This window comes from Parvimonas sp. D2 (assembly GCF_035282635.1).
Lineage (GTDB): Bacteria > Bacillota > Clostridia > Tissierellales > Peptoniphilaceae > Parvimonas.
The window spans coordinates 57672-115342 of the sequence record NZ_JAYKBO010000003.1 but is presented as its reverse complement, the minus strand read 5'-3'; the positions used below and the strand labels follow the sequence as shown (position 1 = coordinate 115342).

56 protein-coding genes and 1 pseudogene (2 of these 57 cut by a window edge) are annotated in these 57671 nt (G+C 28.5%); 35 read left to right on the top strand and 22 right to left on the bottom strand.

What is annotated here, in order from left to right:
• Both VJI77_RS04760 and VJI77_RS04755 read right to left on the bottom strand, forming a co-directional pair.
• On the bottom strand, positions 1–1468 hold the 5' portion of the coding sequence (locus VJI77_RS04760; protein ID WP_323988492.1) for an NADH-ubiquinone oxidoreductase-F iron-sulfur binding region domain-containing protein. 113 nt of this gene lie to the left of the window's left edge; only the first 1468 of its 1581 coding nucleotides appear in the window; the start codon lies at positions 1466–1468; its stop codon lies beyond the left edge, outside the window.
• A gap of 1 nt (position 1469) precedes the next feature.
• Positions 1470–1937, bottom strand: coding sequence for an NADH-quinone oxidoreductase subunit NuoE family protein (locus VJI77_RS04755; protein WP_009354357.1), 468 nt, complete (start codon positions 1935–1937; stop codon positions 1470–1472).
• Positions 1938–2221: 284 nt separating this feature from the next.
• On the opposite strand from VJI77_RS04755, the gene VJI77_RS04750 reads away from it, so the two are divergent.
• The 3 genes from VJI77_RS04750 to VJI77_RS04740 all read left to right on the top strand — a co-directional run bounded on the left by VJI77_RS04750 (position 2222) and on the right by VJI77_RS04740 (position 5636).
• On the top strand, positions 2222–3337 hold the full coding sequence (locus VJI77_RS04750) for an ABC transporter substrate-binding protein (RefSeq protein ID WP_323988491.1): 1116 nt from the start codon (positions 2222–2224) through the stop codon (positions 3335–3337).
• 112 nt (positions 3338–3449) lie between these two features.
• The gene (locus VJI77_RS04745; RefSeq protein WP_323988490.1) at positions 3450–5042 is read left to right on the top strand and encodes an ABC-F family ATP-binding cassette domain-containing protein; all 1593 of its coding nucleotides are present in this window, start codon (positions 3450–3452) and stop codon (positions 5040–5042) included.
• Positions 5043–5297: 255 nt separating this feature from the next.
• Positions 5298–5636 (top strand): hypothetical protein, encoded by a 339-nt coding sequence (locus tag VJI77_RS04740; protein ID WP_323988489.1) that lies wholly within the window; start codon positions 5298–5300, stop codon positions 5634–5636.
• A 71-nt stretch (positions 5637–5707) separates the two neighbouring features.
• On the opposite strand, the gene VJI77_RS04735 is transcribed toward VJI77_RS04740, so the two are convergent.
• The gene (locus VJI77_RS04735) at positions 5708–7081 is read right to left on the bottom strand and encodes an alanine/glycine:cation symporter family protein (RefSeq protein ID WP_009354878.1); all 1374 of its coding nucleotides are present in this window, start codon (positions 7079–7081) and stop codon (positions 5708–5710) included.
• A gap of 357 nt (positions 7082–7438) precedes the next feature.
• Between VJI77_RS04735 and VJI77_RS04730 the strand changes: the two genes are divergently transcribed.
• The 3 genes from VJI77_RS04730 to VJI77_RS04720 are packed head-to-tail and all read left to right on the top strand — an operon-like array spanning position 7439 to position 9288.
• Positions 7439–7873, top strand: coding sequence for a hypothetical protein (locus VJI77_RS04730; RefSeq protein WP_323988487.1), 435 nt, complete (start codon positions 7439–7441; stop codon positions 7871–7873).
• A gap of 14 nt (positions 7874–7887) precedes the next feature.
• Positions 7888–8586, top strand: a complete 699-nt coding sequence (locus tag VJI77_RS04725) for a hypothetical protein (protein ID WP_323988486.1) — start codon at positions 7888–7890, stop codon at positions 8584–8586.
• 15 nt (positions 8587–8601) lie between these two features.
• On the top strand, positions 8602–9288 hold the full coding sequence (locus tag VJI77_RS04720) for a hypothetical protein (RefSeq protein ID WP_323988485.1): 687 nt from the start codon (positions 8602–8604) through the stop codon (positions 9286–9288).
• Between the two features lie 67 nt (positions 9289–9355).
• Here the strand turns inward: VJI77_RS04720 and VJI77_RS04715 are convergent, their stop codons facing one another.
• The 4 genes from VJI77_RS04715 to gcvT form a co-directional block, all read right to left on the bottom strand.
• On the bottom strand, positions 9356–10375 hold the full coding sequence (locus VJI77_RS04715) for an oxidoreductase (RefSeq protein WP_323988484.1): 1020 nt from the start codon (positions 10373–10375) through the stop codon (positions 9356–9358).
• 144 nt (positions 10376–10519) lie between these two features.
• A complete protein-coding gene (gcvPB, locus tag VJI77_RS04710) occupies positions 10520–11968 on the bottom strand; it encodes an aminomethyl-transferring glycine dehydrogenase subunit GcvPB (protein WP_323988483.1) in 1449 nt (482 codons plus the stop codon).
• 1 nt (position 11969) lies between these two features.
• Positions 11970–13313, bottom strand: coding sequence for an aminomethyl-transferring glycine dehydrogenase subunit GcvPA (gcvPA, locus tag VJI77_RS04705; protein WP_323988482.1), 1344 nt, complete (start codon positions 13311–13313; stop codon positions 11970–11972).
• Between the two features lie 26 nt (positions 13314–13339).
• Entirely contained in the window at positions 13340–14443 is a 1104-nt protein-coding gene (gene gcvT / locus VJI77_RS04700; protein ID WP_323988481.1) for a glycine cleavage system aminomethyltransferase GcvT, read from the bottom strand.
• Positions 14444–15126: 683 nt separating this feature from the next.
• Here gcvT and VJI77_RS04695 point away from each other — a divergent pair.
• The 11 genes from VJI77_RS04695 (at position 15127) to VJI77_RS04645 (ending at position 22727) form a co-directional block, all read left to right on the top strand.
• Positions 15127–16242: an ATP-NAD kinase family protein gene (locus VJI77_RS04695; protein ID WP_323988480.1), complete on the top strand. Its 1116-nt coding sequence runs from the start codon at positions 15127–15129 to the stop codon at positions 16240–16242.
• A 354-nt stretch (positions 16243–16596) separates the two neighbouring features.
• Positions 16597–16965, top strand: a complete 369-nt coding sequence (locus VJI77_RS04690) for a YtxH domain-containing protein (protein ID WP_323988478.1) — start codon at positions 16597–16599, stop codon at positions 16963–16965.
• A gap of 10 nt (positions 16966–16975) precedes the next feature.
• Positions 16976–17446: a hypothetical protein gene (locus VJI77_RS04685; protein ID WP_293439481.1), complete on the top strand. Its 471-nt coding sequence runs from the start codon at positions 16976–16978 to the stop codon at positions 17444–17446.
• A gap of 58 nt (positions 17447–17504) precedes the next feature.
• Complete coding sequence (locus tag VJI77_RS04680) at positions 17505–18257, top strand: formate/nitrite transporter family protein (protein ID WP_323988476.1); 753 nt, start codon at positions 17505–17507, stop codon at positions 18255–18257.
• 11 nt (positions 18258–18268) lie between these two features.
• Positions 18269–18631, top strand: a complete 363-nt coding sequence (locus tag VJI77_RS04675; RefSeq protein ID WP_323988474.1) for a winged helix-turn-helix domain-containing protein — start codon at positions 18269–18271, stop codon at positions 18629–18631.
• Positions 18632–18757: 126 nt separating this feature from the next.
• Complete coding sequence (locus tag VJI77_RS04670) at positions 18758–19093, top strand: carboxymuconolactone decarboxylase family protein (RefSeq protein ID WP_009354766.1); 336 nt, start codon at positions 18758–18760, stop codon at positions 19091–19093.
• Positions 19094–19290: 197 nt separating this feature from the next.
• The gene (locus VJI77_RS04665; RefSeq protein WP_323988473.1) at positions 19291–19788 is read left to right on the top strand and encodes a QueT transporter family protein; all 498 of its coding nucleotides are present in this window, start codon (positions 19291–19293) and stop codon (positions 19786–19788) included.
• Positions 19789–19980: 192 nt separating this feature from the next.
• Positions 19981–20553, top strand: coding sequence for a nitroreductase family protein (locus VJI77_RS04660; RefSeq protein WP_323988471.1), 573 nt, complete (start codon positions 19981–19983; stop codon positions 20551–20553).
• Positions 20554–20653: 100 nt separating this feature from the next.
• Positions 20654–21475, top strand: a complete 822-nt coding sequence (locus VJI77_RS04655; RefSeq protein WP_293439471.1) for an undecaprenyl-diphosphate phosphatase — start codon at positions 20654–20656, stop codon at positions 21473–21475.
• Between the two features lie 103 nt (positions 21476–21578).
• Positions 21579–22175 carry a hypothetical protein gene (locus VJI77_RS04650; RefSeq protein ID WP_323988470.1) on the top strand — a complete coding sequence of 199 codons (597 nt, stop codon included), beginning with the start codon at positions 21579–21581 and terminating at the stop codon, positions 22173–22175.
• A gap of 114 nt (positions 22176–22289) precedes the next feature.
• On the top strand, positions 22290–22727 hold the full coding sequence (locus VJI77_RS04645) for a hypothetical protein (RefSeq protein WP_323988469.1): 438 nt from the start codon (positions 22290–22292) through the stop codon (positions 22725–22727).
• 199 nt (positions 22728–22926) lie between these two features.
• Here the strand turns inward: VJI77_RS04645 and hpf are convergent, their stop codons facing one another.
• The gene (gene hpf / locus VJI77_RS04640; RefSeq protein ID WP_323988468.1) at positions 22927–23451 is read right to left on the bottom strand and encodes a ribosome hibernation-promoting factor, HPF/YfiA family; all 525 of its coding nucleotides are present in this window, start codon (positions 23449–23451) and stop codon (positions 22927–22929) included.
• 164 nt (positions 23452–23615) lie between these two features.
• On the opposite strand from hpf, the gene ymfI reads away from it, so the two are divergent.
• Positions 23616–24353, top strand: a complete 738-nt coding sequence (gene ymfI / locus VJI77_RS04635) for an elongation factor P 5-aminopentanone reductase (protein ID WP_323988466.1) — start codon at positions 23616–23618, stop codon at positions 24351–24353.
• Positions 24354–24464: 111 nt separating this feature from the next.
• On the top strand, positions 24465–25064 hold the full coding sequence (gene rpsD / locus VJI77_RS04630; RefSeq protein ID WP_029950238.1) for a 30S ribosomal protein S4: 600 nt from the start codon (positions 24465–24467) through the stop codon (positions 25062–25064).
• 93 nt (positions 25065–25157) lie between these two features.
• On the opposite strand, the gene brnQ is transcribed toward rpsD, so the two are convergent.
• Complete coding sequence (brnQ, locus tag VJI77_RS04625; protein WP_323988464.1) at positions 25158–26438, bottom strand: branched-chain amino acid transport system II carrier protein; 1281 nt, start codon at positions 26436–26438, stop codon at positions 25158–25160.
• Between the two features lie 280 nt (positions 26439–26718).
• Between brnQ and VJI77_RS04620 the strand changes: the two genes are divergently transcribed.
• Positions 26719–27372 (top strand): hypothetical protein, encoded by a 654-nt coding sequence (locus VJI77_RS04620; protein WP_323988462.1) that lies wholly within the window; start codon positions 26719–26721, stop codon positions 27370–27372.
• Positions 27373–27529: 157 nt separating this feature from the next.
• Positions 27530–29323 carry an oligoendopeptidase F gene (gene pepF, locus VJI77_RS04615; RefSeq protein ID WP_323988460.1) on the top strand — a complete coding sequence of 598 codons (1794 nt, stop codon included), beginning with the start codon at positions 27530–27532 and terminating at the stop codon, positions 29321–29323.
• 71 nt (positions 29324–29394) lie between these two features.
• On the opposite strand, the gene VJI77_RS04610 is transcribed toward pepF, so the two are convergent.
• The 8 genes from VJI77_RS04610 to VJI77_RS04575 form a co-directional block, all read right to left on the bottom strand.
• Entirely contained in the window at positions 29395–29712 is a 318-nt protein-coding gene (locus tag VJI77_RS04610; protein WP_009355097.1) for an AzlD domain-containing protein, read from the bottom strand.
• Positions 29713–29732: 20 nt separating this feature from the next.
• Entirely contained in the window at positions 29733–30449 is a 717-nt protein-coding gene (locus tag VJI77_RS04605) for an AzlC family ABC transporter permease (protein ID WP_009354625.1), read from the bottom strand.
• Positions 30450–30474: 25 nt separating this feature from the next.
• Positions 30475–31083 (bottom strand): recombination mediator RecR, encoded by a 609-nt coding sequence (recR, locus tag VJI77_RS04600; protein ID WP_009355106.1) that lies wholly within the window; start codon positions 31081–31083, stop codon positions 30475–30477.
• 2 nt (positions 31084–31085) lie between these two features.
• Complete coding sequence (locus VJI77_RS04595) at positions 31086–31427, bottom strand: YbaB/EbfC family nucleoid-associated protein (protein ID WP_009355034.1); 342 nt, start codon at positions 31425–31427, stop codon at positions 31086–31088.
• 237 nt (positions 31428–31664) lie between these two features.
• A complete protein-coding gene (locus VJI77_RS04590) occupies positions 31665–32822 on the bottom strand; it encodes a serpin family protein (RefSeq protein WP_323988459.1) in 1158 nt (385 codons plus the stop codon).
• 62 nt (positions 32823–32884) lie between these two features.
• Positions 32885–34033: a serpin family protein gene (locus VJI77_RS04585; RefSeq protein WP_323988458.1), complete on the bottom strand. Its 1149-nt coding sequence runs from the start codon at positions 34031–34033 to the stop codon at positions 32885–32887.
• A gap of 46 nt (positions 34034–34079) precedes the next feature.
• On the bottom strand, positions 34080–35714 hold the full coding sequence (dnaX, locus tag VJI77_RS04580) for a DNA polymerase III subunit gamma/tau (RefSeq protein WP_442953977.1): 1635 nt from the start codon (positions 35712–35714) through the stop codon (positions 34080–34082).
• 187 nt (positions 35715–35901) lie between these two features.
• Positions 35902–36294 (bottom strand): hypothetical protein, encoded by a 393-nt coding sequence (locus VJI77_RS04575; protein ID WP_041954655.1) that lies wholly within the window; start codon positions 36292–36294, stop codon positions 35902–35904.
• A gap of 315 nt (positions 36295–36609) precedes the next feature.
• Between VJI77_RS04575 and VJI77_RS04570 the strand changes: the two genes are divergently transcribed.
• Complete coding sequence (locus VJI77_RS04570) at positions 36610–37290, top strand: YczE/YyaS/YitT family protein (protein WP_323988456.1); 681 nt, start codon at positions 36610–36612, stop codon at positions 37288–37290.
• Between the two features lie 84 nt (positions 37291–37374).
• A complete protein-coding gene (locus VJI77_RS04565; RefSeq protein WP_323988455.1) occupies positions 37375–38553 on the top strand; it encodes a M20 metallopeptidase family protein in 1179 nt (392 codons plus the stop codon).
• Positions 38554–38953: 400 nt separating this feature from the next.
• Here the strand turns inward: VJI77_RS04565 and VJI77_RS04560 are convergent, their stop codons facing one another.
• Positions 38954–40108, bottom strand: coding sequence for an NAD(P)-dependent malic enzyme (locus VJI77_RS04560; protein WP_323988454.1), 1155 nt, complete (start codon positions 40106–40108; stop codon positions 38954–38956).
• 170 nt (positions 40109–40278) lie between these two features.
• Here VJI77_RS04560 and radA point away from each other — a divergent pair, with 170 nt between their 5' ends.
• Positions 40279–41646 carry a DNA repair protein RadA gene (gene radA, locus VJI77_RS04555; protein WP_323988453.1) on the top strand — a complete coding sequence of 456 codons (1368 nt, stop codon included), beginning with the start codon at positions 40279–40281 and terminating at the stop codon, positions 41644–41646.
• 36 nt (positions 41647–41682) lie between these two features.
• Here radA and VJI77_RS04550 read toward each other — a convergent pair whose 3' ends face one another.
• Positions 41683–42228 (bottom strand): DUF6648 family protein, encoded by a 546-nt coding sequence (locus tag VJI77_RS04550; protein WP_323988452.1) that lies wholly within the window; start codon positions 42226–42228, stop codon positions 41683–41685.
• Positions 42229–42264: 36 nt separating this feature from the next.
• Positions 42265–42690: a hypothetical protein gene (locus VJI77_RS04545; RefSeq protein WP_323988451.1), complete on the bottom strand. Its 426-nt coding sequence runs from the start codon at positions 42688–42690 to the stop codon at positions 42265–42267.
• A gap of 309 nt (positions 42691–42999) precedes the next feature.
• Here VJI77_RS04545 and VJI77_RS04540 point away from each other — a divergent pair, with 309 nt between their 5' ends.
• The 3 genes from VJI77_RS04540 to VJI77_RS04530 are packed head-to-tail and all read left to right on the top strand — an operon-like array spanning position 43000 to position 47425.
• Entirely contained in the window at positions 43000–43704 is a 705-nt protein-coding gene (locus VJI77_RS04540) for an ABC transporter ATP-binding protein (protein ID WP_323988449.1), read from the top strand.
• A 1-nt stretch (position 43705) separates the two neighbouring features.
• The gene (locus tag VJI77_RS04535; RefSeq protein ID WP_323988447.1) at positions 43706–46927 is read left to right on the top strand and encodes an FtsX-like permease family protein; all 3222 of its coding nucleotides are present in this window, start codon (positions 43706–43708) and stop codon (positions 46925–46927) included.
• 21 nt (positions 46928–46948) lie between these two features.
• On the top strand, positions 46949–47425 hold the full coding sequence (locus VJI77_RS04530) for a GNAT family N-acetyltransferase (protein ID WP_323988446.1): 477 nt from the start codon (positions 46949–46951) through the stop codon (positions 47423–47425).
• Between the two features lie 237 nt (positions 47426–47662).
• Here VJI77_RS04530 and VJI77_RS04525 read toward each other — a convergent pair whose 3' ends face one another.
• Together VJI77_RS04525 and VJI77_RS04520 are read right to left on the bottom strand one after the other, a co-directional pair.
• Positions 47663–49132, bottom strand: a complete 1470-nt coding sequence (locus tag VJI77_RS04525) for a glutamate decarboxylase (RefSeq protein ID WP_323988445.1) — start codon at positions 49130–49132, stop codon at positions 47663–47665.
• Positions 49133–49195: 63 nt separating this feature from the next.
• Positions 49196–50680, bottom strand: a complete 1485-nt coding sequence (locus VJI77_RS04520; RefSeq protein ID WP_323988444.1) for an amino acid permease — start codon at positions 50678–50680, stop codon at positions 49196–49198.
• Between the two features lie 380 nt (positions 50681–51060).
• Between VJI77_RS04520 and VJI77_RS04515 the strand changes: the two genes are divergently transcribed.
• From VJI77_RS04515 to VJI77_RS04480, 8 genes and pseudogenes are all read left to right on the top strand, one after another.
• Positions 51061–51954, top strand: a complete 894-nt coding sequence (locus VJI77_RS04515) for a flavodoxin domain-containing protein (RefSeq protein WP_323988443.1) — start codon at positions 51061–51063, stop codon at positions 51952–51954.
• Positions 51955–52923: 969 nt separating this feature from the next.
• On the top strand, positions 52924–53781 hold the full coding sequence (locus VJI77_RS04510; protein WP_323988442.1) for a transglutaminase domain-containing protein: 858 nt from the start codon (positions 52924–52926) through the stop codon (positions 53779–53781).
• Positions 53782–53834: 53 nt separating this feature from the next.
• Positions 53835–54194: pseudogene (locus VJI77_RS04505) on the top strand (DUF6176 family protein).
• A gap of 27 nt (positions 54195–54221) precedes the next feature.
• Positions 54222–54983 (top strand): class I SAM-dependent methyltransferase, encoded by a 762-nt coding sequence (locus tag VJI77_RS04500; RefSeq protein ID WP_323988438.1) that lies wholly within the window; start codon positions 54222–54224, stop codon positions 54981–54983.
• 663 nt (positions 54984–55646) lie between these two features.
• On the top strand, positions 55647–56387 hold the full coding sequence (locus VJI77_RS04495) for an alpha/beta hydrolase (RefSeq protein ID WP_323988441.1): 741 nt from the start codon (positions 55647–55649) through the stop codon (positions 56385–56387).
• A 28-nt stretch (positions 56388–56415) separates the two neighbouring features.
• Positions 56416–56775 (top strand): DUF6176 family protein, encoded by a 360-nt coding sequence (locus tag VJI77_RS04490; protein WP_323988440.1) that lies wholly within the window; start codon positions 56416–56418, stop codon positions 56773–56775.
• A 27-nt stretch (positions 56776–56802) separates the two neighbouring features.
• Positions 56803–57564, top strand: a complete 762-nt coding sequence (locus VJI77_RS04485; RefSeq protein ID WP_323988438.1) for a class I SAM-dependent methyltransferase — start codon at positions 56803–56805, stop codon at positions 57562–57564.
• Between the two features lie 29 nt (positions 57565–57593).
• On the top strand, positions 57594–57671 hold the 5' portion of the coding sequence (locus tag VJI77_RS04480) for an alpha/beta hydrolase fold domain-containing protein (protein ID WP_323988436.1). The gene runs 837 nt beyond the window's last position; only the first 78 of its 915 coding nucleotides appear in the window; the start codon lies at positions 57594–57596; the stop codon falls past the right edge of the window.

The following is a 57671-nucleotide window of genomic DNA, read 5'->3' as shown; positions in this document are numbered from 1 at the left end:
CAGGACATTGTCTCTTACACAATCTACAACCGATACAATTTTCTGTAATGTAATATTGAAGAAGGTCTTTACAAACATGAGCATGACAACTTTTTTCTTTAATATGAGTTTCATATTCATCTCTAAAATAATGCATTGAGCTTAAAACAGGAGTAGTTGCTGTTTTTCCAAGACCACATAAACTTGTATCTGTAATTACTTCCGAAAGCTCTTGGAGTAAGTTCAAATCTTCCATTTCGCCATTTCCTGAGGTAATTCTTTCTAAAATTTCTAAAACTCTTCTATTTCCAATTCTGCAAGGTGTACATTTACCACAAGATTCATCAACTGTAAATTTCATAAAGAATTTTGCAATATCAACCATACAGTCATCTTCATCCATAACAACCATACCACCTGAACCCATAATTGAGCCTATTCTCGCAAGTGAAATAAAGTCCACTTTTGTATCAAATAATCTCTCAGGAATACAACCTCCTGACGGGCCTCCGGTTTGGACTGCTTTTATTTTTTTATTGTTAGGGCAACCACCACCAATATCAAGTACAATCTCATTTATAGTTTTTCCCATAGGAACTTCAACAAGTCCGGCATTAACAACTTTTCCAACCAATGCAAAAACTTTTGTTCCTGGAGAATCTTCCGTACCAATAGACTTAAACCAATTAGCACCATTATTTATTATCAAAGGAATATTTGCAAAAGTTTCAACATTATTTAAAACTGTAGGATATTCAAAAAGTCCTCTCTCAGTCGTTCTATAAACTTTTGATTTAGGCATACCTCTTTTTCCTTCTATTGATTTTATAAGAGCAGTACCTTCTCCACAAACGAAAGCACCAGCGCCTAATCTTATTTGTAAATCAAAAGAAAAATCAGAGCCCATAATGTTATCGCCTAATAAATTGTATTTTTTTGCTTCCTCAATTGCATGAGTAAGCATTTTAACAGCCTTAGGATATTCCGCTCTTACATATACATAACCTTTACTAGCGCCAATTGATCTCGCAGCTATAGCCATACCTTCAATTACAACATGTGGATCTCCTTCGAGGATAGATCTATCCATATATGCACCTGGATCGCCTTCATCAGCATTACAGATTACGTATTTAATTTCTGCATCTTGTCTAAAAGCTCCTTCCCATTTTCTTCCAGTAGGGAATCCGGCTCCGCCTCTACCTCTTAGATTTGAATCTTTTACTATGTCAATAATATCTTTTTTCTCTAAGTTGAAAATTGCATTTTCAAGGGCATAATAACCACCCATTGCTATGTATTCTTCAATATCTAAAGGATTTATAATATCATAATTTTTTAATGCTAGGCGGGTTTGTTTTTCAAAAAAATCTCCTCTTAATCTTATTCCTTTATCATCAACTATGTATTTTTCATCTTGTGATTTGATTTCCAACATTTCAGGATATTTTTTATTCTTTATTTTGTCTAAGTTTTTTATATATCCCATACTAAACCTCCTTTGCCTCTGCTAAGATATCTCTTATGTCATTCTTTGAAACATGAGTATAAACTTTATCGTTAACAGTAACTATAGGGGCATTTGCACAATCGCCGACACATCTTGTTTCAATCAATGAAAACAATAAATCATCTGTTGTTTCACCAACCTTGATACCTAAAAGATTGGAAAATTCATCTAATAAATTTTCTGCTCCTTTTACATAACAAGCTGTACCCATACATACTGAAATAGCATATTTTCCCTTTGGAACTAAACTAAATCTTGAATAAAATGTAACAACTCCATAAATTTCAGAAGCGGGAACATCTATTCCTTTTGAAATTATGTAAACAACTTCTTTTGGAATATATCCATAGAGATCTTGAGTTTTATGCAAAATTTCAATTAAATCTGAAGATTCTTTGCCTTTAATGTATTCTTTAATTTCACTAAAGCAATTACAATTATTACACATCTTTTACCTCCTAAATTACATAAATTTTTGCTCTGTAATGGAATAATATTTTTATAGAACATAACCAATTACAACTTTATTATAACATACTAATTGATAATATGTAAAGAGCAATTGTATTGTTGAAAATTTTAAAGTTGAAAAAACTTATTTATAATTATTCTCAAAATAAAATAACGTTAGATGATTTTGATAATAAATTTTATATTTTTTTGATTTTAATTTTCATATCTGTTATAATTACATTGTAAGAATATTTATTTTGTTTTTATAAGGAGGATATTTTGAAAAAATTTTTAAGTATTTTATGTTTATGTGCTATTTTATTGACAGCTTGTTCACCAAAAAATAAAAATACAGAACAAACAAGGATTGAAGAACAGCAAAAAGAAGATACAGGAACACATGATGTTGTAGATCATGCAGGTAATACAGTAAAAGTTCCGAATAATATAAAGAGAATTGTAATAGATCAAGTTCCAATAGTTTCAACATATGTATCATTCTTTAATGGGAAGGCACCGCATATTGTTGGATATGCAGGAGATTTTAAAAATACCATATCTAAAACTGTATTAAAAAATATGGCACCAGAACTTGAAAATGTTGCGGAAACCGTTCAAGGACAAAGTGATTTAAATGTTGAAGAAATTGTGAAATTAAAACCGGATGTTATATTTTATAATGCAAATAATAAAAAACATGCAGAAGAGCTTAAAAAGACAGGAATTCCAATCATAGGTTTTGCAACTGTTGGATATGATACTCCAAATGATTCACTAATAAGATACAAAGAATGGTTAAAACTTCTAGAAGATGTCTTCAATGAAAAGGGAAAGATGAATGATTTTATTTCCTATGGAGACAATCTAATTTCTGAAGTAAAAGAAAAAATCTCTAAAATAGATGAAAGCAAGAGACCAAATGCGATGATTATGTTTAAGTACCTAGACGGAATTCTTCAAGTTGCAGGTAAGGGAACATTTGGAGATGCTTGGCTTAATAACTTAGGGGTAAAAAATGTTGCAGCAGAAGAAAAGGGTTTTGCTAAGATTAACTTTGAACAATTATACAAATGGAATCCTGATATTCTATTCTTAAGTGGACCTGGACATATAAAACTTAAAACTAAGGATATAGTTGAAAACAAGGTAGATAAAGCAGACTTTTCGCCATTAAGTGCAGTTAAAAGTGGAAAAGTATATAATACAAATCTTGGAATGTGGAATTGGTTTACACCAAATCCTGATGCTCCACTAGCTTTTGCTTGGCTTGCAACTAAGGCATATCCGGAAGAATTTAAAGACTATCCATTAAAAGAAAAGATAAAAGAATACTATAAGAAATTTTATAATTATGAATTAACTGATGACGAAGTAGAACTTATGTTATCTTTATAGAAATGAGCGTTTAGATACGCTCTTTTTATTTTAAGTTGATTATTTAAACAAAATATAGTATAATCTAACTTATGTTTAATTGAATTAAGTAATATTATTATGAGGTGAGAAAATGATTAGTGTAATAGATTTAAGTTTGAGTTTTCAAGGGCAAAAACTTTTTGATGATGTAAATTTATCTTTTACTCCGGGAAATTGTTATGGAGTAATTGGAGCAAATGGAGCTGGGAAGTCAACTTTTCTTAAGATTTTAGAGGGAAGACTTGAACCAGATACCGGAAGTGTTTCTATAAAGCCGAATACTCGTATGAGTTTTTTGGAACAAGATCACTTTAAGTTTGAAGATGAAAAAGTAATTGATGTTGTAATAATGGGAAATGCTCGTTTAATGGAAATCATTAGAGAAAAAGAAGCTATTTATGCAAAAGAGGATTTTTCAGATGAGGACGGAATTTTAGCTTCAGAGCTTGAAGCTGAATTTGCAGATATGGACGGCTGGAGTGCAGAGGCAAATGCTTCTTCTCTTTTACAAGGTTTAGGTATTGGAACTGAATTACACGAGAAAAAGATGAGTGAGCTTTCAGGTAAGGAAAAAGTTAAAGTTTTACTTGCAAAGGCGCTTTTTGGAAATCCTGAAATTTTAATACTTGACGAACCTACAAACGACTTGGATATCAAGAGTATTTTATGGCTTGAAAATTTTCTTATGGACTATGAGGGAACTGTTATTGTAGTTAGCCACGACAGATATTTTTTAAATAATATTTGTACTCATATGGTGGATATTGATTTTAGAAAGATTAAAATTTTTGTCGGAAACTACGATTTCTGGTATGAATCAAGTCAACTTGCAGCACAGATGTTAAAAGACCAAAACAAGAAAAAAGAAGATAAAATTAAGGAATTACAAAACTTTATCGCAAGATTCTCTGCAAATAAGAGTAAATCAAAACAAGCTACAAGTCGTAAGAAATTACTTGATAAAATTCAAATTGAAGATATTCAACCTTCTACAAGACGTTATCCTTTTGTAGGTTTTGAAATGGAACGAGAAGTTGGAAATCAAATTTTGGAAGTTAATGAAATTTCAAAAACAATTGAGGGAAGACTTGTTTTGGACAAAGTTTCATTTATGGTAAATAAAAATGATAAAATTGGTTTTATAGGAGATGAACTTGCAATTACAACACTTTTTAAAATTCTAGCCGGAGAGATGGAAGCTGATAGCGGAAGCTTTAAATGGGGAGTTACAACTTCAAGATCTTATTTTCCAAAAGACAATACAGAATTTTTCAAAGATACTCCATATAATTTGATTGACTGGTTAAGACAATTTTCAACAGAGCAATCTGAAATTTATATTAGAGGATTTTTGGGAAGAATGTTGTTCTCGGGAGATGAAGCATTAAAACCTGCTCAAAAACTTTCTGGGGGAGAAAAAGTTAGAATGATGTTATCATATATGATGCTTAAAAGTTCTAATGTTTTAATCCTTGATCAACCAACAAATCATTTGGATCTTGAAAGTATAATCAGTTTGAATAACGGACTTAAGGCATTTAAGGGAAATATTTTATTTGCAAGTCATGATACTGAATTTATGAATACAATCGCAAATAGAATTATTCATATTGAAGAAAATGTATTTGAAGATAGACTTATGACTTATCAAGAATATATTGATAGATTCGTTGAAGGTCAATAATTAAAATAAATAAATTTAAAGAGAAATCCGAGTATGAGAACTCGGATTTTTTTGAGATTAAGACATAATTGTAACATTTTACAAAAATATGATGATAATTTATAGAAATATTTGTAATAATGTTTCTAAAGTGCTATACTAAAGGTCATTTAAATTATAGTTTTATTTTATATGAGTATTAGAAAACTACTCAAAATTTTGTTTCATTACTAATACTGTAATCCAATTAAAACTATTATTTAAGGAGGAGATAGAATGTCTACAGAAAATATTATAAATGAAAATAAAGTAGAGAATGAAGAAGATAAAACTAGTCAAAATAACGAAGTTGGAACTAAGTCTAATAATAAATCTACTTTTTTAAAAACTTTAGGTTATATTTTTTTATTTATAGTTTGGTCAATATTTTGTCTTTTTTTACGAGCATGGAGTGTTGTAGCCGGATTGCCTTATGATTCAATTGAATTTCGTGAAAAAGCACCTGTTTTATTAGCAGTTACAACTTTTGTATACTATGCAACTCCAATAATATGGATTTTTGTTCCGATTATAGTTATACTTTCTATAATTGTAAAAACACCTGATAAAAAGTAGAAAATTTTTATAGTATGAAAAAATCCGAGTATGAAAACTCGGATTTTCTTTTTAATAAATTTTATAGAAGGCTATCTTGCCTTATCTTTTAAGTAAAATTCTCCTTCAGTATGGAAAAATTCATCTTTAGCTTTTTTAATCTTTCCACTCATAAAGATTAGTCCTATCATATTAGGAATAACTACAAGGCCTAATGTTAAGTCTAGGAATACTCCAGCATGTTTAAATGAAAGTTTAGCAGCTACAATTATCATAATAGTTGCAACAAATCTCATAATTTTACCAACTTTTGTTCCAAATAAATATTCTGCAAGTTTTTCTACATAGAATACTATTACGATTATTGTAGAAAGAACAAATAAGAATAATGAAATTGAAACAACTATACTACCAATATTTCCAAAAATTGAATTAAATGCTCTTTCAACAGCGATTGATTGGTATTCAGGATTTTTCCATATTCCTGTTGTTAAAACTATAAGTGCAGACATTGTACAAACAATTATTGTATCAACAAATACTTCAAAAACTCCCCACATACCTTGTCTTGCAGGATGATCTGTAATTGCAGTTGAATGTGCATAAGGTGCAGAGCCCATTCCCGATTCATTAGAGTAAACACCACGTGCAACTCCATTGGTTATTGCTTTTTTTACAGCCCAACCTGCAGCACCACCAGCAATTGCTTTAGGATTAAAAGCACCAACAAAAATCATCTTAAAGGCTTCAGGAACTTTATCTATATTAATAGCAAGAACTATAAATCCGAAGATTAAGTAAATTAATGCCATAAATGGAACTAACATTTCAGTTACTTGACCAATTCTTTTAATTCCACCATAAACTACCAATATTACTAAAAGGAATACAAGTCCTATAGCAATATATCTATGAACTCCTAATTGTTCCAAAGGACCTGTTGCAGCAAGAGTTTGAACAGTAATTGAAGGTAAAATTTCAATCATAAAGAAAAATGCTACAAGTGAACCTAAAATTTTCCCTGCTTTTCCACCGATACCATGTTGTAAGTAGTAACAAGCTCCACCAACATACTCGCCTTCTTCATTTTTTTGTCTATAAAGAATACCGAGTACAATTTCACCAAATTTTGTTGCTTGACCTACTATGGCAGTAATCCACATCCAAAGTATAGAACCTGGACCTGCTATAAAAATAATTGAAGGTACAACCACTATATTTGCAGCACCGATAGATGATGCAAGGGCTGCAGTTGCTGCTTGGAAAGGTGAAACAGTTCCTTCTCCAGATTTGTTTTTACTAAACATTTTTCCGAAAGTTTGTTTCATTATATAAGGAAAATATCGAATTTGAAAAAATCCTAACCTTATAGTTAAAAAAATCCCGCCACCCACTAACAAAATCAAAAGTGGAGGCCCCCAAAGCCAATCTGCAAACTTGGACAATACTGAAATTAATGAATCCATAAAAAATTCCTCCTTATTCAATTTCTGAAAAGCACTATACTGTAATAATGTTTTCCTTAATTATATTATACAACTTTAATCATAAGGAACAGGGACATAAAGTGAGAATAGTTTTGTAAATCTTTGTAAATTAAAAAAGTAAATTTTAAGAAAAATCTTAATTTTCATTGATAAAAATAAATTTATTGTATTTATTAGTTGAATTGATTTTACACTAAAAATGTATAATAATATCCTTTATCAAAATATATACTAAATAATTTGTCTTTAAGACAAAGAGTAAAAAGTGGATATTGAATACAATTAGGACGTATAGTATAATAATGTATAGATTAAAGAATTAAGGGGACTTTTATTATGTCTAATTTTTTTAGATATTATTTGATAGGATTTAAAATCATATGGCAACATAGTATTACAAGAAATGCTATGATATTTCTTTTTATTGCTTTTTTGATTATAATATTTCGTAGAATTTCAATAGCACTTCGAAGTGGAGGAAGTGTTTTTAGACCTTATCATATTTCAAATGGAAATTTTTATATACACAATGCTTTCTATTTTTTAAATAGAGTTATACCTTTAAAAAAGATAAGATCAATTGAAGTTGACAGAATTAGGTCTGTAAGACTAAATGGAAGCAGATATATGCTAACTATTGAACTTAAAAATGGAAAGAGGACAGCCTTTTTTTTCGGTAGAGATAAAGCAAGTGATGAATTGGTAAGAAACTTAAAACAGGATACTAAAAGGTATAATATTAAAATTCATACTATTAATTTTGATAAGTAAAGATAGGAGATAATATGAAAAAGATAAAATTTCATAGTATTTATTATAGATTTATATTATTTATACTTACTTTTGCCATTCTCGTTATAAATATGATAATAGCTGATAAAAATGCAATAATACAATTCTATAATTTTAATATAAAATTATTGAAATTAAATTATATTTTCATTGGAATTTTTATTGCTATTACATTAATTTTTTCTTTTATTGGTTGGAAATTTTATGTCTGTAAAGAAGGAATATACTTAAGAAAAATAGATTTATTCATTCCTTGGGAAGATGTTGATGCTATAAGTCATGTTTGGATTAATGAATTGAGTATAAGACCTAACGGGAAACAATATTTGTATAATAGAAAATCTTTAGTAATCTACAGAAAAGATAATAAACCTATTTGCATTTATAATATTTCTTTATTAGCTTTATACACAATAAAAATATTTAAACCTAGCATTAAAACCAATGTTATTATTGCTACATTGGCTACTATTTTTAATGTTGCAGTTAATTTTGGAATACTTTATTATATTTTTTATAGAAAATTGGAATTTATAGATATAAAAGTATTTTTAATTTTTATTAGTATTTATGCTATTAAGAGCTTAATAGTACCATTAATAATGGTAATGTACGAAAATAAAATACATGGACAATACTTATTTCACGATAATGCATATAACAAAAATTCCTCAAAAGTAATTCAATTGTAAGTAATAAGGAGAGTTATGAAAAAGATAAAATTTCATAGTATTTATTATAGATTTATTTTGTTTATTTTTGCTATTTTTTTAACTAGTATAAATTCAATAGATAGAGTTAATAAAGTTACATTTGATTTTAAAGGGTTAAAAGTAGAATATTTAAATATTTGTTTTTTCGTTATTTCAATTGTTCTTATATGGTATTTTGAATTTTTTACTTGGAAATTATATATTTGTAAGGAAGGAATATATCTTAAAAAAATAGATTTATTTGTTCCATTTGAAGAGATAAATTCTGTGAGTCACGTTTGGTTTAGTTCATTAGGAAGTGTTAAAGACCGTTCAAGTTATAGTAGAAAATCATTGGTGATTTACAGAAAAAATGACAAGCCCATTGTCGTTTACAATATTTCTTTATTAGCATTATATTTTATAAAAAAATACAATTCAAAAGTTGAAATAAATATTATGTCTGCAACTTTAGCAACACTATTTAATGTTTTAGTTAATACATGGTTTCTTTATAGAACATTTACAGATTTTAATGGTATGCTTAATTATACAGAATTATTTATCTATATTATTATATTTATAATAAAGTTATTAATACCATTTATAATGATTAGAATTCAAAATAAAATACATGGTGATTACCTAGAACATGATGTACCATGGTATGGTTGGGGAAATGACAAGGTTATTAAATTGTAGTTAAATTGAATCGAATATATAATAAAAAGTAGCTTATAAATATAAGCTACTTTTGTTTTAAATTATCTTAAAATTTTATTGCAGAGTATGAATATAGAGGATATTCTATTTCTTTTCCTTCATTAAAATATGCTCCAGCACCATAAACCCAGTTTGGATTTTTAAGTAATGTTCTTCCTTGGTAAATCATATCACAGGCATCACTTTGAAGTAAATATTCACATAATCCATAGTCTTCCAAAAGACCAACAGCAGAAACTGTAAGATTTGCTTTTCTAATTTCTCTACTTAATTCTGCTTGGTATCCCGGATAAACTAGTGGACTTTTTGGTACAACTCCACCACTTGAAATACTATTGAAAACAACTCCGTCTTCTTTTGCAAGTTTTAGAATCTTTATAATGTCTTCTAAAGAATTACCTTTTTCATCATATTCATTAGCAGAAACTCTAATATGAACATCTATGTCAATATTTTTAATTGCTTTTAAAATATCTCCTAAAAATTTATATCTTTTTTCTAAACTACCACCGTATTCATCATTTCTTTGATTTGATAGGGGAGATAAAAATTGATTGATTAAATATCCATGTGCAGAGTGGATTTCTACAAAGTCAAAACCTGCTTGTTTTGCAAGTTTTACAGAATTTACAAAATCATCTTGTAAAGAAATAATTTCTTCTTTAGTCAATTCTCTTGGTGCTTTTTCATCTGCAAATGGAATTGCACTTGGTGCTACAATATCATCATAAGAAGCATCTGCTTTTCTTCCTGCATGACTTAATTGAATTCCAATTTTGCAATCATAATTATGAACTCTATCTACAAGCTCTTTAAAAGCTTTCATTTGAATTTCATTGTATAATCCTAAATCTACTTTTCTAATTCCACCAGTAGGATTAACCATAGTTGCTTCTATAATTATTCCTGCAACACCACCTAAAGCTCTTGCCACATAGTGATCAAAATGTTCTTTAGTCAAAACCCCATCTACAGTTTTTGAATGAAACATACACATTGGTGCCATAACAACTCTATTTTTAAATCTATTTCTACCTATTTCCATAGGGCTTAAAAGTTTACTCATAAAAAACCTCCTATATTTTTCTGACTAGTTTATACCCTAATTTTTTTAGATAATGATTATTTATTAAAATATTTTCTAAAAAACAGTTTAAAAATAGGTAAGAAAAAAGCTGTTACTTTCATAACAGCTTTTTAAAAAATTATACTATTTTGTATATTTTAAGATTAATTCTTTTGCAGCTAATGTTTCATCAGGACGTTTAATTTCTGTATCATGAGGTGCTGCATGAACTATTTCAGGATTTGTTTCAGCTTCTTTAGCAATCTTAATCATAGATTCTGCAAATCCGTCAAGAGTTTCTTTTGATTCACTTTCAGTAGGTTCAATCATCAACGCTTCATGAACAATTAATGGGAAATATACAGTTGGTGGGTGATATCCCATATCCATCAATCTCTTAGCTACGTCAAGAGTTACTAATCCGTTAGGGTTCTTTAATCCACCTAGTACAAATTCATGTTTGAATTTAACATTTTCAGGAAGATTGTAGTAATCTCTTAATTTATTTGCTAAGTAATTAGAATTTAATACTGCATAATCACTTGATTTCTTAAGTCCGTCAGCGCCTAAAGCTAAGATATAAGCATAAGCTCTAACTAATACACCAAAGTGTCCATAGAAATCTTTCATCTTACCTAATGTTTTTGGAACATCATAAGATAAGCTGTATTTTTCACCATTTTTAACTACAATAGGAACTGGTAAGAAGTCTTTTAAGAAATCTTTACATCCAACATAACCTGCACCAGGACCTCCACCACCGTGAGGAGTAGAGAATGTCTTATGAAGATTGTAGTGAATTGCATCAAATCCCATATCTCCAGGTCTAACATGTCCTAAAATTGCATTGGCATTTGCTCCATCATAATATACTAAACCGCCAGCATCGTGAACGATTTTTGTAATTTCTTGAATTTCTTTTTCGAATAATCCTAATGTATTAGGGTTAGTAAGCATTAGACCAGCAGTATCATCACCAACAGCTGCTTTTAATGCTTCAATATCAACTAATCCGCTTTCGCAAGATTTAATTTCGATAATTTTATAACCTGCCATTGTAGCTGTTGCAGGGTTAGTTCCGTGAGCTGAGTCAGGAATTATAATCTTATCTCTTTGGAAATCTTTGTTGTTTTCATGATATGCTTTAAATAACATAATACCTGTTATTTCACCATGAGCTCCGGCAGCAGGTTGTAATGTGCAAGCATCCATACCTGAAGTTTCATTTAGAGCTTCTCCAAGTTCATACATTAATTGTAAAGCACCTTGAGCTCCACATTCAGGAATATTTGGATGAAGTGTTGCAAAACCTGGAAGAGCACACATAGCTTCGTTGATTTTTGGATTGTATTTCATTGTACAAGATCCTAGTGGATAAAATCCTGTATCAACACCAAAGTTTTTATTTGAAAGATTTACAAAATGTCTAACAACTTCTGGTTCAGAAACTTCCGGTAAATCAATTTCGCCATCATTTAATAGTTCAGCAGGAATTAGCTCTTTAATACATACATCTTCAACATCCAATTCTGGTAATTTATGACCAATTTTACCAGGTTTTGATAGTTCAAATATTAATTTATCGTATTTCATATTATGCTTCCTCCAATACCTTACATAGTTTGTCTATTTCTTCCTTAGTACGTTTTTCAGTAACTGCAAACATAATAACATTTTCTAATTCAGGATAATACTTTCCAAGATCGAAACCACCGATTATACCATTTTCAAATAATTTTTTATTTAATTCACAAACCGGTTTTTTAGCTTTTAATGCAAATTCTTTATAGAAAGGTGCATCAAAAACTTTTTCGAATTTACCTGTTTCTAAAAGTTTCTTATAAAGATAATGGGATTTCTTTATACATTGTTTTGAAAGTTCTTTAAGACCTTCTTTACCTAAAAGATCCATATAAATTGCTGCAGTCAAAACATTGATACCTTGGTTAGAACAGATATTTGAAGTAGCTTTATCTCTCTTAATATGTTGTTCTCTGGCTGATAGAGTAAGAACCCAACATCTCTTTCCATCTCTGTCAACAGTTTGTCCAACTATTCTTCCTGGAATCTTTCTTAAAAATTCTTTATTAACAGCCATAAATCCTAAGTATGGTCCACCATATGAAATAGGAATACCTAGTGATTGAGCTTCACCAACAACTACATCAACATTACAATCAGATGGTTTCTTTAAAGTTCCTAAAGAAGAAGGGTCAACAGAAACTACTGAGTAACATTTTTTAAATCCATGTGCTAGTTCAGAAACCTTAGTTACATCTTCAATATTACCGAAGAAATTTGGATTTTGAACTAAAACAGCTCCAACTTCATCATTTAATTTTGCTTTTAAATCATCAATACAAGTTACACCGTTACAAGTTTTAACAACTTCCATTTCAATATGTTGAGCATGAAGATAAGTTTTTAAAACTTCTCTTGACCAAGGTGCAATGGCTTCGGAAACTAAAACTTTTTTCTTTTTAGCATGATGAGCAGTCATAATTGCAGCTTCTGCTAAACTTGTTCCTTGATCATAAAGTGATGCATTCGCATATTCCATACCAGTTAGATTAGAAATCATTGTTTGGAATTCAAATATATATTGTAAAGTACCTTGACTGATTTCTGGTTGATATGGAGTGTATGAAGTTAAAAATTCACTTCTGCTAATAATTGTTGGAATAACAGCAGGAATATAATGATCATAAGCACCAGCACCTAAAAATGTTGTATATTCACTTGAAGATGCATTTTTACTTGCTAACTTAGTTAGATAGTTATATACTTCCAACTCACTCTTTGCTTTTGGAATATTCAATTCTCTTTTTAATTTTAATTCTTCAGGAATATCTGAAAATAAATCTTCAACAGAATTAACACCAAGGCTATCTAACATATCTTTAACATCTTGTTCTGTTAGAGAAATATAAGGATACATATAGAATTTACCTCCTAATAATTTAATTATTTTTTAAGAAATTTCTTACTGATTAATACAGCAGGAACTTTTTTATTTCTAATTTCAACTTGAACTTCATTTCCTATTTCAGCTTGATCCGCATCAACAATTACATTTGCAATAGTTTTGCCCAATGTAGGTGACATATAACCTGTTGTAACAAATCCGATTTCTTTATCGCCTTTAAATACTTTCGCTCCATGTCTTGCAATGCCTTTGCCTGTCAATTCAAGACCGATTAACTTTCTAGGAACTCCTGCTTCTTTCATTTTTGCTAAAGGAGCTTTACCTATGAAGTCTGCTTCTTGTTTTAATTTTACGAAATAACCAAGACCTGCTTCAAGTGGAGTTATAACGTCATCCATTTCATTTCCGTAAAGTGGAAGAGCTGCTTCAAATCTCAAAGTATCTCTACAACCTAAACCGCAAGGCATAACTCCGTCTTCTTTGCCGATTTTTAGGATTTCATCCCATAATTTATTCATATCTTCACCGGAGCCGTAAATTTCAAATCCGTCTTCACCTGTATATCCTGTACGTGAAACTAAGAATTTTCCACAATCTCCAAGTTCAACATTTTCTTTAAATGTGAAGAATTTTATATCATTTGCTAAATCGACATTTTTAGCTAATTTTTGTAAAACTTTTTCAGCTTTAGGGCCTTGTAATGCAATTTGTGCAGTTTCTGATGAGATATTTTTTATTTCTACATCATAATTTCCTTTTTGTTTTAAGAACCAAGCAAAGTCTTTATCTGTATTTGCAGCATTAACTACAATATACATATCATCTTTACCTTTTCTGTAAACTAGTAAATCATCAACAACTCCACCGTTTTCATTACATAATAAAGAGTAAATAACTTGTCCATCACCAATAGTTGTCAAATCATTAGTGATTAAATGATTAACATAGTCAAAAGCATCTTTTCCTTTAACAGTAACTTCTCCCATATGTGAAACGTCGAATAATCCAGCATTATTTCTTACTGCATTATGTTCAGCAGCCAATCCTTCATATTTAACAGGTAATAACCAACCTGCGTAATCTACAACTTCTCCTCCATATGAAATGTGTTTTTCGTACAATGGTGTTTTTTGTGCAGCCATATCAAATTCCTCCTTAAATTTTAATAGAAATCAATTACCTCTCATAAGATAACCCTTTTTCCTTAATGTAATTATAGTATAAAAAAATAAAAAATACAATAGTCTTTTTACAAAAACATAAAAAGTTTTTTATCAAACTAAAATAATTATTTGTATAATTAACAAAATAGATTAATAGGAAAACAAAAACGTTTTTATTTTAACTTATAGATTAGTAATATATAAAAAATATACCCTTAATATTAAAAAAATTATAAAAAAATAGAGAAGTTTTTTATAATTTTATTTAAATACTTTATCTACAGAAATATAATTGGTAAGAAATCTTATAACTATTAGTAAAAAAATAAAAAACATTAATTTTTTAAAAAGTTTTTCAAAAAATTAAAATAAATTTTAATATTTTTATAAAATTTTTTTAATTTTACATAAAATATGTTACAAAAGTTAAAATAATCAAAAAATGATGACTATTTGTCAAAAAACTTTTTATTTTTTTATATTATTTTCTTAATGAAAAAATTTAAGATATATATTCTATACACTAAAATTATTTATTAAAAAAATAGAAACGTTATTCAAAAATATTGATTTATTATTTTATACTTGATATTATTAGGGTATAAAACTTTTATAAAATATTAATTCAAAAACAATTTAGTACTTAAATAGAGGAGGTCATTATGAAAAAAATTGGACTTTTAGTAAATCCCATTGCTGGAATGGGTGGTAGAGTTGGACTTAAAGGAACCGATGGTGAAGATATATTAGAAAAAGCAATTTCTCTTGGTGCTGTTCAAGAAGCTCCTGAAAAGGCAAAGAAAGCTTTAGCTAAAGTTGTTGAATTAAAAGATAAGTTTAAAATCTATACGGCAAGTGGTCTAATGGGTGAAGAAGAATGTAAAGAACTTGGACTAAATTATGAAGTTGTCTATAATTCTAAAGAAAAATCTTCAGTTATAGATTCAAAAGAACTTTTGAAATACTTTTTAAAAAATGATATTGAATTGATTTTCTTTGTTGGTGGAGATGGAACAGCTAGAGATGTTTATTCTGTTATTGAAGATAAAATAGCTGTAATCGGAGTTCCTGCAGGAGTAAAAATCCATTCACCTGTTTATGGAAATACTCCTGAACAAGCTGGAAGTTTGCTTTTTGAAGTTATAAATGGAGTTGAGCTTCCGGTAATTGAAAAAGATGTTGTGGATATTGACGAAGATGCCTTTAGAGATGATAGAGTGGAAGTTAGACTTTACGGTTATTTAAAAGTACCTTATGATCAAAGGTATTTACAAAACAAAAAATCACAAACTCCTCAATCAGATAGTGATGCTCAAGTTTCAATAGCATGTGATATAATTGATGATATGAAAGATGATATTTTTTATATAATTGGTTCAGGAACAACTCCAATGTACATTATGAAAGAACTGGACTTACCATACACAGTATTGGGTGTTGATATAATAAAAAATAAAAAACTTGTAAAAAAAGATTGTAGCGAAAAAGACATACTTGAAGTAATAGGAGATGAAAGAGCTATTTTGATTGTAACTCCAATGGGTGGTCAAGGTTATGTTTTTGGTCGTGGAAATCAACAATTAAGTGCAAATGTTTTAAGAAAAATCGACAAAAAAGACATTATAATAATTGCAACAAATGGTAAGTTGGAGAGTATAACATCAGGACATCTTGTAGCTTATACAATGGACGAAGAAGTGGATAAAAAATTAAAAGGCTATTATAGAGTTAAAATCGGATATGAAAGAGAAAAAATGATGTTGGTAGATAATAAATAAAAAATTAGGCGATAGAAATATCGTCTTTTTTTATCCAGTATTTGAATTATATTTTTTTATAAATTAAATATTTGTGAATATTCTATTATTAATTTTGTAAAAATTTTATACATTTTTATTTAGTACTACCTTTTTGAACTAAAGTGTGATATAATAATATTGTCTAAGGTTCCTGTCTGATTATGCCTACAGAATTAATAAGGGATTACGGAGTTCTTACTTTGATGGCAGCTCTATTATGGAGAAACCGTGAGATTTAAGACAGTTTGCCCACCTTCAAATGCGAAGGTTTATATAATGACAGGAGCCAAAAGACATTTTTAATAATATAATAAATAATTAGGAGGTTTTTTTATGAGCTTATCAAAGTATATTGAACAAAGACGTTTAGAAAGAGAAAGAGAAGTTAGAAGAAAAATAAGAAAAGAAAAGGCAGCTAGTGCTGCAAAAATTGCTGCTGGAGTTGCTGTTGGTGCAGGGGTAGGAATTTTATTTGCTCCTAAATCAGGTAAAGAAACTAGAGAAGATATCGTTAGAGTAACAAAAGACGGTGTTGAATATGTAAGCGAAAATGTAAATAGTGCAGTTAAAGCTGTTGCTGAAAAAGCTAAAGAAGTTAAAGAAGCTGTTGGAGAAAAATATGACGATTTTGCAAATAGAAATATGACAGAAATTTCTCCAGAAGTTGAAGAAATGGATATAAAAGAAGAAATAGAAGAATAGTGAGGAAAAAATGGTAACAATAGATTTAGATTTAACTTTAAGAGTTATTCTTTATTTAGTGGCTATAGTTTGTTTGCTAGCTTGTATTTGCTTCTTTACTAAGTTGATAAAAGTTTTTAGTAGAATCAACAAAATTTTAGAAAAAAGCGAAGAAAGTTTGGTTGCAAGTGCTGAAAAATTACCAAGTTTGGTTGAAAATGCTGATAAAGCTATTGCAAATTCAAACAAAATTCTTGAAAAGACAGATGAAATTCTAGCCGAAACAAAAGAAGATATAACTGATAGTGTAGAAAATGTGAGTTTGACACTTGAAAATGTAAGAGAAATTACAGATGATATTACAACATCTACAAGATTTGTTGCAGAACAAGTTGTTGATACTACAATGGATATTAGAGAAAATGTAGATAGTGTGGTTGATAAAGTAGATATGATTATGAATATCATAGAAACAATTAAATCTTATTTTAAGAAAAAATAATTTTATTATAACCAACTTTTGAAAAATTTCTATTTTTTAAAAAAGATAGGAGGACATTATGGGAGTTATAGGGAAATCAGAATTATTAGAATCGTTGTATAAAATCGGAGAGGGAAAGGCAAATTATAAATTAAATAAAATGCTAATTTTAGCATTTTTAGCGGGGTTATTTATTGCGTTGAGTGGACTATCTTATGTGGTAGTAAATACAGGAATGGCAAGTTTAAATCCAACTTATGGAAAATTTATTTCAGGAGTTTGTTTCTCCTTTGGACTTTTTGCTGTTGTTGTTGCTGGTGCTGATTTATTTACAGGGAATGTTTTGATGGTAGCTCCTGCATTGGGAAAGAGAATTACATTTCCAAAAATGTTTAGAAATTGGGTATTTGTTTACCTATTTAACTTTGTCGGTTCTGTTTTTGTATCATTAATTGTTTATTTTGCAAGTGTTATGACACCGGATATGCTTGCATTTTTACATAAAATTACCCTTGCAAAAACTACAGAAAGTTTTACAGTTCTTTTATTTAAGGGAATAGGTTGTAATATTTTCGTCTGTTTAGGAGTTTGGATGTCCTATGCGTGTAAAGATGGAGTTTCAAAATTCTGTGCATGTGCAATTTCTGTTATACTGTTTTTGATTTGTGGATTTGAGCATAGTGTTGCAAATATGTTTTATCTTTCATATTCTTTTATAATATCAGACATAGGTGCTGGTGCAGTTATATATGATTTAATTCCTGTAACATTAGGAAATATAATAGGGGGAAGTATAGTAGCTATTTGCTATTACTTTGCTTATAAAGATTAGGAGTTGTAGTTATGTTGGAGTTTCCAAAAAATTTTAATATCAAAATAACTTTATATAATGAAGATTATTCATTTGGAAATGGATTATATCGATTGCTTTTATTGATTGATGAATATAAATCAATTAACAGAGCATGTAAAGAAATGAGAATGGCTTACTCAAAAGCCTATAAAATGATAATTCGCTCCGAAAAAGATTTGAACTGCAAACTTCTTGTAGGTAAAATTGGGGGAAAAGGTGGAGGTGGATCAACACTAACACCAGAAGCTAAAGAATTAATAGCTTTTTATGAAAAAATAAATTTAAAAACAATGGAGTTTGTAGAAAAAGAAATTTTAAACTTTAAAAAAGAAATTACTAAAACGGAGAATTAAAGATTCTTCGTTTTTTTATAAAAATTTTTAATAGTATTCATAGAAAATTATTATAATTGATAAGTATTATACTTGAATAAATATGGGTATGTAATATTATACAATAATAAAAGGAGGTCTTTTAAGATGGATCATGTAAAAGGATTACAAAATGTTGTAGAAAATTCAAAAAATTTAGGAGCTGCTATTCCTAATGAAATGAAAGCTTTTAGCAATCTTTTCGGAGAAGTTATGAAAGAAGGAGCATTAACTGTAAAAGAAAAAGAATGTATTGCTCTAGGTATTGCAGTAGCTGTTCGTTGTGAAGGTTGTATTGAAGCGCATGTAAGAAATATCATTAATTTGGAAGTTTCAAGAGATGAAGTAGCAGAAATTGTTTCTGTTGCAGTTCTTATGGGCGGAGGACCTTCAACAGTTTATGGAGCAAAGGCATTAGAAGCTTTTGACCAATTATCTAAATAATTTTATAGATATAAAAGTGGTGTTTTCACCACTTTTTTGTTGAAAAAATATTTTATTTATGTTAAAATTATACGGTAATTTTTATAGAAATTAAATTTAGAAAAATAGTGTTTTGCTTGGCACCCACTTTAAAAATCAAGTGCTGGGGCACATTTGCCCTTTTTTTGTTGAACAAAGCACTCCAAAAAGGAGGAAATATGAACGTAAAAAAAATTACAAGACAGGGAATGGTTGCAGCTATTTATGTTGTATTGACAATTCTTTCAGAATCTTTTGGATTGGGATACGGAAGTTTACAATTTAGACTTTCAGAAACTTTAGCAATTTTACCATTTTTTAATCCAGAATACACAATTGGTGTAACATTAGGTTGTTTTTTAGCAAATATTGCAAGTACGGTAGGAATTGTCGATATGGTAGTTGGAACTTTGGCAACATTTGTGGTTGCATTGATTATGACTAAAATGAAAAACTTTTATTTGGCTTGTTTAGTTCCTGTAGTTGTCGGAATGATTCCAATAGCATTGGAAATATATCTTATGTTGCCTAATCCTGTAGGATTTTGGGGTATATTAGGGGAACTAATGCTTTCTGAAGCCTTAGTTATCTATGCGGTAGGAGTTCCTGTTTTTTATATTTTATGTAAAAATAGAGCATTTACAAAAGCTCTTGAGTTTAAAAAACAAATAAGATAATAAGAACCCCACCCTTCCACGATGCTTTGCATCGGGTGGGTTCCCGGGAACCTTGTTGTTTCACAATTAAAAAATTGGTGTTTTTTACACCAATTTTTTTAAATTAAAATATTTTTTTGGGGTATAAAACATCTATAAATTACAATAAAAAACTAATTTATATAATAAAAATATTTATACTAGGAGGAAAAAATGAGTATAGTAAATAGTTTAAAAGAACGTAGAAGTTATTATAACATCTCAAAAAAATTACCGGTTGATGAAAATAAAGTTATAGAGTTAGTTAAGGAAGCCACAGAATTTACACCAGATGCATTTAATATGAAAAGTGCTAGAGTGGTTGTCGCTTTAGGCGAACAACAAGACAAGCTATGGGATGGCATTTTTGATGCTTTTGGAGGAAAAGTTCCAATAGAAAAGATTGATAGTTTTAAAGCAGGAGCAGGAACAATTTTATATTTTTATGATGAATCTATTGTAAAAGGATTACAAGAAAAATTCCCTGCTTATGCCAATAACTTCCCTATTTGGGCAAATCAAGCAAATGGAATGTTGCAATCAAATATTTGGGTTGGCCTCAGGGAATTGGGAATAGGGGCATCTATCCAACATTATAATCCAGTTATAGACGAATTTGTAAAAAAACTTTTTGATGTTCCCGAAAGTTATATTTTAGTTGCTCAAATGCCTTTTGGCGGAATTGTTGAGCAACCTGCTGAAAAAGCAAAAGAAAATATTTCTGATAGAGTAGTAATTAAAAAGTAATAAATATTATTGTGATTTTTTAAAACTCTTTTCAAATTTATCAAAATGTGATAAACTTTGATTAGAGTTTTTTAAATTTTAAAATTAAAGGAGAAATATTATGTGGTTATTAGATATAATCAAAGTCATTATTTTAGGTATTGTTGAAGGAATTACTGAATGGTTACCTGTGAGCAGTACAGGTCATATGATTTTGGTTGATGAATTTTTACAATTAAATCAATCAGCTGAATTTAAGGAGATGTTTTTAGTTGTTATTCAGCTTGGAGCGATTCTTGCGGTTGTAATTATGTATTTTAATAAGTTGAATCCGTTTTCTAAAAAGAAAACTAAGGAGCAACAAAAAGATACAATTAATATGTGGTTAAAGGTTATTGTAGGGGTCATTCCTGCAGGAGTTTTGGGAGTGCTTTTTGATAAGACTTTGGAAAAATATTTTTATAATTTCCCAACAGTTGCATTTACTTTAGTCTTATACGGTATTTTATTTATAGTTGTTGAAAATAATCCGAAATTTAAGAAACAAAATATAAGAAGATTTGAAGATTTAAGCTATTCATTAGCTTTTTATGTAGGATGTTTTCAAGTTTTAAGTTTAATTCCTGGAACTTCAAGATCAGGAGCTACAATTATTGGAGCATTAATTCTTGGACTTTCAAGAAGCTTAGCTGCAGAATTTTCATTCTTTATGTCAATTCCAGTTATGTTTGGTGCAAGTTTATTAAAACTTAGAAAATTTGGCTTTGCTTTTAGCTTTTTTCAATTTTTTATCTTAATACTTGGGATGTTTGTAGCATTTGTAGTTTCTGTTATGGCAATTAAAATGTTGATGAGATACATTAAAAAGCATGATTTTAAAGTTTTCGGATATTACAGAATAGTTCTTGGTGTAATTTTAATTCTATATTATATTATCCGTTAATATAACTTAAATATTTATATAAAAAGTTAAATAGATTAGCTCTATTTGACTTTTTTTGTTATATTTGGTAAACTGAGTTAACATTATAAAGGAGGGAAAATCTATGAAAAAAAGATTTCTGATTACTGCTTTAATAATTTGTTTTTGCGGAGCTCTTGTTTCTTGTAAATCAAAGGAACAAACTGAAGAAAAACCAAAAGAAAATAATCAAGTAACTGTTAAAGAAAAACAAGTTAAAGAGAATATTAAAGAAGAAGACGAAAAGAATAAGGAAGAAAAGAAAGAAGAAAAGGAAAAAGAAGAAAAACCAACTGAAGAAAAGAAAGATGAAAAAGGATTGAACTTCGTTGTTAAAAACTTAGGAAATAATGATGTGAAAAAAGTTGCAGAAAAAAATGATAAAATGTCTTTTGATATATATACAGTTGGAATGAATTTTACTGTAAAAGTAGATGGAAAAGAATATTCAATAAAAGATGCCATTTCAAAGGGAATTTTAGATGAGGATAAATTTATTGAAAAAATTGAACAAGATAAGAAAGATAATAACTGTACAAGTGAATTATCAAAAGATGGAAGTACATTAATATACAAATATAAAGATTATTCTATAGTTAAATATAATGCAGAAGATGAAGATATGTATATTACTAAAGAACAAGATTTAGATTCTTTAGAAAAAATATTGAATAAAAACTAGGTGAAAAAGGTCAACAACTGAGAATTGTTGACTTTTTTAATATCAAAATTAAAAATAATCATAATTTAACTTTTATTAAACTATGATTTTTTATAAATGAAAGGATGTGTTTTTATGTGTAAAGAATGTTATGTAAATGAAAGTAGGATTACTCCGCTATTAAATCCTATAGATTGTTTGGAGAACCACACTCAGTACATTTGTGGTACTTGTGGAAGGTGTATTTGTATCGATCACGACCCCGTAAGAGATTTGCAACGTTGGAATTTTCCTTTTAAGTCTTTAGAGATTGCAAAATTATATTTGCGAACTGCAGATTACACGATGAAAAAACCTTGTGGAATTTATGAGATAAAAAGTGAAAATGGAAGACTTTCTTATAAGATTTTTGAAGGGGAAGAAAGTTTAAAGACATATTTAAAAAGAAATAAGGGAAAAACTTGTGAAACTATGAAACCTGCTTTTATAGTTGATGAATACCGTGAATATGAAAATACAGAGGTTAGAAAATTAACTTCTGAAGAGGTGAAGAAATATATGTCAGAGAGATAAAAGTTTAATGTCAAAATAACAAGCATAGTCATTCCCCTAATACGTCATCTCGACCGGAGTGAAACGGAGCGGAGAGATCTCCTAAAGTCCCTAGAATATCAAAAAGTTCTGTATTGAAAAATACTTTTTAAGAATTATAATTCCACAAAAAAATCGCAGACTTTTCGTCTGCGATTTTTGTTAAAACTTGTTTTATTACTTAATCAGCTATTATTAAACCATAATTTCCATCTTTTCTCTTATAAAGAACATTTGTTTTTGAATCTTTTGCATTTTTGAAAATGAAAAAGTCATGATTTAAAAGCTCTATTTGTAAAATGGCTTCTTCTTCAGACATTGTAGCTACATCAAAGTTTTTAACTCTTACAATCTTTGATTCTTCTTCCTCCAAAGGTTCAGCTATTTTTTCAAATCTTATAGTTTCTAATGCTTGATATTTCCTTTGTAACTTTGTTTTGTTTTTCCTTATTTGTCTTTCAAGATTATCTAAAACTATATCTATTGAAGTATACATATCATTTGTACTTTCTTCTGCTCTAAGTATTGTACTGTTTGGTAAATAAATTGTAGCTTCAAAAATTTTATCATTTTTAACTGCACTGTAAGTAACTTTACCTTCGATATCCTTAGAGAAAAATTTATCCAATTTCTCGAACTTCTTTGCAGTAATTTCTTTTAAAGCATCTGTAATTTCAATGTTTTTACCTATAAATTGTAATTTCATACCAATACCTCCCTAACATTTTTTATAATTACATAAAATGTAAATATAATGTTACTTATATTATACCATATTTTACCATTAAATAACTAAACTGAACCTTAAAATTTTCGTTTTATATTTTTTTGTGGTATACTTAATTAGTATTTATTTTAAAAGGAGATATTATGAAAAGAGATACTGTACTTATAACTGGCTCATCAAGGGGGATTGGCTCTGCAATTGCAAAGGCTTTGGCAAAAGAAAATTATAATATAGTTATAAATTATAAAGAAAATGAAACAGAGGCAAAAAAAGTTTTTGAAGAAATAAAAACATATAATCCAAATGTCTTGATGGTACAAGCAGATATAAGAAAAACTATCGAAGTTGAAAATATGTTTAATGAAATAGAAAAAGTATTCGGAAATGTCGATATTCTAATAAATAATGCTGGAATTGCAAGTGTAAGATTTTTTCAAGATATTACAGAAGAGGAATGGGAAGATATCTTTAATGTAAATGTACATGGTTCATATCGTTGCATAAAGAGAGCCATTCCTTCAATGGTAAATAATAAATATGGTAAAATAATCGGAATTAGTTCAATATGGGGAGTTACAGGAGGAGCACTTGAAGCGCATTACTCTGCGACTAAGGGGGCGATTATTTCTATGAATAAGGCTCTTGCAAAGGAACTTGGATATTCTGGAATAACTGTAAACACAGTTGCTCCAGGTGGAGTGGATACTGATATGTTAAAAGACTTGCCAAAGGAGAGCATTGACGGGTACTGTTCAGAATTTCCTCTACAAAGACTTGCTAAGCCAGAAGAAATTGCAAATGCCGTAAAATTTTTAATTTCAAAAGAAGCTTCTTATATAACAGGACATGTTTTAAATGTAAATGGGGGAGCTTTTATTTAAAAAATCTTGAAAAAAACATAAAAAAGCTATTTACAAAAGATAAAAAAAGTTGTATAATTTAAACGTGGCTATAAATTATCGCGGCAAATAATTTATGGGGAGTATGAAAATATGGCAAAAATGATGGGACCTAGATTTAAACAATCAAGAAGACTAGGCTTAAATGTATGCGGACACCCAAAAGCTAACAAAAGAATGGGTAAAGGTCTTGCAAGAAACGACAAAAAATTAACAGAATATGGTTTACAATTACTTGAAAAACAAAGATTAAGAGCTTACTATGGAGTTATGGAAAAACAATTCAGAACTTATGTAGAAAAGGCACTTAGACAAAAAGAACGTATAACAGGGGATGCTCTTGTTATGATGTTAGAAACAAGATTAGATAACCTTGTTTACAGAATGGGTTTTGCTTCTTCAATTAGACAAGCAAGACAAATGGTAGTTCATGGACATATGCTTGTTAATGGAAAGAAAGTTGATATACCTTCATACGCTGTACAAGTTGGAGATGAAATCACTTTAAGAGAAAAATCACAAAAAGTTGAAATGTTCAAAGAAAACTTTGAATCTACATTCTTAGGAGTTGTTCCTTACATCGAAAAGAAAGAAGGATTAAAAGCAACTTTAACAAGAATGCCAGAAAGAGACGAAGTTCCAATTGAAATTCAAGACTCATTAGTAGTAGAATTCTACTCAAGATTAATTTAACAAAACAAAGCACGAATTATCGTGCTTTTTTGTTTGTAAAAAAGGTGATGTTATATTTCGAACATCACCTTTTTCTTTAAGTTTTATTAAAAATTATTTCTTTTTAATAAATAATGCTATTATAAATGCAATAAAACTTGGAATTATCCAGTTAAAACCTACGCTACTCAATGGTAAAATAGTTATAAATTCAAAAAGTCCTGTTTGTTCATAAAATACTTGAATAAAACTAACTGTAACAGCTGTAAATGTAGGTAGTTTAAAGATTAAATCATTTTTAATTCTATCTTTAAAAAATGCAAGTATAATTAAAACAATTGTTGGTGGATAAACAACTGCAAGTATTGGAGCACCTATTTTTACAATTCCATTAACTCCAATTATAGCTGTTACTGCACCAAAAATACAAATACAAAGTACAAAAGTAGAATATTTTACTTTTCCTTTTGTAATATTTACTAAATATTCTCCTGATGCAGAAGTAAGCCCGATTGCTGTTGTCAGACAAGCAAGGAATGAAGCCAAACCTAATGCAACTTTTCCTGCATTTCCTAAAAGATTTTGTGTTACATTTACGATAATTTGTGATTGTTCAATATTAAGTCCATATTCTGCAGAAACAGTTGCTCCTAAATATGTAAGTCCACCATAAATTAATCCTAAAGTAGTACAAGCAATAATCCCTGATTTAAATAACATCTTAACCTGTTGTTTAGGTTCGTTATAACCTTTATTTTTTAATGTTAATAATAAAACTGATCCTACTGCTAAAGATACGAAACAGTCCATTGTTTGATAGCCGTCAATTAATCCTTTTCCTAATACACTATCTATTTTAGCAGTTTCTGCAGGAACACCAAGTGGGGAAATAATTCCTTTAACGATAATTACAACAAGTGCAAGAATTAAAAAAGGAGTTAAAAATTTTCCAATAATATCAACAACCTTTGATGGTCTTACTGTTAAAAAGTAAGTTAAAGCATAAAAAATAATTGCTACTATAGATATTGTAAAAATATTATGAAAACCTAATATTGGCTTAATTCCCATTTCATAAGCAGTTGCTCCAGTTCTTGGAATTACAAGAAGTGGTCCAACACACATAATAACCATAAAACTTAAAACTAATGCAGGTTTCTTTCCGATTGGGCTAAAAAATCTCATTATATCACATTCATAATATGTAACAGCCATTAAAGCTACAAGAGCCAAGCCAACAGCAGTAACTGTAAAACCTAAAAATGTGATAAACCAAGAGCTACCTGAAAGAACTCCCAAATATGGAGGAAAAATCAAATTTCCAGCTCCAAAAAACATTGCAAAAAGTGCAAAACCAAACGTTAACATATCAACTATGCTATTCTTTTTGTTCATTATATTCTCTCTCCTTAAAAATAAAAAAACTAAAATAACAAAAAAATACAAAACTTCGTATTTTGTCTAAACATATTTTACAAGAAATTAAGAAAAAACTCAATAGGAAAAACGGTTTTTTATAAAGATTTTTTGTGATTATTCTTAAATTTAAAGAAATTTATTATATTTTTTAACATATCAATTTAATTCAATATTACTTGAAAACAGAAAATGTTATATGGTATAATTTAATTAGGATGGAATGTTTTAGTATTTAATTGATTGTAGGAGGATTTTTATGAAAATAAAAAGAATTATAATATTTAGCTTTTTCTCTATATTGGTATTATGGTCTTTTAGTACAAATAAATCCATATCTAAAGATGTTCAAGATGAAATTCAGGATAAAGACAAGGCATTGTCAAAAGAAGTAGATTTTGCTTCTGATGCCATTGTAAAATTTTATAACAATAGAGATTTGGGAGAAAAAAATAATTTAGAGCTCTATTTTTCAAAGGATGTCCTAAAACTTATGAATTATAAAATTAAGTATAATAATTTAAAGAGTAAAGAATTGGACAATTATTATAGATACGAAGTTACAGTAAAACCTGTAGATGTTGAAAAGTGGAAACAAGATGGAAATATTTTTAACTTTAAATTGCAGGTTATTACTAAATTTACTTATTCTAAATCGGATGAAATTAGTGACAATTCTTTAGTTTTAGAATTTACTGTTACTAAAGATAAAGAAGGTAATTTAAAGATTACAAGATGCTATCAAAGCATTCATTCTGAAGTTGATGAAGCAAAATTCTATGATATGCTTTCTAAAAACGAAGATGTAGATAAATGGTTAAATGAAAATTTTGAAAAAGCAAAGAAAGATTTTGAAAAATCAAAGGATTATTTGGGATTAGACTTTTATAGAATTATTGCTGTTTGTGATTGATAAAGTGAAAATTTGCATTAAAATCGAGATTATTATTTATATTTTAATCTCGATTTTTTGTTAAATATTATTAAATATTTTATAATAAACTAATGAAAAAACTTTTTAAATATGGTAGAATAGATATTGTGGAAGAAAACATTTTTGGAGGTATGATATGAAAAGAAATGAAGTAGATAAAAGTTTAACTTGGGATTTGACTGATCTTTTTAAAACAGAAGAAGATTATAAAAAAGCCCTTAAAGAAATAGTAGATAAAACAGATGAGCTAGTGAAGATTTATGAGGGGAAACTTGACTGCTATTGTACTATTAATAGTTGTTTGGAAGATTTAAAACCTATTTATGTATTGATTGATTTAACTGCAAATTATGCAAGTTTGGACTATGAAACAGATTTAGGTGGAAAAGAACAATTTGAAAGAATGGTTGATTTTGAAAATACTATTGCTCCAGTTTATGCCAAACTTAGCTTTGTAGAAACTGAAATTTTAGCAAACGACAAGAGAATTATAGAAAAGGCTATGAAAGAAAATTCTGAAAATAGAAGATTTTTAGAAAAACTTTTAGACAGAAAAGATCATACTTTATCAAAAGAAGTTGAAAGTACATTATCAGCTCTATCAGGAAGTTTTGAAACTCCTTACAGAGTTTACCAACAATCTAAAATGCAGGATTTATCTTTTGAAGATGTTGAAGTAAATGGTGTAAAAACTCCAATGACTTACAATGTTTTTGAAGGAAGTTTTGAAGTTGATGCAAATACTGAATTTAGAAGAGATGCTTTTAAGAAATTCTACAAGACTTTAGAAAAATACGAAAATACTTTCGCAAGTGCATATTATAGCAATGTTCAACAAGATAAGGCTATGTCTAAAGTTAGAAAATACGACAGTGTCTTTGATTATCTTCTATCTTCACAAGAAGTTACAATGGATATGTACAATAGACAATGTGACGTTATTATGGAAAAACTTGCACCACATATTAGAAAATATGCAAGACTTCTAAAGAGAGTAAATAAATTAGATAAGATGACTTTTTCAGATATGAAAATGCCATTAGATTCTGAATTCCAAAAAGTTTATAGTGTTGATGAATGTAAAAATATGGTTATAGAAGGGTTGTCCGTTTTAGGAAATGATTATAAAGCATATTTGGAAAGAGCTTTTGATAATAGATATATTGACTATGTGGATAATGAAGGAAAAGCATCAGGGGCTTTCTGCGCAAGTCCATACAAAGTGCATCCTTATGTACTTTTAACTTGGTCAGGAAATATGTCTGATATTCTTACTATTGCTCATGAACTTGGACATGGTGGCCATTTCTCACTTTGCCACCAAAATCAAAATATTTTAAATGTTGATTGTTCAACTTATTTTGTAGAAGCACCTTCAACAACAAATGAATTGATTATGGCTCATTATCTTCTTGAAAAAGCAAAGACTGATAGGGAAAGAAGATGGATTCTTTCTGAAATAATTTCAAAAACATATTATCATAATTTCGTAACACATTTCTTAGAAGCATATTATCAAAGAGAAGTTTATAAAATTATAGATAAAGGTGGAGCTGTTGATGCTGAAACTTTAAATACTATTTTTAAAGAAACTATGGAAAAATTCTTTGGTGAAGATGTTGAACTTGTAGATGGAGTTGAAAGAACATGGATGAGACAACCTCATTACTACATGGGACTTTATTCATACACTTACAGCGCTGGTTTAACAATCGGAACACAAATGTGTCTAAATATTTTAAAAGATAATTCAAAGTCAAAACAATGGATTGAAGTACTTAAAGCTGGAGGAAGCAAAAATCCTGTAGATCTTGCAAAAATGGCAGATGTTGACATTACAACAGATGCACCACTTCTTAATACAATTGAGTACATTGGAAGTCTAATTGACGAAATGGAAAGATTAACTGATAAGATAGAACAAGAATAATTTATAAAAGATACTGATTAAATCAGTATCTTTTTTTGCATGAAAAAAGGAGCTTTGAGCTCCTTGTTTTTTTAAATAAATAAATTCATATAAAGAAATGTTGTAAGTATTGATGCAAATACAGTCAGTACCATATTTCTAGTTATATATGAAACTACTGAAGCAACCCCAATTGTAACTACATACATTAATTTATTAGCTGATTCTGCAACTAAGACTTCTCTTAAAATTAGTACAGACATTGAAGTATAAGGTACAATTTTAAAGAAAGTCATCAATTTTTTATTAAAAGTTTTTCCCTTAAGAAAGAATAATGGAAGAACTTTTGGAATTATAGTTACAGCAGCGGCAATTAATGTACCAACTATATAATAGTAATATTTATCCATAATTTCTTATTATTCTCTCCTTATTCTTTTATTTCTTCTTCATCTTCTAAAGTTTCATCGCCGATTAAGAATATACCTACTATTGAAGAAAGTATTATTGAAAAAACTATATCCCAGCCAAGAGGAAATAATTTTGTATAATAAATAATAGCATATATTATTGCTGTTACGATGACAACTCTTACTGTTACTAGATGTTTCTTTACATTTGGAACAAGAAGTGCTACGAAAAGTCCAAGGAGACCAACACTAAAAGCCACTTTTATATTCTGTGGTAAAAAGTCTCCCAAAAAGTAACCTACTATCGTGAAAATTCCCCAGATAAAATATGGAGGAATTTGTACTCCAAGTGTAAAAGGTGTATTTACTTTTTCTTTATTAAATGAAAGTATAGAAAAACTTTCATCTGTTAATAACCATCCTACGATAGGGAATGCTTTGTGATTTACCTTATCTACAGTCGCTCCAAGTGTAGCAGACATAAGGAAAAGTCTTGTATTCAATAAAAAAACGGAAACTGCAATTCCAAAAAGAGGAACACTTGATGTTAAAAAACCTACCAACATAAATTGAGCAGCTCCTGAATATAAAACAAAAGAACTTAAGAAAGCATGCAATAAACCTAGCGAATTAGTATTGCAAAGAATACCAAAAGTTATCGCTGACGGAATATAACCTATCCATATAGGAATTGAATGACGAACTCCTGATAAAAAGTTATTATTTGTCGATTTCATATTTTCCCCCATAAACATTAGAAACCTAATATTCTATCTCTCTTCTATCTTCTAATGCCTTTAAAAATGTTAATTCATCATAATTATCTACACTTCTACCTATAGGAATTCCATTTGCAATTTTTGAAATTTTAAGATTTTTGAATTTCTTTAGCAAATCGACAATATAAAGCTCAGTCAATTCGCCGTCAATTGTTTGACTGATAGCAAAAATAACTTCTTTTACATTATCTTTTTCAATTCTATCTAAAAGTGAATTTACATTTAAGTCATCCAAAGTTATGCCCTCTCTTGGAGTAACAAGACCATTTAAAATATGATAAGTTCCTTTATAAGCCTTAGTTTTTTCCAAACTAATAACGCCTTGCATATCTTCTACAACAGTAATAATTGACTTATCTCTTTTTTCATCAGCACAAATATTACAGATTTCATCTTCTGTTAAATTTCCACAAATTTTACAATGATGAGTATTCTTTTTCATATTTATAAGACTTTTTGCAAATTCAATTGTGTAATCATCATCCATTTCTAAAATCTTTAAAGCCATTTTAGTTGCGGATTTTCTTCCGATAGTTGGAAGTTTTGACAAATAATGAATAACTTCATCTATAGATTTAGTATAATTGTTCATTTTTATAATCCTGGAATATTAATTCCGCCTGTTATTTTATTGATTTCTGAATCGTGTTTTTCTTGAGCTTTTCTATTAGCTTCATTTATAGCTGTCATAATTAAATCTTGTAACATTTCAATGTCATCTGGATCAACAACTTCAGGATCAAGTTTAATGCTTAAAACTTCTTTTTTTCCATTGACAGTTACTTCAACTGCTCCACCACCTGAAGTAGCAGAAACTTCTTCTTCATCTAACATTTTTTGAGTGTTTTCAAGTTCTCTTTGCATTTTTTGCATTTGTTTCATCATATTACCCATATTCATACCGCCACCGTATTTAGGGAAACCACCTTTAGCCATAAACTACCTCCTAAAAATAACTTAATTATTCTAAATTAGTTTTACATTGTTATTGAAATTTTTTTTGTTAATCAAATAACATAAAACTTTAAAAATCATACTTTATAATAGCATTTTTTTTGTGAGAAATCAATAATTTACAATAACAAGATAAAGTAAATTCAACAAATTTAGATATAAAAAAAGCAATATCGAATAAGAAATCCGATACTGCCTTTAACCGACTTTGAATTATATTTATTTTTTACTTGGATCTGAGATATAAGCTGAAAAAGTTATCAATTCAGTCTTACTATTTTCATCATAATCTTCAATGAATATATAGAAAGGTCTATCCATTTTAATATCAATATTTTTGTTTTTTACAGGCATACTTGTCTCTTTAACATCTATTTTTGTTACTGCTTTTGCTTTGGCACCTTTTTCATCAATTTTTAATATAGCGTTTTGTTTAGCCTTACTAACCTTAACATTCATATCTGGCAATAATCTTTCTATTTTGAATTCATTTAATAATTTTCCAAGTCCAATCTTTGGAAATAGATTCATAAAATCAACCTGTGATTTAATATCTATTTTTGGCAAATAGAAATTTACATCATATCTTTCATTACTTTCTTTAAAAGTATTTATAAGATTCTGTAATTGTTCAGCAGAAAAATTTTGTTCTTCTTTAGGCTTTATAAAATAAATATTTGAATCATTTGACCTAATAGAAAATATTTCCATTACATCATTAGATATAGCTGTTACATTTTCAAAATGATTATACATTGTATCAACTTGTATTTTTGAACCATCAGATTTTGTAAAATCTCTTTTTTCAGTCTTTTTTTCGTCAAATGGTTGTTTCCATTTTACCTCGTAATTAATTGTGTCGATAAAACTGGCTACAACATCATCAGATATTTTTTCTTTATCCAAAATTTCATCTAAGTTGGATTTTTGGAATTTTTGATAGGCTTTTGTTCCTTCTGTTGCTGATTTAACTGTTTTAATATTGTCATAATTAAGATTTTTAGTTTCACCTTTGATGTTTTGTAAGTTTATTAAAATCAAATTTGCCAACTTAGTATTTTTAAATTTTAAATTTTGAAGATGTGCCTCATCATAAAATTTAAAAAGTTGTAAATTTTCTCTATCATCAGTACAAAGAGAGATTAAATCTAAACATCTTTGTATTGAAAGAGGGGATAGAATTAAATTATCGTCAGTTTTTTTGTTTTTTAATAAAGCTGTAAGAATATCCATATTTACTTTATTTATCTGCTTTGTCTGTGATGCATCAAATACCAGTTTTTCTCTGTTTTCAGGAAATAATTTCTCCGTCTTTGTGCAAGATACTAAAGAAATTGAAATGAACATCAAAAAAATTGTTTTTAATAGTTTTTTCATAGCATACCTCCGTTCTTAATACTACGATAACTTAAAAATCAACATTCTAACTGATAAAATTTTTAATTACTTGGATCTGTTATAAAGGCTGAAAAAGTTATTAGATTTGATTTGCTTTTTTCATCATGGTCTACTATGATAATATAAAAAGGACTATCCATCTTTATAGTTATCTCTTTTTTACCAGGAATAGCTGTGGCCTTATTGGTTATTTTTGTAACAGCCTTAGCTTTTGCACCATTCTCATCAATCTTTATAATTGAATTTTGCTTTGCATCTGTTACTTTAACTCCAACATTTTTTAATAATTTTTCTAATTTATAACCATTTAACATCTTCTCAAGCCCAAGCTCAGGAAATAATGATTTAAAATCAACTTCTGATTTTGTTTCTATCTTTGGCAAGAAGAAATTTACATCAGCTTTTTCGCTATTATCATTAAAAGCCTTTATACATTCCATTAATTTTTTAGAAGAAAAATAATTTTTAGTTTTAGGCTTAATGAAATAAACTTTTGACTCGTTTGCACTTAATACAAAAGCTTCTTTTTCATTATCTGATATAGCTAAACTATCCTTAAATTGATTATACATTGTATTGACATTAATTACAGAATCATCTAATTTTGTGAATTCCTTCATTTTTGTATTTTTTTCATCGAACTTTTTATCCCAATTTGCATCATAATTCACAGCATCAATAAAAGATATAATGAAGTCGTTCTTGAATTCTTCTTTATCTAGAATTTCTTTCAAATTCTTTTTTTGAAAATCTTGATATACTTTAGTAGCATCTTTTCCGTTTTTAACAGTTTTAATATTATCATAGTTTAAATTTTTTGTATCTCCAGTAAAAATTTTAGTATTTATTAAAATTAAATTTGCTAAATTAGAATTTTTTAATTTTAAGTTTTGAAGATGAGCATCATCATAATTCTTTAAGAACTCTAAATTTTCTCTATCCTCCGTGCAAAAAGAAATCAAATCCAAACATCTCTGAATTGAAAGGGAAGATAAAACAAAATTTTTCCCTTCATTAGATTCTAATAGCTTAGTAAAAATCTCTAAATTTAATTTGTTTATGGAATCTGTCTTGTCGACATTAAAAGCAAGTTGTTCTCTATTTTCTGGAAATGGCTTCTCAGTTCTTAAACAAGAAGTAAGTGAAATAGAAACAAAAAGCAATAAAATAACTTTAAATAGTCTTTTCATAAGATACCTCCGTTCTTAATACTACAATAACTTAAAAATCAACATTCTAACCAATAAAATTTGCATAAATTGTCAATGAGTTTTGAACAGGCATATTAACCCTTGTAAAGAAATCATTCAAAACAGCTGTTTCTTTTAAAATAAAACAATTATTTTCATCTAATTTATAACTTCCAAACTTAAATAAATATTCTTTACAATCAATATGCAAGAAATTATCTTTTGGAAAATAGAAAATTTCTTTTACACTTTCATCAAAGAGTTTAGAAACTGTTTTTTTGAAAATAGTTTCTTTTAAAACATCCTTAAAAGAAGTTAATTCAATTTTTTCGTGAATCTCATTCTCTTCCTCTGTGGATTGCTCAAAATCTTCTATATTTTCCTCTTGTTCTGTTTCTTCGATATTTTTTATATCATCTGTATTTTCTGCATTTTCAGTATTTTCTATATCTTCTATAATTTCCGTATTTTGAACAGATTCAATATTGTTTTCTGCTACTTCATTTGAAATATCTTCTTTTTCTACAATATCAACTTTTACATTTCCACTTTTAATAATTGTTTCAAGGGTTTCAAGTCTCTTTTCAATTTCAGATTTTTCTTTCTTAAATGAACAGATTTTTATAATTAAAAGTTCAGCTAGAGCATTTTGCATATCACTTTTTTTCATCTTATCTTCAACATCTAAAAGATTTTCTAAAATGAAAATAAGCTCATCCATTTCAAATTTATTTGAATGTTCTAAATATCTCTTATACTCAACATCATTTAAAGTTGTAAGCTCTTTTTTTATACTCTTTACTAAAATTATATTTCTAAAATGTTTGATTAAATCAATGATTATATTATGTGGAGTCTTTCCGTTTTTTACCAAATTTCTAAAAGTTTCAATAGTTTCGTTTTTAGATGAATTTAAAATTGACTTAGAAATCTCAAATAACATATTTAAGTTCACAAGTCCTAAACATTCATTAATATCATCAATAGTAATTTTTTCTTTTCCAGTTGCAACAACCTGATCCAAAAGACTTAAAGCATCTCTCATTGCCCCTGAAGAAAGCTCAGAAATTAAATTAATTCCATCTTCTTCTATCTCAACATTTAGATTATTTAAAACATAATTTATATTTTCAACTATGTCTGAATTATTAATCCTTTTAAATTCAAACCTTTGACATCTTGAAATAATTGTATCAGGAAGTTTGTCAATTTCTGTTGTCGCAAGAATGAAAATTAAATGCTTAGGTGGTTCTTCTAAAATCTTTAAAAGAGCATTAAAGCCTTCATTTGTAATCATATGGGCTTCGTCGATTATATAAACTTTGTATTTTACAATTTGTGGGGGATAGATTACTTTTTCCTTTAATTCCCTTATATCGTCAATACGTCTGTTACTTGCGGCATCCATCTCCACAACTTCAAGAGCCTTGTCTTCTAAAATCATTTTACAATTTTCACATTCATTACAAGGATTTCCGTCAATTGGATTTAAACAATTTACTGCACGAGCGAAAATTTTAGCACAACTTGTCTTTCCAGTTCCTCTTATTCCTGAAAAAAGATAAGCATGGCCTAAATTTCCCGTTCTTATTTGATTTTTTAAAATTTCAACAATATGAGCTTGACCAACTACTCTTGTAAAATCTTTAGGTCTAAACTCTCTATAAATAGCTTGTTTCAAAATCACACCTCTAATATTTTAATTAATGTACTATATATATTATATCATAATTCCATTTTTATAACTAAATTAAGGTAATTATGATGAAATATGAATATACTTATTATAATGCATAAGTATATTCATATTATATCATAAATTCGAAAAAAAAAGAGAGATTGAAGTAATCAACATCTCTTTGTACGATTTATTTTGTTAAGTCTACATAAGTGTATTCATAATCGTCATCCACATCTTTAATTTTATTTTCTGCTATTATTTCAAGTTTATATGGGAAATTATCGGCAGTCAAATATTTTTTTCCATCTTTACTTTCAATTTTTGGATTTTTGTAAGTTTGTAATTTAGATTTTTCATAAGCACCCTTTTTTACATTGTCTAAATTAGTATTAGGGCTAATAACAGGCTTTCCACTAAAAAATAACGAATTTTCTTTTTCTAAAATTATTAGTATACTGCCTCCACTTGCGCCGTTAAATTCTTTACCTGCAAATTTTTCTAATTCTTTATTTGACTTTGAACAAGAAATTAGTGCAAATAAAAGACAAAATGCAAATAATATTTTTAAAAATTTTTTCATAAAAACACCTCCTAATAAAAATAAATTAAACTAACATAAAATCCAAATATTTTATGTTAATTTAATTATATCACTTTCTGTTTTTTTGTAAAGCGATTTCTATATAATTTATTAAATAATTATAGCAATAAATAAAGATGGTATTTAAAATTAATCTTAGTGCTATAAAATAACTAAAATAATAAATTAATATTATATGAGGAGATAGGCTTAAAAGAATTTTTATAAAAATTAACAAAGTTCTTTAAAAATCCATTTTTAAATATTGACAATTATTTCTATTTTTTATAAAATATCTAGGTAGGAGAGAGAAAAATGAAAAAAGATAAATTATTTATTAGGATTGCTATGTCAATAATCGGAATGATTATTTTGGGGATAGGTGTATTTTTTACAATTAAAGTAAATTTGGGAGTTGACCCTGCAAGTACAGTTGACCTAGGAATGGCTAAACAATTAGGACTAAGTTATGGAAATTGTGCAGTAATTTTTAATATAGTATTTTTAAGTGCAATATTTCTTATTGATAGAAAATATATAAATATATCATCAATTTTAGCTATTTTTGTAATAGGTTATACAGTTGAAGCTATGAATGTTCTTTTTGGTTGGCTTAATTTACAAGATTTAGATATGATTTACAGAATTATAATTTGTTTCATTGGAACATTTATTATAGCTAATGGTGTTACAATTTATATTTTTACAGATTTAGGAGTTGGTGCAACTGACGGAATTTCTGAATTAATAAGTGATAAGACAAAATTTTCCTATAGAACTGTAAGGGTTATTTCTGATCTTGTGCTTGTTATTATAGGATATTTGATGGGTGGAGTTGTCGGAATTGGAACTTTGATAATAACATTCTTTGCAGGACCTTTTATTCAATTCACAAGAAAATTGCTTGCTCCTTCTCTTAAAAAAATATTGGGAGAAGAGTTAGTTGAGTCTGTTAATAAAGACGAAGAAAAATTTGAAAAAGAAGTTATTGCTTAAATTAAATAGGGGGAACCCTATTTTTTTATTGCAAAAAGTGGTATTATATTTCTATATTATTCTATTAAAAACAAGGAGGTTTTTATGGATATTTTAAAATTAGTAAAAGAAAAAGAAGAAAAAGTTATAAAGATTAGACGAGATTTACATCAAATTCCAGAGCTAGAATTGGAACTTCCAAAAACTATGGAATATATTTCAAAAGTTTTAGATGAAATAGGAGTAAATTATAAAAAATTAGTAAATGGGAATGCAATTGTGGTTCAAATCGACGGAGAACAAAAAGGTAAATGTATTGCAATAAGAGCTGATAGCGATGCACTTCCTGTCGTTGAAGAAACTGGACTTCCTTTTGCTTCTACAAATGGAAATATGCATGCTTGTGGACATGATGGACATACTGCAATGGCACTTGGAGCTTGTATGATATTAAATGAAAATAGAGATAAACTTAAGGGAACTGTAAAAATATTTTTCCAACCTGGAGAGGAAACACCGGGAGGAGCTTTACCTATGATTGAAGAAGGCTGTATGGAAAATCCAAAAGTCGATGCAGTAATTGGACTCCATGAAGGTTGTTTGATTCCTATTGAATATAGAAAGATAGGCGTAAAAGCAGGAGCTATAATGGCATCAGCAGATATTTTTGAAATAAATGTAAAAGGAAAATCCTCACATGCCGCAACACCTCATCTTTCTGCTGATCCAATTGTAGTTTCATCAGAAATTGTTCTTGGACTTCAAAAGATAATTTCAAGAGAAATAAATCCGATTTCAAATGCAGTTTTAACTATCGGAATAATAAGAGGGGGCACTGCTCATAATGTAATTCCTGAATCTGTTTACATCAAAGGAACTGTTAGGACTTTAGACGAAAAAGTAAGAGAATTTATTGCAAAGAGAATTGAAGAAATTGCAGATGGAATTGCAAAGACTTATAATTGTGAAGCTGAAACAATTTATCACTTTATGTATCCTGTAGTTATGAATGATGAAAAATTTACTGAATTTTTTATAGAAAATACAAAAGAAGTCTTAGGAGAAGATTCAGTTGAGATAATAAAAAATCCGAGTATGGGTGGAGAAGATGTAGCATACTTTTTACAAAGAGCAAAAGGAACTTACTTTATGCTTTCAAATCCAAAGCTTCACGAGGGAGATAAAATATATCCTCATCATCATAGCAAATTCGATGTTGAAGAAAGTTTATTTTACAAAGGAATGTGTGCAGTTTTGGGAACTGTTTTTAAATATTTAAGCTAGAAAAATGGATTGTCGAAAACGACAATCCATTTTGTATTCTCAAATTTATTTTTTTATGTATCAAAGATATATCAGTTAGAAGAATTTCATCCTAAAGAAGCTTTAGGAGATCTTTCGACTCCGTTACACTCCGCTCAAGATGACGTGTTGGGGGCATTTCTATACTAGTTGCTATGACGTAAAACTTTTTATTTTCTTGGAAATTTTTTATTTTTTAAGATTATTTACTGTTTACGTTAAGCTATTAAACGAAGTATTATTCCTTTTATGTCATCTCAAGCGTAGTCGAGAGATCTAACACTTTTGTTAAAAACAAAAGTGAATGTATCGAAGATACATCCAAAAAACATTATAAACAAAAAAATCCCCAACATTGTTGAGGATTTATTTTAAATATCTACTATTTAACTTTTTCTGCAACTGCTTTCGCAACTGTATCAGCTACATTTTCTTCAAAAGCTGAAACAATAATATAATCTTCTCTAATTTTGTCATCAGGAATCATACTTGCTAGTCCGTATGATGCAGCTAATTTCATTTCATCAGTAATTTTCTTAGCCTTTGCTTCTAAAGCACCTTTGAAAATTCCAGGAAAAGCAACTACATTGTTAATTTGGTTAGGCATATCGGATCTTCCTGTTGCAGCAACTCTTGCTCCAGCTTCTTTTGCATCTGCATAAAGAATTTCAGGTTGTGGGTTTGCCATTGCAAATACAATTGCATCTTTATTCATTGAAGCGACCATTTCTTTAGTAACTAAATCTTTTTGACTTACACCAATGAATACGTCAGCACCAACAAATGCTTCTTTCATAGTCATATCTTTTTGTTCTTTATTTGTAATTTCAGCTAATTCTTTCTTTACAAAATTATAATTTTCTGAATGTTTTTTATTAATTGCACCTTTTGAGTCGAATGCAATTACATTTTCAACACCCAACATCATAATTAATTTTATGATTGAATATCCAGCAGCGCCAGCTCCTGAAACAACAACTTTAATATCCTTAGCTTCTTTTTTAACTAATTTTAGTGAATTAATTAAGGCAGCTGTAACAACTATTGCAGTACCATGTTGGTCATCGTGGAATACTGGAATATCAAGTTCATCTATTAATGTTCTTTCAATTTCAACACATCTTGGAGAAGAAATATCTTCAAGATTAATTCCACCAAATGTAGGAGCAAGAGCTTTTACAATTGAAATAATTTCCTTTGGATCTTTTGTATCTAAAACTATAGGAACAGCATTAACTCCGCCGAATTTTTTAAATAAACAGCATTTTCCTTCCATAACAGGCATTGCAGCTTCAGGACCTATATCCCCAAGACCTAAAACAGCAGTTCCGTCTGAAATAACAGCAATAGTATTAGCTTTACTTGTATATTTATAAGCTAAAGAAGGGTCTTTGCTTATTTCCATACAAGGTCTTGCAACACCTGGAGTATATGCATAAGTTAAATCCTCAGCATTTTCCAATTTTGCTTTTAATTCTGTTGATAATTTTCCTTGCCATTGTTCGTGAAGTAACAATGCTTTTTCGTAAACATCCATTTTTTATCTCCTTTACATAAAAATATTCATTCGTTGTTAATATACTACAAAGATTTATAAAAGTCAATACAAGCAAATAATTCAATTAATAATTTAACTTGCAAAAATTATTCAAATTTTGCCTATTGCTTTTTAAAATTTTTTACATTAAAATATAGTTGGTGATTAAAATGAAAACAAAGAAAAAATATATATGTTCAAATTGCAAGAAAGAGTCATTGGGCTGGCAAGGAAAATGTAGTTTTTGTGGTAGTTGGGGAACTATAGAAGAGATTGAAGTTTCCGACGTGAAGAGTTCAACTGACAAAATTGTTGCAAAGGGAAAAGTTGAAAAGCTAAAAAATGTAAATGTAAATGAAAATGATAGATTTATAACTGGAATTGATGAGTTAAATCGTGTTTTAGGTGGTGGAATTGTAAGAGACAGTGTTAATATTTTAACTGCAAGACCTGGTTGTGGTAAAAGTACATTGCTTTTACAACTTGCACTTGACTTTGCAAGTAAAAATGTAAAAACTATCTATATTTCTGCAGAGGAAAGCTCATCTCAGATAAAGTCAAGAGCAAATAGAATTGTAAAAGAAATTCCAGAAAATATTTGGATACAATCTACACAAAGTATGGATGAGGCTTTGAATTCTATCGAAGAGGTTGATGCAGAAATTGTAATTTTAGATAGTATTCAAACTGTTATGCTTAGCTCAATTCCGTCAAGAGCTGGTTCTCCAACACAAACTGTTGAATGTATAAATGAATTGGTTAGAGTTGCAAAAAATCCTAAAAGGCCAAGAGCGATTTTTATAGTTTGTCATATGACAAAGCAAGATGAAATGGCAGGACTTAGAACTTTAGAACATATGGTGGATTCAGTTTTGCTCTTAGAGGGAGAGTCTGACGAAAGTTTAAGAACTCTTACAAGTACAAAAAACAGATTTGGAAGAACTGGAGAAATTGGACTTTTTAAAATGGAAGAGTATGGACTTTTAGAAATTAAAAATCCATCAGAATTTTTTGTAACTCAAAGAGAAAAAGATATTTGTGGAAGTGTACTATCTGTTGTAAAAGAGGGAAGCAGAATGTTAGTTGTTGAAGTTGAAAGTCTAGTTTCTCAATCTTTTACAAGTTATCCTGCGAGAATTGGAGATAGTCTTAAAAAAGATCAATTAAATACATTGCTTTCTATCTTAGAAGAAAGAGCCGGATTTAATTTATATAATAAAAATGTAATTTTAAAGACTACGGGAGGACTTAAAATTTCAGAGCAATCTGTAAATTTAGCTGTAATTATTTCCGTTGCATCTTCAATTTTAAATAAATCAGTTCCAAGAGATAATGTATTTATCGCAGAGGTTGGACTTACTGGAGAACTTAAAAGAGTTCCTAATTTAAGCGAAAGACTAATGGAACTTGACAGAATGGGCTACAAAAAGGTCTATATTTCAAATGAAGTTGTGGATATTAAAAATTTAAAAACATTAAAAGTCGAAAAATCTAAAACACTAAAAGAAGTTATTGATAAAGTTTTTAGAAATGTTTAATATAAAAAACAAGGTTGTGTAGCGCTACACAACCTTTTAAATATTTGTATTAACATAGTCATTAATCTTTGAAATTCTAATCTCATCAATAAATATATTCTTTTCTTTTAACTTCTGTAGAATTTCAACATTCATTGAATGAAAAATTGCAAATTCAACATCTTTAACGACAATTTCAAAAAGAGAATTGTTAAGTCTTTTTGAATTCATATCTATAAAATACGCTTCTGTAGTTTTTTCATCTAAGAAGTCAATCATCTTTAAAAGAAATTTATCTTTTTCCGCATAATAATTATTAGATTTCATAAGATTTTCATTATATTTTTTTTGCTTTTTTTTATTATTTGAATACAAAATTGATTTTTGTTTAAAAAATTTCGCGAGAATGTTGTAATATTGATAATTATACATTCCTTCTTCCAGCGAAGATATATTTAAAAGTGGTTTCATATTTAAATTTTGTATCAATTCATAATTTTTTTCCAAAAAAGATATTTTATCAATTTTTCTTATCGAAAGTTCTAAAATCAAATCATTTCTCTTTCTGAAAAAAGTTTCAAGTTGTTTTGTTGGAATATTCATATCACAAAAAAAGCACCATAACGATGCTTTTTAAATTTAGTCTAACTTTAGTTCGACACAAGTTGCTCTAGCTCCTTCGCAAAGTTCTTCTTTAGGAATTTCAATTCCCATGAAAACTTCAAGATTGTGCTTTTCACAAAATGTTTCGACATCCTTTTTAAATTTGCAAAGCATATCGCCATTCATTTCAATTATTGAATATATACCATCGATGTAAATTTTTTCTACATCGTAGTCTCTTGACACAATTCCGAAAATAAATCCGAATAATTTATCAAGATTTTCAATGCCGTATTCCTTAGCATTTGTTAATCTAACACTGTGGTCTAAGCTGAAAATATGAGAATCATCTGTGTCAATAAAAATTATATTTCCATTTCCCTTTCTCACTTCTTCATTTGCTTTATCTATCAACCATTTAGTTTTTCCAGATCCTGATGGACCAAGTACAAAATTTAACATTTAAACCACCCCTTAAATTCTTTTTTTCATTATAACATTTTAAAAAAAATAAAACAAGTGTTTTTTTATAAAAAAGATTAATAAAAACTATTGAAAAATAAATATTTTTTATTAAGTTTAACAAAAATTCTGCAAACGATATTAAGATTGTTTAAAATTAAAATTATAAAAAATAAAATTTTGATGGTTTATTTGAAAAGATACTATTTTGCGACCTTGATTTTTTTTCACTTTTGTGCTAAAGTACAATTAGATAATTATGTATAATTTTAATATTTGAATATAAAAATATATTAAATAGGAGGAATTATGGCTTTTGTTGAATTTAAAAATGTTTATAAAAAATATAATGAAGGAAAAAGTTCAGAGATCGTTGCAAATAGAGATGTTTCTTTTGAAATAGAACACGGAGAATTTTGTATTATCGTAGGTCCTTCAGGAGCTGGAAAATCTACAATCCTTAATATATTAGGTGGAATGGATGATGCAACAAGTGGTGAAATCTTTATAGATGGAAAAGATATTTGTAAATTTAATAAAAGACAACTTAATGATTACAGAAGATTTGATGTAGGTTTTGTTTTTCAGTTTTACAATCTAATTCCAAATTTAACTGTTTTGGAAAATGTAGAACTTGCAGGGCAAATCGTAAAGGAAAGTTTAAATCCGGCAGGAGTTTTGGAATCTGTTGAATTGTCTCATAGACTTAAAAATTTTCCAAGTCAATTATCAGGGGGAGAACAACAAAGAGTTGCAATAGCGAGAGCTCTTTGTAAAAATCCTAAACTGCTTTTATGCGACGAACCTACAGGAGCTTTGGATTATCATACTGGAAAGAGAATTTTAGAGCTTTTACACCAAAGATGTAAAAGTACGAATACAACTGTAATTTTGATAACTCACAATCAAGCAATTACTTCAATGGCAGACAGAGTTATTGAAATTAACGACAGCACTGTAAAAAATGTAATATTAAATGATAGTCCTAAGAACATAAAGGAAATTGAGTGGTAGTATGAAAAAATCATTGTTTAAAAATTTTTACAGAACAATCTTCAGAACATTTCCAAAATTTATTTCAATTATTTTTATGATTGCTCTTGGAGTAATGGTCTTTGTTGGACTTAAAATAACTCCATACATTATGAGAAGAAGTGTCGATGAACGAGTAAAAGAAGGAAATTTATACGACTATAAAATTTCTTCTAATTTTGGCTTGCAAAAAGAAGATGAGGACATAATTTCCAATTTAAAAAATCTAAAAGATGTAGAATATGGTTACAGCATAAATCTTAAAGACGAAGAACGAGAAGTTGACCTTACCATAGAAAGCAAGGCAGAAAAAATTAGTACCGTTCAAGTAATAGAAGGAAATGACATCGAGTCTGACTCTGATATTTTGTTGGATGAAAGACTAAAAGACAGATATAAAATTGGAGATGAAATAGACTTTAAAAATGTCGAAAAATTTGGAATTTTTAAAGATGAAGTAAAGAAATTAAAACAAAATAAATTTACAGTAAAAGGCTTCATCAAAAGTTCAGAGGTTTTAGCTACATTGCTAGCAGGGACTACTGAAAATGGATATTTGGCAATAATCTCAAAAAATTCTTTTGATTTCAGCTACTATTCTTATGCAAAAATTACTTTTTCTGACCTTAATGACTTGAATAGAAATAGTAAAGAATACAAAAAGCTATCAAACGAAAGAAAAACAGAGTTACAAGATTTGTTTAAAGGTAGAGCTGGAGAAGTTTACAATGTCATTTATTCTCAAAAGAGAGAAACTTTAGATGATAGTAAAGAAGAAGTTAATAAAAATAAATTTGACATTGAAGAAAGTGAAAGAAAATTACAACAAAATCTTGAAAAAGTTCAAAGTGGTCGAAAAGACTTAAGAAGAGCTTTTGCAGATTTAAATTACCAAAAAAATCAATTTATTACTCAAATAACTAAAAATAAAGAAAAATTGACAACTGCTCTAAACAGTTTGAATTCAAAAAAGACTGAATTAAATAAAAACAAGACAGAAATAATTGAAAAAAATAAAACTTTAATAAAAAGTAAAGAAGATATAGAAAAAACAAAAGCACAAGTTGATGCTGGAATAAAAACAGTAAATGAAGAACTAAGATTGCTCGAAGAAAATTATCAATCAAAATTAATTGAGGAAAATGAATATAAGGTAAAGAAAGAAGAAATAAATAAAAAATTAGCGGAATTGAATTCATCTTTACAAACAGTTCAAAATAATTTAGACTCAGTTAATTCAAATCTTTCCAGTATTTCTGCTAAACTTACAGAATTATCAGGAGCCGAACAAAAACTAAATTCAGAAATAAAGACTTTAGAAAGTCAAATGTATCAATTGGAAAAACAAGCCAAACAAGGAATACTAAAATTTGATGAATACTATGCAAAATTAGTTCAAAAAAAATCAGAAGTCGAAGAAAACAACTTAAAATTAAATAAAGGCAAGGGAGATTTAGAGGATGCTAAAGAAAAAGTCCTTGATGCAAATAGTAAAATTTCTGACGGTGATGAAGTCTTATCTAAATTGATAGAACCAAATTACAATATTGAAGAAGGATTTGTTTCATCAATGATGTCAAAAGTTTATTTTGCAGCTAATGGAATCTATGGCGTTTCAAATGTATTCTCACTATTTTTCTATTTCATAGCCCTTTTGGTATCACTTACAACAATGACTAGAATGGTAGATGAAAACAGAATACAAATAGGAACTTTAAAGGCTTTGGGATATGGCAATATCGACATTGCAAAACAATACTTTTACTATGGACTTTTAGCAAGTATCATTGGAGGAATAATAGGTACTATCTTAGGTTTTAAAGTGATTTCTCCACTTGTTTACAGATCCTATCTAAAAGCATTTATATTTAAAAAAGTTTTTGACAATTACTATCCACAAATAATTATTGTAGGAATATTAATTGCAATTTTCTGCACAGCTTTTGTATCTTATGTAACATGTATAAGAACTTTAAAAGAAAAAATTTCATCACTTATGAGAGCAAAGGCTCCAGAGTCAGGAAACTTTGTTTTTCTTGAAAAAATACCATATATATGGAAAGAACTTTCATTTTTACAAAAAGCAACTCTAAGAAATGTCTTTAGATACAAACTAAGACTTACAATGACAATTATAGGTGTAATGGGTTGTATGGGACTTTTAGTGCTAGGATTTGGAATAAAAGACAGCTTAGACGGAGTTTCCGATTTACAATACTCAAAATATACAAAATATCATTCATCAGTTATCTACAATCCAATGTCATTGGAAAAAGATTTGGAAAAATTTAATGAAGATATAAAAGCAAATAAGGACATTAAAGAAAGTATTGATGTATCTTTAGTATCTGTAAATATAAAATCCAAAAAGAGCTTTGATGAAAAAATAGGTGTCTTTACAACTGATAATTTAAGCGACTTTTCTAAATTCTTTGGTCTATACAATGGAGACAAAAAAATTGAAAAATTAGATGATGGAATCTATATTAATAGAAAATTAGCTGAAAAATTTTCACTTTCAGTTGGAGATGAAATAAGATTTATAAATAACAACAAGGAATATAAGGGAGTCGTTGCAGGAATCTTTGAAAATCATGTTGGCAATTTCTTTATAATGAACGAAAAAACTTATGAACAAACTTTTTTCAGAAAACCTATAAAAAATACAAAGCTACTAATTTTAAATGATGGAAGCAAGAGCAATATCGAAAAAGTAATAAATGAATTAGAAAAAGATCCAGTTGCCGTAAAAGGCACAAACATACACTCATTGAAAAGGATAATTGATGACGCATCTTACAGCATAAACTCAATTATTTTAGTAATCGTAATATGCTCAGGCTTCTTGTCAATCGTAGTTTTATACAATTTAAGTAATATAAATATATCCGAAAGAAAAAGGGAAATTGCAACCCTTAAAGTTTTAGGATTTTATCCTTTAGAAATTGACAACTACATCTACAAAGAAACTGTAATACTAACAATAATAGGAATAGGGCTCGGAGTCTTTGTAGGTCACAGTCTGCACATAAATATAATGGAACAACTTGCTATGGACTCAATCAGATTTTTCAACAAAGTAAAACTTATAAGCTACATTTACTCAGCACTAGTAACACTACTATTCACATTTGTAGTTTACTTTATAGTAAAAATAATGCTTAGCAAAGTTCCGATGATTGAATCATTAAAAGATGTTGAATAGAAATAATCAGGAGTGATAATCTTGGAATATTTTTTGAATATAGAAACAAAAAGGTGTAGGATAAGACAATTTAAACAATCAGATGTAGATGACCTATATTTGATATTAAGTAACCCTAAAGTGATGGAATACATTGAAGCACCTTTCACTTTGGAAAACACAAAAGACTTTTTAAACAAAAATGCACTGTCTTATCCTCCACGAGTATTTGCTTTGGAATATAAAGAAAATAAAAAATTAATTGGACATATTATTTTTCACAAATACGTTAAAGACAGCTACGAAATTGGATTTATCTTAAATTCAGATTATTGGGGATGTGGCATAGCAGATGAAATAACAAAATCACTAATTGACTATGCAAAAAATAAAAATATCCATTCACTCATTATCGAATGTGATAGAAGACAATTAGCAACACAAAAAATCGCAACAAATAACAATTTTAAGTTAATAAGTAGCGAGGATTTGCTTGTTTATGAATTGGTTTTAGAGTAAATATGTGTGGGTTATGTATCTACGATACATTTACTTTTGCTTGTAAACAAGCAAAGTTAGGACTAGATTAGTTTTGCTAACGCTCCAGTCGAAATGACATGTTAGGGAAGATACTCCGATTAAGAACAAGACGTTAAGAGTAAAAAACTTAAAAATACTTTTTAGATGAGATTCTTATTACTAAATATACATTAAAATAGGGACTGTTACCAGCCCCCTTTTAGTGTTTTAATTTAATTATCTACCACTATGGTCAAATCCCTTATCAGGTTTTGCATTCTTTTCATTATCATGGAGAACAACTCTTGAACCGTTTAATATTTCAATTTGTTTTTTCATTTCGTTTATACAAAGAATTGCTAAAGGCATACCGAAGTCTTGACGAAGAACAAGTCTTTGTACATCTACATCTTTAATATTTTCAGGCATAGGATATGCAGGAATCATCCAACCATGCATACGTAGTCTATCTTCAAGGTCATATAATGTCCATTGTACATTTGCATTTTCTTTTAGTCTCCAGCATACGATTGGGATTTGATTTGCTTCTTCAAGCAGTTCAAATATTCCCATTTTTTTGATTTCATCTGCCATGTATCTTGCTACATCTATTGTTCTTTGATGAATTTCTTTATAGCCTTTAAACCCGTTTCTCATAAGCATATAGTATTGACCGACAATTTGAGATGCACTACGTGAGAAGTTGATTGCCATAGTAGCTTCTTCCCCTCCTAAGTAACTAACCCAGAAAATTAATTCTTCTGGAAGAGCTTTTTTGCCACGCCAAATTACCCAGCCTACTCCCGGATATACAAGACCATATTTATGACCTGAAGTACTAATTGACCATACATTTTTTAATCTGAAGTCCCATTTTAATTCAGGTTCTATAAAAGGAGCAACCATACCTCCAGAAGCAGCATCAACGTGGATTCTAATAGGTAAATCAGGTTTCTTTTTATTATATTGTTCAACTAGTTTGTCAAGAGCTTTTACATCATCATATTTTCCTGTATAAGTAATACCTAAAATAGCAACTATACCTATTGTGTAATCATCAACATAATCCATTACTGTATCCATATTAAGGGATAAATGTTCCATATCTAGTGGAACAGTTCTCATTTCAATATCCCAGTAGCGACAGAATTTTTCCCAACATACTTGATATCCTGAAGAAATTACAAGATTAGGTCTTTTTTTGGTGAATCTATTAACTCCTGCTTTATCTGCAAGATGTTTCCATCTGAAAAGCATAGCTAGTCCACCTAGCATACAAGCTTCTGATGAACCGACAGTAGATGTTCCTATAGGTTCTTCTTTTGGATTCATATGCCATAAGTTTCCTATAATATCGACACATCTGTTTTCAAGGTCTGCAGTCATTGGATATTCATCTTTATCAATTGCATTTTTTTCAAAATTCTCTGCCATCAATGCCGTTGCAGTTGGTTCCATATAAGTTTGACAGAAAGTTGCAAGGTTTTGTGTTGCATTTCCTTCTGTTTTTAAATATTCTCTAATAATTTCTGCTGCAACTTGAGGTGATACAGGATTTTCATTTATTTTTTTGTTTGGCATTTCAATATCGCTAGCTTCTGTACCGAAAATTGGTGTAAGATATCTAGTTTCTTGATTCATTGATTCAAGAATATCACTGATATGATTAGTGCTTTTTCTACTTGATTTTGATATTTTTTTACTCATATTAATCTTCCTTTCTTTAAATAAAATTTGAACTATATCAATGTATTTAATAATTTATAATAACTACTTACTTTTATCATCATATTTTGTTGCCCATCTATGTTTATTTGAATAAATAATTATAGGAACTATTAAGGAGATAATAAAGCATATAATTAGCACAATTTGATATACTTGATTATCTGCAGTTGTTAATTTTGATGATGGGAAAAATGAAATAATTAAAGTTGCTATTGTAATAAGCAATCCTACTGTAGCAACAATTATTTTAAATACTTTTCCACCAGGAACTTGGAATGTACGTTTTAAATTAGATTTTTTCAATATTAAAACGAAATATCCTAAGAAGAATAATATATATCCAACCAAATAGATTACAACTGTAAGTCCTATTGCTGTTAAATAACCAACTGATGAATCAGAACCTCCTGCCAATGCTATAGAACCACATAGAACTGCATCCCAAATTGTTACTATAATTGCTTGAAGTATAACTGTTTTTACTGACACTCCATTTTTATTAGTTTTTGCAAAAGATGGAGGGAGAATCTTATCATTTGCAGCTTCTAAAAGCGCTCTGGATGGGCCAACGATCCAAGAAGATATTTCTGCTAATACACCAAGAGCTAATAGAATAGCAACAATTAAAACAAGCCAATTATATTGTGAACCAAAATGTTCTATAAAGATTGTTTCAAAGGCTTCAATTACTCCATAAGATAGATTACCATTTAATATTTTGTCAGGAAGTGTTGTTGCTATGGCAAGTCCGCCAAGAGCATCAAGTACAATTGTAAGTATAGTTAAAACAATCATAACTGAAGGATATGTTCTTGTCGGATTCTTAAGTTCGTTAACGTGAGATGCTGACGCTTCTACGCCCATATAACCGAGAATAAAAGAAGCAAAAATTACAAGAGTTCCTGTTTCCTTGAAATTTGGAATTAGAGTTTCTGTCGTAATCTTAATTTGAGAAACACCACCAGTACTAAAGTATGCAATTAAGCCAATGAAAAGTATAATAACTGGAAGAACTATTCCTCCAAGAAAACCAATCTTAGAAATTCTTTCTGTATATTTTGTTCCACCTAATTGTGTAAATGTTAGAACCCACACAATGATTGCAACTCCAAAAAACATAACCATTGGGTTATTGTAAAGTGCATCAAATTTAAATACGTATGCCAATGCTGCAAGTATAAAAAATGCCATGGTAACAAATCCTACTGTTATTTGAAACCATTGAAAGAATAAAGCTGAAAATCCCCATCGTTTACCTAGAGTATTTCCAACCCATGAGTAAATACCTCCAGATTCCCATCCTTCTACTGTTGCCATTTCTGCAGAGCATAATGCAACAGGCAAGAACCAAAAAAGTCCTCCGACAATTAGAAAGAATACAAGTTGAAATCCAGAACTAGCAAAAGACGGATATTCATATACCGTCATTACCATAGATGCTGTAATAGCAAAAAAACCAAAAAATCCCAGCTTATGCGCTGATTTGTTATTTGATTTTACTGATGATGTTATCTTATTATTAGTCATAAAATTCCTCCTTTCATTCATCATAATCAAAATATCTTTTGGTGGTAATTTATACCATTGCTCTTTTTTAAAAATATTAAAAGTATCAAAATTTAATTCAAAAAATCGAAGTAAATTTATAAAACTTTTATGTAAATTATATATATGTAATATATTATGCAAAAAAACTACTTACATCATAGTAATACCCCTATGTATATTATTATATCGATAATTTTAAAATTTATATTTTGTTTGATTTGATTGGTGAAATAATGTAAATCATAATTGAGCATATTTATTAAAATAAGTTATTATCAATGATTTTATTTTTGTTAGCTAAATTTGGCAAAGGGTATATTTAAAATAATGTTACTAAAGTTGAAAAGAGGCGAACAGATATGAGTAGTGCCATGGAATATAAGAGTCATCAAAATTTTGATTTTTCTTTAGATGATAATATTTTGGATGAGAGAGAATCTTTTTCTCCAAAAGTTAAGGTAATTTATTTTTCACCTACAGGAACTACTAAAAAAATAATTAAGAATGTGATTAAAGGGATTGAGTCAAAGCAAGTAGAGTATGTTGATTTAACAAAGGATAATAGAATTTCAAAGAAAGAAAAAATTGACACTACTAAAGATGATTTAATTATTTTAGGGGCACCAGTTTATGGTGGATTTTTGTATAAAGAATTTAGAAATTATATAAAGAATATTGATTTTAATAATAAAGCTGTCGCTATAGTTTTACTATATGGAAATGCTGCAATTATGTTTTCAAAAAGAGAGATTGTTTCTATAGTAAAAAAGAATAATGGCAATGTTGTGGGTTATGGAGAGTTTGTTGGAGAACATTCTTTTTCAACAAAAGAACTACCTGTTGCTATAAATAGACCGAATGCAGAAGATATTAATATGGCAATTTCATTTGGAAAGGCTATAAAAGAGGGATTAAAAAATAATATAGAAAAGAATAAAAGCTTAAGCTTATTTGATAGATTTATAGGCAAAGTTGCTGATATAAAACCTGTACATACTGGGAGAAGAATATTTACTATTCCTAAAACTGATTACGAGCTTTGTGATAATTGTGGTGTTTGTATAAAAAAATGTCCTAAAGCTTGTATAGATAATAATATTGTAACTGACAAGAATGCTTGTATTGTTTGCATGGCTTGTGTAAAGGCTTGTCATAACAATGCTCGTATAAGTAAAGCAAAAAATCCATTTATAAAAATAGGATTGAAAAAAATTAATAGAAATAAAAACGAGTCAAAGTTTATTGTTTTTTAGAATTAGTAGATTTTGTGTTTTAATTAAAAGAAATTAGACGGTTGAGATGCTGTCTTTTTTGTTGTAAAAAATAATTTATTATTTTATGTATCTACGATACATTTAGTTTTGCTTGTTTGCAAGCAAAACTATGAGATCTCTCCGCGTTGGTCGAGATGACGTATAAGGAGAAATCTTCGTTTAATGGCAAGACGTCAAAAGTAAATAATCTTCAAAAATTCTAAAAAATACCAAGTGTTTGAAAAAATTTTTTAATTATTAAAAAAATTATATTAAACTAAATATTTCACGTCATAGCAACTTGCAAAGTGATGCCCCCAACACGTCATCTCGAGCGTAGTCGAGAGATCTAATTACTATTATTTGTTTGCAAATAATAGTAAGTTTTATAAAAGTCTAAAAAAACAAAATAGTTATAGCTATTTATACAAAATTTCTAAAGTTTCATTTAGTATGAAAATTTTATATCTGACTTATCTTCAATACATTTAGTTTTGCTTGTTTACAAGCAAAACTATGAGATTTCTCCATTTCGCTAACGCTCCAGTCGAAATGACGTATAAGGAGAAATCTTCGTTTAATGGCAAGACGTCAAAAGTAAATAATCTTCAAAAATTCAAAAAATATACTAAGTGTTTGAAAAAAATTTATAATTATTAAAAGTATTATATGAAATTAAATATTTCACGTCATAGCAACTTGTAAAGTAATGCTTCCAACACGTCATCTCGAGCGTAGTCGAGAGATCTCCTAAAGCTCCAATAAAGATTAATATACATTTTTGTATAAATTTTTCTAATTTTCAAGTAAAAAACTATTTGAGAGAGTGATAAATCACTCTCTTTTAAATTTTTATAGATTAGAATTGTAACAAGTGGTATAATAGAGTTAAATTTGTGAGAATGTAAGTAAAGTATAAGGTATGAGTATCGAAAAATTATAATTAAGAATTTGTATTGGAGAGGTAAAATGACATATATTCATTCTGATGATAAAGTGATAGATGAGTTTATCCAAAAAAACATTAAGGATAGAAGTAGTATTAAAGCTGTATGTGAAGAACTATTTAATTGGTTTGATAAAAATGTAAGATACAGTAGATTAAACGCTCCGTTTTTTCCTTTGCAAAGAAGTGATTTAGATGTTATTTCAATGCAGGCTGGAACTTGCGGTGATTATTCAAATTTATTGGTTTCAGTATTTCAAAAATTAGAATATGAAGTAAAATATGCATATATACATAAAGATTGTTATGGAGACGAACAAGACCATATATGTGCTGCTGTTCGGGATAATAATAAATGGATTCTAATAGAAGCAACATTACCATATAGAAAATGGCATGGTTTTAACTGCAAGCATCAAGAATATGAATTGTTATCACCCGATGATTTTGAAGATAAGATGAAAAAAGAGGAGAGCTATTGGATGAGTGTAGCAAATAAATATGGCAATGAGTTGCTTGCTGGTTTGTTATATGCACCATGGATTCACGAAGAAATTATCAAACAATCAGACAGCATATTAGAAAGTGTATTTTTTACCCTTTTATTAGATGAGCAAAAAAATAAAACGATATATGCATACTATAAAAAATATACAAAGGAATCCGGAACAATTCCTATAATGTGTATTATATCTAATGGCACACAAAAATACTATTTTTCTTGTAAAACTTCTACTAATATATGGGATAATGAGCAATGGAGTGAAGAATATCTCGAATCAGATATTCCAAGCAAATTTAACACAGATACATTATACGAATTAAAAAATTGTATATCAAAGTTCTTATTAGATATTGACAAAGTTTTGTCTGATTTATAGATTTTAATAAATCCTTATTTGTTTAATTAAATATAATATTTTTGGAGGAAAGTATGAATATAGAATTATCACGATTTCGTGTCAGAAAAGGGAAGTCGGAAGTAGTAGATAAGTGGATGAATTTTTTAAATGAAAACATTGAGGAAGTATTACTTACTTTGGACGGAGAGAAAATGTATGTCGAAACTATTTTTAGATAAAAATGTGATGATGAAGAGTATCTTTATTGGTATTCAATTCAAGGAGAAAATGGAATAATAGTGGAAGAGTCTGATTCGTGGATAGATAAAAAGCATCTTGAGTATTGGGATGAATGTATAGATAAAAATTATTATGTTGAAATGTCAATGCAAGTTTCTATGATTCCTCATCATATAGCTAATTTGATGACGGATAATTCAATTGTTAGATAAAAAAAGTAGGAGTTTAAGGAGAAAAATATGGATAAAAAGACACTTTTAAATGAATGGTTACATGAGCAGGAAATTGCCCATATTAAGGGCTGGGATTTTTCTCATATTAGAGAAAGATATAGAGAAGAAGATGATATTCCATGGGATTTTGCGAGCATTATAAAATCTTATTTAAGAGAAAGTGATTATTTGTTGGATATGGAAACAGGTGGTGGAGAATTTCTTTTATCTTTTCTACTAAATCCTAAATATACTTCAGCAATTGAAGGCTATGAGCCAAATATTAAGATATGTGAGGAGAGACTTATTCCTTTGGGAATAGATTTTAAACCAGCCGATGGTGGTGATGAACTTCCTTTTAAAGATAATTATTTTGATATTATTACAAATAGACATGGTGAATATAATATTAATGAACTTAAAAGAGTTCTTAAAAGTGGAGGATTATTTCTTACACAACAGGTTGGTGCAGAAAATGACAGAGAATTAGTGGAACTTTTAATAGGAGATGTTGATATTCCATTTCCTAAAGCTTATCTGAATATTTCAAAAGAAGAATTTATAGAAAATGGTTTTGAGATTGTTGAAGAAGCAGAAACTTATAGACCGATAGAGTTTTATGATGTTGGAGCTCTAGTTTGGTTTGCAAGGATTATAGATTGGGAATTTCCTTATTTTGAAGTTGAAAAGTATAAAGAAAATCTCTTTAAAGCACAGGAAATTCTTGAAAAAGAAGGAGTAATTAGAGGTAGAATTCACAGATATTATTTTGTTGCAAGAAAGAAATAGTAAAATTAGAAGTTTAGTAATAAACAAAAGATGGGAAAAAATATCGAAAAATTGAATTTTTTATGTTAATATTTTTGACGGTAGATATACCGTCTTTTTTATGTGAGAAAAATGACAAATCTATTTTATGTATCTTCGATACATTTACTTTTTCTAAAGCAAAAGTATGAGATCTCTCCACGTTGGTCGAGATGACGTATAAAGTAAAATTCTTTTATTAGTGGCAAGACGTCAAAAGTAAATAATTTTCAAAAATTCAAAAAGTATACTAAGTGTTTAAAAAAAATTTATAATTAATAAAAATATTATATGAAACTAAATATTTCACGTCATAGCAACTTGCAAAGTAATGCCCCCAACATGTCATCTCGAGTGAAGTGAAACGAAGTCAATCTAGCCCTAACTTTGCTTGTTTACAAGCAATAGTAGGTCTGACGGGGCAATTGTATCAAAAGATACAGTTGCTCTGAAGATCTCCTAAAGCTCCAATAAAGATTAATATACATTTTTGTATAAATTTTTCTAATTTGCAAGCAAAAAACTATTTGAGAGAGTGAGAAATCACTCTCTTTTAAATTTATATATAGATTAGAATTGTAACAAGTGGTATAATAGAATTAAATTAAAAAGATTATTGATAATACGGAAATTAAGGAGCAAAAAATGAATTTTGTTGATATTAATGAGGGTGGCGAAAAGGTAATATTACTTATTCATCCTATGTTATCTTCTGCTGAGGGAATGAAATTTTTAATTGCTGACAATATATTAGGGGATTATAGATATATAATTCCGGACTTATCAGCACATGGAAAGTCAAGAGAAGTATATAAGTCAGCGGAAATGGAAGCTAATAAAATAAAGAATTATTTAATTGAAAACGGAATAGATAAGATAAATTTAGCTTTTGGAGCCTCTTTAGGTGGAGTAGTATTGTTAAATTTATTAAATAGCAAGGATATAATTATAGATAAATGTGTTTTTGAAGGAGCTAGTTTGTGGCAAAAAGCCTATTTTTTAGATTTTCTTTTTAAGAAAATTTTTTTGAGAAAACATAAGAAAGCTCTTAAAGATAAGAATTTTGCTGTAAAAAAAATGACTACTCTATATGGAGCGGAATTTGGTAAAATAATGGCAGAGTCTTTTATAAGGATGGATGATGAAAGTATTGTGAATATAATTCACGACTGTTCTTTTGTAAAAATTCCAGATTTATCTAAGGATGAGCAAGAAAAGCTGATTTTTTGTTATGGTTCTAAAGAGTTTGATTATAAAGAAGCGAAGAAGGTGATACCCAAAAAACTACCTTATGTTAAATTAAAAGTATGGGAAGGTTATGGGCATTGTGATAAAATTACAGAAGATAATTTAGAATATTGTAAATTTTTAGAAAGTCAAATATAAAAAAAAGTACTATTTTTGGGGGAAAAGTATGAATATAGAATTATCACGATTTCGTGTCAGAAAAGGTAAGTCGGAAGTAGTAGATAAGTGGATGAATTTTTTAAATGAAAACATGGAGGAAGTATTACTTACTTTGGGCGGAGAGAGAATGTATGTAGAAACTATTTTTAGAGAAAAATGTGATGATGAAGAGTATCTTTATTGGTATTCAATTCAGGGAGAAAATGGAATAAGAGTAGAAGAGTCTGATTCGTGGATAGATAAAAAGCATCTTGAGTATTGGGATGAATGTATAGATAAAAATTATTATGTTGAAATGTCAATGCAAGTTTCTATGATTCCTCATCATATAGCTAATTTGATGACGGATAATTCAATTGTTAGATAAATAAAATAGATATTTAAGGAGAAAAATATGGATAAAAAGACACTTTTAAATGAATGGTTACATGAGCAGGAAATTGCCCATATTAAGGGCTGGGATTTTTCTCATATTAGAGAAAGATATAGAGAAGAAGATGATATTCCATGGGATTTTGCGAGCATTATAAAATCTTATTTAAGAGAAAGTGATTATTTGTTGGATATGGAAACAGGTGGTGGAGAATTTCTTTTATCTTTTCTACTAAATCCTAAATATACTTCAGCAATTGAAGGCTATGAGCCAAATATTAAGATATGTGAGGAGAGACTTATTCCTTTGGGAATAGATTTTAAACCAGCCGATGGTGGTGATGAACTTCCTTTTAAAGATAATTATTTTGATATTATTACAAATAGACATGGTGAATATAATATTAATGAGCTTAAAAGAGTTCTTAAAAGTGGAGGATTATTTCTTACACAACAGGTTGGTGCAGAAAATGACAGAGAATTAGTGGAACTTTTAATAGGAGATGTTGATATTCCATTTCCTAAAGCTTATCTGAATATTTCAAAAGAAGAATTTATAGAAAATGGTTTTGAGATTGTTGAAGAAGCAGAAACTTATAGACCGATAGAGTTTTATGATGTTGGAGCTCTAGTTTGGTTTGCAAGGATTATAGATTGGGAATTTCCTTATTTTGAAGTTGAAAAGTATAAAGAAAATCTCTTTAAAGCACAGGAAATTCTTGAAAAAGAAGGAGTAATTAGAGGTAGAATTCACAGATATTATTTTGTTGCAAGAAAGAAATAGTTAAATTACAAATTTAGGAGGAATGAAAAATGTCTAAGTTATCTTTGAAATATCGTTTTTTAAAAGTGATTATTAAACTTATTGGAGTTAAAAGATATTTTAATAAA

Bases quoted from the DNA above. Each gene is read 5' to 3' on its own strand.
- VJI77_RS04755 (WP_009354357.1), bottom strand. From the start codon at position 1,937: ATGTGTAATAATTGTAATTGCTTTAGTGAAATTAAAGAATACATTAAA.
- VJI77_RS04745 (WP_323988490.1), top strand. From the start codon at position 3,450: ATGATTAGTGTAATAGATTTAAGTTTGAGTTTTCAAGGGCAAAAACTT.
- VJI77_RS04740 (WP_323988489.1), top strand. From the start codon at position 5,298: ATGTCTACAGAAAATATTATAAATGAAAATAAAGTAGAGAATGAAGAA.
- VJI77_RS04735 (WP_009354878.1), bottom strand. From the start codon at position 7,081: ATGGATTCATTAATTTCAGTATTGTCCAAGTTTGCAGATTGGCTTTGG.
- VJI77_RS04730 (WP_323988487.1), top strand. From the start codon at position 7,439: ATGTCTAATTTTTTTAGATATTATTTGATAGGATTTAAAATCATATGG.
- VJI77_RS04725 (WP_323988486.1), top strand. From the start codon at position 7,888: ATGAAAAAGATAAAATTTCATAGTATTTATTATAGATTTATATTATTT.
- VJI77_RS04720 (WP_323988485.1), top strand. From the start codon at position 8,602: ATGAAAAAGATAAAATTTCATAGTATTTATTATAGATTTATTTTGTTT.
- VJI77_RS04715 (WP_323988484.1), bottom strand. From the start codon at position 10,375: ATGAGTAAACTTTTAAGCCCTATGGAAATAGGTAGAAATAGATTTAAA.
- gcvPB (WP_323988483.1), bottom strand. From the start codon at position 11,968: ATGAAATACGATAAATTAATATTTGAACTATCAAAACCTGGTAAAATT.
- gcvPA (WP_323988482.1), bottom strand. From the start codon at position 13,313: ATGTATCCTTATATTTCTCTAACAGAACAAGATGTTAAAGATATGTTA.
- gcvT (WP_323988481.1), bottom strand. From the start codon at position 14,443: ATGGCTGCACAAAAAACACCATTGTACGAAAAACACATTTCATATGGA.
- VJI77_RS04695 (WP_323988480.1), top strand. From the start codon at position 15,127: ATGAAAAAAATTGGACTTTTAGTAAATCCCATTGCTGGAATGGGTGGT.
- VJI77_RS04690 (WP_323988478.1), top strand. From the start codon at position 16,597: ATGAGCTTATCAAAGTATATTGAACAAAGACGTTTAGAAAGAGAAAGA.
- VJI77_RS04685 (WP_293439481.1), top strand. From the start codon at position 16,976: ATGGTAACAATAGATTTAGATTTAACTTTAAGAGTTATTCTTTATTTA.
- VJI77_RS04680 (WP_323988476.1), top strand. From the start codon at position 17,505: ATGGGAGTTATAGGGAAATCAGAATTATTAGAATCGTTGTATAAAATC.
- VJI77_RS04675 (WP_323988474.1), top strand. From the start codon at position 18,269: ATGTTGGAGTTTCCAAAAAATTTTAATATCAAAATAACTTTATATAAT.
- VJI77_RS04670 (WP_009354766.1), top strand. From the start codon at position 18,758: ATGGATCATGTAAAAGGATTACAAAATGTTGTAGAAAATTCAAAAAAT.
- VJI77_RS04665 (WP_323988473.1), top strand. From the start codon at position 19,291: ATGAACGTAAAAAAAATTACAAGACAGGGAATGGTTGCAGCTATTTAT.
- VJI77_RS04660 (WP_323988471.1), top strand. From the start codon at position 19,981: ATGAGTATAGTAAATAGTTTAAAAGAACGTAGAAGTTATTATAACATC.
- VJI77_RS04655 (WP_293439471.1), top strand. From the start codon at position 20,654: ATGTGGTTATTAGATATAATCAAAGTCATTATTTTAGGTATTGTTGAA.
- VJI77_RS04650 (WP_323988470.1), top strand. From the start codon at position 21,579: ATGAAAAAAAGATTTCTGATTACTGCTTTAATAATTTGTTTTTGCGGA.
- VJI77_RS04645 (WP_323988469.1), top strand. From the start codon at position 22,290: ATGTGTAAAGAATGTTATGTAAATGAAAGTAGGATTACTCCGCTATTA.
- hpf (WP_323988468.1), bottom strand. From the start codon at position 23,451: ATGAAATTACAATTTATAGGTAAAAACATTGAAATTACAGATGCTTTA.
- ymfI (WP_323988466.1), top strand. From the start codon at position 23,616: ATGAAAAGAGATACTGTACTTATAACTGGCTCATCAAGGGGGATTGGC.
- rpsD (WP_029950238.1), top strand. From the start codon at position 24,465: ATGGCAAAAATGATGGGACCTAGATTTAAACAATCAAGAAGACTAGGC.
- brnQ (WP_323988464.1), bottom strand. From the start codon at position 26,438: ATGAACAAAAAGAATAGCATAGTTGATATGTTAACGTTTGGTTTTGCA.
- VJI77_RS04620 (WP_323988462.1), top strand. From the start codon at position 26,719: ATGAAAATAAAAAGAATTATAATATTTAGCTTTTTCTCTATATTGGTA.
- pepF (WP_323988460.1), top strand. From the start codon at position 27,530: ATGAAAAGAAATGAAGTAGATAAAAGTTTAACTTGGGATTTGACTGAT.
- VJI77_RS04610 (WP_009355097.1), bottom strand. From the start codon at position 29,712: ATGGATAAATATTACTATTATATAGTTGGTACATTAATTGCCGCTGCT.
- VJI77_RS04605 (WP_009354625.1), bottom strand. From the start codon at position 30,449: ATGAAATCGACAAATAATAACTTTTTATCAGGAGTTCGTCATTCAATT.
- recR (WP_009355106.1), bottom strand. From the start codon at position 31,083: ATGAACAATTATACTAAATCTATAGATGAAGTTATTCATTATTTGTCA.
- VJI77_RS04595 (WP_009355034.1), bottom strand. From the start codon at position 31,427: ATGGCTAAAGGTGGTTTCCCTAAATACGGTGGCGGTATGAATATGGGT.
- VJI77_RS04590 (WP_323988459.1), bottom strand. From the start codon at position 32,822: ATGAAAAAACTATTAAAAACAATTTTTTTGATGTTCATTTCAATTTCT.
- VJI77_RS04585 (WP_323988458.1), bottom strand. From the start codon at position 34,033: ATGAAAAGACTATTTAAAGTTATTTTATTGCTTTTTGTTTCTATTTCA.
- VJI77_RS04575 (WP_041954655.1), bottom strand. From the start codon at position 36,294: ATGAAAAAATTTTTAAAAATATTATTTGCATTTTGTCTTTTATTTGCA.
- VJI77_RS04570 (WP_323988456.1), top strand. From the start codon at position 36,610: ATGAAAAAAGATAAATTATTTATTAGGATTGCTATGTCAATAATCGGA.
- VJI77_RS04565 (WP_323988455.1), top strand. From the start codon at position 37,375: ATGGATATTTTAAAATTAGTAAAAGAAAAAGAAGAAAAAGTTATAAAG.
- VJI77_RS04560 (WP_323988454.1), bottom strand. From the start codon at position 40,108: ATGGATGTTTACGAAAAAGCATTGTTACTTCACGAACAATGGCAAGGA.
- radA (WP_323988453.1), top strand. From the start codon at position 40,279: ATGAAAACAAAGAAAAAATATATATGTTCAAATTGCAAGAAAGAGTCA.
- VJI77_RS04550 (WP_323988452.1), bottom strand. From the start codon at position 42,228: ATGAATATTCCAACAAAACAACTTGAAACTTTTTTCAGAAAGAGAAAT.
- VJI77_RS04545 (WP_323988451.1), bottom strand. From the start codon at position 42,690: ATGTTAAATTTTGTACTTGGTCCATCAGGATCTGGAAAAACTAAATGG.
- VJI77_RS04540 (WP_323988449.1), top strand. From the start codon at position 43,000: ATGGCTTTTGTTGAATTTAAAAATGTTTATAAAAAATATAATGAAGGA.
- VJI77_RS04535 (WP_323988447.1), top strand. From the start codon at position 43,706: ATGAAAAAATCATTGTTTAAAAATTTTTACAGAACAATCTTCAGAACA.
- VJI77_RS04525 (WP_323988445.1), bottom strand. From the start codon at position 49,132: ATGAGTAAAAAAATATCAAAATCAAGTAGAAAAAGCACTAATCATATC.
- VJI77_RS04520 (WP_323988444.1), bottom strand. From the start codon at position 50,680: ATGACTAATAATAAGATAACATCATCAGTAAAATCAAATAACAAATCA.
- VJI77_RS04515 (WP_323988443.1), top strand. From the start codon at position 51,061: ATGAGTAGTGCCATGGAATATAAGAGTCATCAAAATTTTGATTTTTCT.
- VJI77_RS04510 (WP_323988442.1), top strand. From the start codon at position 52,924: ATGACATATATTCATTCTGATGATAAAGTGATAGATGAGTTTATCCAA.
- VJI77_RS04500 (WP_323988438.1), top strand. From the start codon at position 54,222: ATGGATAAAAAGACACTTTTAAATGAATGGTTACATGAGCAGGAAATT.
- VJI77_RS04495 (WP_323988441.1), top strand. From the start codon at position 55,647: ATGAATTTTGTTGATATTAATGAGGGTGGCGAAAAGGTAATATTACTT.
- VJI77_RS04490 (WP_323988440.1), top strand. From the start codon at position 56,416: ATGAATATAGAATTATCACGATTTCGTGTCAGAAAAGGTAAGTCGGAA.
- VJI77_RS04485 (WP_323988438.1), top strand. From the start codon at position 56,803: ATGGATAAAAAGACACTTTTAAATGAATGGTTACATGAGCAGGAAATT.